Consider the following 42,404-nt stretch of genomic DNA (forward strand, 5'->3'; position numbering starts at 1 on the left):
CTGTCCCGCCCAGACCTTCAATTCCGACTTGTCGGCGCCGCGATATGAATCCAGCCACCAGTCGAGTCGAAGGCGGAAAGGCGCGCGCAGCACAACCGGCTTACGATCACCGCCGGCGTAAGCCTCGTGATCTTCCGCCAGCTCGACGATCGGTTCCTCGTCTGCGAGCCGGGCCAGGATCACGGTGAGCGGCTGCTCCGTACCGCTGTGCGTAGCGATTTCAAACGTTTTCTGCGGGCCGGAGCCCGCAAACCAGCCCTCGGGCGACGTCCAGCCGTTCTCAGGCGTTCCGGGCCACAGACGGCTCGCCAGCTCTAGGGCGCCACAACAAGCGAAGAACTGACCCGGGTTGCGGAGATTGACATCGAGGCGGATGTCGGGCTCGGGATGCTCGGTCACGAAGCTGCCTCCTCGGCCGGCTCAATGCCCCTGCTCGCCTGGTAGTCGGCGGCGCGCAAGAGCGCCTCCAACCACGCCAGCCCCCAGTGGCCGAAGCGCCGCTGCAGCCGCGCATACCGTCGCATCACGGAGGCCGACAGAGCCTCGTTTTCTCCGAAGCGAACATCTTCGGCCAGGTCCCACTGAGCCTCTTCAAAATGCGGGCGCGCCCAGCCATGGTGGGCCGCAATGAGGTGCAGGATCAGGTCACGCTCCGGGTGCTCATTGATTAATGGATCCGCGGCGGCCTCGCGCAATGAGCCGAACTCGTGGCGATACCGGCCCGACAAATGGGAAACGAAACCACGCTGGCCGCTCTTGGCCCAAGGCTTCCATCCGTCACTGGCCGTCCGCGGATGGCCGATATCCGCCTGCCAAGCGTCACGGTTTTTCCCACGGTCGTGCCAGGTGGCAGCGCTCCGTACAGCCGCGGCGAGATTCACCGTGTGAGCAGAACCGTTGAGTCCGACCCGCTCTGCGATCCGACTCGCTGCCTCGTGAACCTGCGCCAGATGATCATCGAGAAACTGGCTGCTGGCGGCAGCACCGGGGTTTTCTTCCACGGCCTCGAGGCCCTGCTGCGCTGAGAGCAGGAGCAACAGGCGCGTCGGTTGCCCCGATTCCTCATCCCGGCGAAGCACGACGCGCCCCGTCTCGGCAACGCTCTCCAAACGTTGCCGCAACCACGCGGCTGCCTGAGCCAACGTGAGTCGAATGCCATCGGCAACTGCGAGCGGAGTCCCGCCATCGACGCCAAGTTGGCGAACCGACCATCCTCCGGTGCCCGGATCCTGCATCAGGAGAATCCGAGTTCGGTCGAGCTCATGGAGTGCGTTGGCCCCGCTCTCTTTCTGTGATTCTGCGAGATGCGTATCGGCAACATCGCGGACCAAGCCTCTGTCGCTGCCGTCGAGCATACCCTGAGGGTCGAGACCACCAGCCGCCGGCGGCAGTACGATGGTCGCCTCGCGCAGGCGATGCTGGCTCCCGCTCTTGAGCAGGCTCGTGAGCGTGGCTGCCTCCGGATCGCCTAGGGCGGGAAGGAGCAAGACCTTGGACTCGTGCAGGCGCTTGGCGATGCGTGTCAGCTCAGTGACCAGATCGTCGCGGAGTGGAGCGCGCAGTCTCTCGCGGGCCAGAATCGGATGCTTGGCAAAGAGCGTCTTTAGCCCCGACTCGAGCTCGTCCGCCTCCACCATCTCGGCGACTTCCTGTCGCCAAGCGATGTAAAGCGATGGCGGCTCGGCGGTGACCCCATGCAGCCACCGTTCGACCGGCGGCCGACCCGGGACGTCGTCGATCTGGGTCATTGACCAACCGTCGAGCAGAATGTCGGTAAGCTCCACCATGCGCGGCTCCGCAGAAAAGCACGCCTTCGCCCCGTCGGCCCCAAGGGAGTTCAACATCCTCCCGAGCGCTTGAGGGGCGGCATTGCGCCCACCGTCGATCAGGTCCAGCGACTCGAGGGCCATCGTGGTTGCGGCGATTCGTCTTCCTTCATCATCGTCCGATTCACCAGCGGCCTTCTCCTTGGTGCGCGGCAGGATCACGACGTCGACCATGGCAACGCCTCGGCCCAGCCGGTTTACTCGGCCAAGGCGCTGGATCATGGAGTCGAGGGTAGTGAAATCCGAGACCATATGGTCACCGTCAAGATCGACGCCCACCTCACCGGCCGATGTCGCGACGAGATATTCCGTCGCATCAGGCGGCCTCCGATTGGGGTCCGCGCGGAACCCGCCGAATATCGCGCGACGCCTCACCTGCTCGTCGGGTGCGTCGTGGAGGTGTGGCCCCGGCGCGGTCATGAGATCTCGCTCAAAGCCTCGAATCGTGCCCGTTAAGAGCACGGTGCGCCCTTTGGGCAACGCGCCGGCGACCTTCTTGGCGAGGCTGGGCGTGCGAACGTAAACGATGACCCGGCTCCGCGAAGGCTCGTGCCTGAGGGCGTGCCTGACCAGTTCAGCCGCAGGGTCGGCGCCGTCCGGCAGCGGGTGAAACGTCAGGACCTTCCGCGCCTCAAGCCGCCGCTCTACCTCCGGCTCCTTCTGCTCGGCGCTGCTCAGGCTGAAGACTCTTCCCAGCTGGCGCTGCGTCGCCGAGAGTTCCATTACTTTGAGAGGTCGTAACGTCCCTTGCTGGAAGGCTTGAATGGCTCTGGTGATCTTGCCGAATGCCGGCGAGAGATGTGCTTCGTCATGGACGATCAAGGCATCGTGCCCGATGAGCCCGGCGTGAAATGGACGCATCTTCCGCGACACGCCATAGCCGGAGAACAGCAGTCGGCTGCCGATCAGATCAACCGTACCGACGATGATTGCGGCCTTGGCGGGATCCTGCTGCCACTGCCGGTTATCGGCGAACTCACCGCGCAGCGTGCTGATCGCGAGTGGCAGACTTGCGTCACCCGCAATTCGCCTCAGCCCGTCGATGACATCTCTGACCGCCGGAGTGAGTCCTGCCGAAAGCCTGGAGCGCAGCTGCTCCGCCATTTCGGTTGCCTGATCCACGACGGTGCGGCGGTCAACTACATAGACTAGCCGGCGCGGAAGCGCGTCTTGATGCGGCTCGCCCTGCTGTTGCAAGGCAAGAGCAACCAACCAGACAGCGATTACGGATGTCTTGCCGAGGCCAGTCGGAATGCCACATGCTTGCGGCATGGGTCCCCGGAGCAATTCCTCAAACAATCGAGTTTGCCAGAGAAACGGGTCGTTCCCCGTGAGTCCCCTGAACGCGGCACGAAAATCGACATTCGTCATCGCGATGCTGCTCCGTGCAGGAGTTACTTCGAGCGCGAGCAGGTCGAATCTGCGGACAAACGGCCGCCTGGGGGGCGGACCTTGGCACCTCTAACTTTGTCGTGCCCGTGTGACACCGCCCAGCGTTGACGGTGTCACACCGATGCCGGCGGATTCTTGGCGCACGCATGCCGTGTGCAACCAATGGCAAACCTTCAATGGGGCCGCCGGTTTGATGTAGACTGCGCACGGAGGCGAGCACTCCACAGACGAACTAATGATCGGGTAGCACCTCCAGCATCGTTCGCCGCCGCAAGCTGAGCGGGAAGAATTGGCACAAGGCATAAGGTACGAATCGCCGTGAACTTGTCAAGGCGACTTGGGCGTGTAAAGCCAATAGCAAATAAGGAAGTCAGATACGACACCCCCTCGGTTGCATGGGCCACTCGCATACTTCGAGATAGAACAGAAGCCCCGATAGCCAGTCAGCCGGCGCGCAGCAATACGATCCTCGGTCACCGAAGCACCGTTGGGGCACCACAGACGCACTACGGTCCTGACATCCCTCGTGCGCCGTCTTCGCGCGCGGGCCAACTTACGGGAAGCCCCCTCGCTCGTCGCATGTTCGCGAAGAGCTCCGCCACCTCACTCATCTCCTCGACGATCTCAAGCTTCCTTTGGAATGGTAGTGCAAAGAAATCCTGATGCTGGCGCCGCCGGCTGCCTTCCCAAGTCACAAGCGACCAGTCAGGCTCTGTCGGCATTGCCACTGGCTCCGTGCAGCAATTCCAGCTCCGCTACGTCCGCTAGATCCTGCGGTCGGCCGGCCTCGCGCTTGAGGCGCAGCAGGGTCTCCAATCGGACGATGTGTGCGCTCGCACCCGGCCGGATCTCCTGGACTGTAGCGCGTCGGAATTCCTCATCGAAGTCGAACGGATCGGTCACGAAGACATCAACCGGCGTCTCGCGATGTGCATCGCTTTGGAAGTTAAGCACGGTCATTCCCTTCTCTGCAATCCACCGCGCGCGCTGTGCAGGATCGCCAAAACCCTCGGCAGTAACGGGTACCCTCGGCCTGAAGCCCAGCGACCCGAGCGCGTCGAACGCAGCGCGGATGGCCTCCGGCTGGAGCTTGATCACGAGATCGATATCCCATGTGAAGCGCCCGTATCCGTGCGCGATTACCGCGATTCCCCCGACGACGATATACGGCACCCCCGCCCCATTGAGCGCCCGCACGATCGCTTCCAGGCTCGCGACCTTCACCCCTGCGCTCGCACCTTCTTCACCTCCTCCGTCAACCGCGGCACCACCTCGAACAGATCCCCCACGATCCCGTAGTCCGCCACCTTGAAGATCGGCGCGTCCTTGTCCCGGTTGATCGCCACGATCGTCTTTGCCGTGCGCATGCCGGCCAGATGCTGGATCGCCCCCGAAATACCGACCGCGATGTAGAGCCCCGGGCTCACCGTCTTCCCAGTCTGCCCCACCTGCGCCCCGTGCTCGCGCCACCCCGCGTCCACCACCGCACGGCTCGCCCCCACCGCCGTATTGCCGAGCGCCTCGGCCAGCGCCTCGAGCAGCGCGAAATTGGCCGGCTCCTTGAGCCCACGCCCGCCCGATACCACGATCGGCGCCTCCGCCACGTCGAGCGCCGCCTTCTCCGGCGCCTTCACGCCGGTCACCGTCACCCGTTGCGTGAACTCGGGGACTTGTAACGCCTCGACGGCGGTCGGGCGGTCGGGCGGTCGGGCGGTCGAGGGCGCGCTCGCCTCGAACGTATTCGTCCTCACCGACGCCACCGCCGGCACACCGGTGAGCTTCACCCGCTCCAGCACCTTGCCCGCGTACACCGGCCGCGTCGCGACGACGGCGCCGCCCTCCGCGCCGAGCGCCACCACGTCCGTCGCGCAACCGACGCCGAGCCTGGCCGCCACGCGCGGCGCCAGGTCCTTGCCCGTCGCGGTCGCCGCGAAAAGCACCGCGGCGTAGTCGCGCGCGACGCTCGCCACCGTCGCCGCGAAACCGTCGGGGTTGTACTCTCCGAACCCCGCGTGCGTCGCCATCAGCACGCGGTCCGCTCCGCTCGCGCCGAGCGACGCCGCGCCCTCCACCGGCGCGCTCCCGAACACGAGCGCGGTCACCGTGCCTCCGCCCATCGCGGCCGAGAGCTGACGCGCCGCGCCCACCACCTCGCGCGAGACCTGCCGCAGCACGCCGTCGCGCGTCTCGGTCACCGCCAGAATGTCGGCCGGCATCTCAGAGCACCTTCGCTTCGGTGCGGAGCAGCCGCACCAGCTCGGGCACGGCGCCGGCGCCCTCGCCCACGATGCGCCCCGCCTTGCGCTCGGGCGGCGCCTCGAGCGCCAGCACCTCGAGCGTGCCGGGCCCAAGTGTCACCGGCTTCGTCTCCATCGGTTTCTTCTTTGCCGCCATGATGCCCTTGAGCGACGGGAGCCGCGGATTGTTGAGGCCCTTGTCGCAGGTGATGACCGCCGGCAGCCGGCAGGTGGAGACTTCGATGCCGCCCTCGATCTCGCGCTCCGCGAGAACGCCGCCGTCCTTCACCTCGAGCGCCGCCACCGCGGTGATGCACGGCAGTTCCAGCAGCTCGCCCAGCATCGGGCCCACTTGCTGGTTGTAGTCGTCCACGGCGAGCTTGCCGAGCAGGATCAGATCGTAGTTGCCGTCCTTGAGCTCTGCCGCGAGCGCGTGCGCGACGGCGAGGCCGTCCGGCAGCGCGACCGCGCGCCCGTCGCCCTCCGCCTTGAGCAGCACGGCGCGATCGATGCCCATGGCGAGCGCCGTGCGGAGCGTCTCCCCGCTCGCATCGGACCCGACCGCGCAGGCCACGGTCTCACCGCCGCCCGCCTTGTCCTTCAACGCGAGCGCTTCCTCCACCGCGAACTCGTCGTAGGGATTGAGCACGAACTTGAGACCGGTTTCGTCAATCGATTTGCGATCGGCGCCGGGCACGATCTTGGCCACCGTGTCGGGCACGCGCTTGAGGCAGACGGCGATCTTCAACGCACACCTCGCTGCACTCCACACCTCCCGTGAATGAACGCTCGCGACGCCGCGGCAAAGTTACCGGCGGCGGCGGCGCGGTGCCACCCGCCCCGCCGCGCCCCGGCCCGCGGGGGATTGCCTCGTGCCGCGCCGCGCCCTACGATGTGCGGGTGATCTTGTTCAAGAGCGGCACGACGGCGACGTCGGTGACGACGCCCGAAGGGCTCACGCTCAGGGTCGAGAGCATCGCCGGCCCGCACGGTGACGGCGCCGCCGGCGATCGCCCGGACGATGCGGCCGCTGCCGTCGTCATCCCGCTCGCCTCCTGGACCATGCCCGACCTGGCGCCGCTTGCCGAAGGGCGCCGGCTCATCGCCTACGACCCGCGCGGGCGCGGCGGATCGGATCCCGTCGGCGTGAGCGAGCGCGTGGGATTCGACGCCGACGTGGCCGACCTCGAGACCGTCCGCGCGGCGTTCGGTCTCGAGCGCATGGTGCTCGTCGGCTGGTCGTACTATGGCGGCATGGTCGCCCGCTACGCCCGCGCATACCCCGCGCGCATTGCCCGACTGGTGCAGCTCTGCCCCATTCCTCTGCGCCGTGTTCCCTGGTTCGGCCAGGGCGCGCAGGCGGTGGCGTCGCGGGTGAACGCCACCGCAATGACCGCGGTCCAGGCGAGCGTGCGCTCGGGCGCGGCGCTGCGCGATCCCGAGCGTTTCTGCCGCACGTGGCATCGCGCGATGATTCCCGCCTACGCCACCCGCCCCGATGCGCTCGACCGCATGCGCGCGCACCCCTGCCGCTGGCCCAACGAGCACCCGCTTCGACTGAACGCGCAGCTCGGCCGCATCTGGCAGGAGCTGGGCGACTGGGACTGGCGCGCCGACGTGGCGGCGCTCGACGTCCCCCGCCTCGTGCTCCACGCCGACGGCGACTTCCAGCCGCGCGCCTCGGCCGAGGAGTGGGCGATGGGGCGCGGTGCGCAGCTCGAAGTGATCACCGGCGCGGGACATCTGAGCTGGCTCGACAGGCCGGACGAGGTGCTGGAGGTGGTGGCGAGGTTTGTGACAGGCGGACAGGCGGACGGACGGACGGGCGGACAGTAACGGACCCGGCGTGCGTAGGGAGCAACATCGCCTGGTCGTCAGCCCGCCTGACCGCCCGTCCGCCTGACCGCCCGTCCGCCTACCCCGCCGCCTCTCTCAGCTTCTCAAACTCCCGCGCCAGCTCCGGCAACTGGTGATTCGCGTTGAGGCCACTCGGGCTGGGCAGCACCCAGAGGCCGGCGGCGCCCAGGCGTTCCTCCTGCGGGCCGATCACGGCGCGCGGCCGGCCGAACGCGGAGCGGTACGCGCCGATGCCGAGCACCGCTACCCAGCGCGGTCGGCGGGCGCGCACCTTGCGCGCGAGCACGCGGCCCCCGGCCTTGAGCTCGTCGTCGCCGAGCTCGGCCGCCGTCGCCGTGGCGCGCGAAACGAGATTGGTGATTCCGTACCCCAGCTCGAGCAACTGCTTCTCCTCCGAGGGATGCAGCACGCGCGGCGTGAATCCCGCCGCGTGCAGCGCGGGCCAGAAGCGATTGCCCGGCCGCGCGAAATGATGCCCGGTGGCACCGGAATAGAGTCCGGGGTTGATGCCGCAGAAGAGGATGGCGAGATCGGGCGCGAGTAGATCATCAATCGTGCGGCCTGCGGCGGCGGCGATCTCGGCGCGCGTCGGGCGGATGAACGCGCCATCGTTCATGAAGGGGTTACCGAGTGAGCTCGGCGCGGCGGAAGCAGTCCACCGTATGGTCGTTCACCATGCCCACGGCCTGCATGAACGCGTAGCAGATGGTCGAGCCCACGAAGCGGAATCCGCGGCGGCGGAGGTCGGCGCTCAGCGCATCGGACTCGGGCGTGCGCGCGGGCACGTCCCCGGACCGGCGGCGCGCGTTCACCCGCGGCGCTCCGCCCACGAATGGCCAGAGATAGCGGTCGAACGAACCGAATTCCCGCTGCACCTCGAGAAAGGCGCGGGCATTGCCGACCGCGCTCCCGATCTTCTGCCGGTGGCGCACGATCCCCGCATCGAGCACGAGCCGCTCGATCCGCGCCGGCGTGAACCGCGCCACGCGGGCCGGATCGAACCCGGCGAACGCGCGGCGGTAGTTCTCCCGCTTCCTGAGAATGGTGGACCAGCTGAGGCCAGCCTGCGCGCCTTCCAGCAGAATGAACTCGAACAGCACGCCGTCATCGTGCACCGGGACGCCCCACTCGGCGTCGTGGTACGCCACGTCGAGCGGCGTGCGCGCCCAGGCGCAGCGGACGGCGGGTGCGCCGGGGGCCGCAGGCGCGCCTATGACCCCTCCACCGCGACCCAGATTTCCACCCGGCCATCGGCCGAGTACAGCTCGAAGTCGGACGTGTAGACGCGGTGCGGGCCCTCGGGCCGCGAGCCGTCCGGCGGCGAGAAGAAATTCCAGATCCACCGCCACCCGGAAACGACCGCGCCCGGCCGCGGCCCCCTGCACGGAAAGACGAGGTGCGTGCCCGCCCTGAGCTCCGCGTCTTCGAGCTTGCTGCTCAACCGGCGGCGCGGCGTCACCTCCCGCCCGATGAGCAGCCGGTATGGCCCGGACGCGTCGGTGCGGTAGTCGGTGTACACCGCGAGCACCGGCCCGCGCGCGGCCATGCGCTCGAGCCGCATGGTCCAGTCTTCGGCGGCAAACCGGCGCCAGAGCTCGGGAATCCGCGCCTGCTTCGGATTCATCTCCGCGGCGTTCGACGTCCGGACCGCGATGCCGGCGATGCGCGCCGGCGCCTCCCGGCGCTCGAGCCGCGGCTTGGGCAGCGTAACTCGCGCGGCCTTGAGATGGGCCAGTGCTGCGGCGGCGACGAACCCGCGCACGAGCGGCGGCAGGACGCCGTCGAGTGCCGCGCGCTCGGGCTGAAAGAGCGTCGCGACGTAGAACGGGTGCACCGACGCGGGCAGCTCGACCACACGCACGTCGCCCTCGTCGTCGTATCCCGCGCAATGCAGCCCCTGCGCTCTGAAGCGCTTGGCGTACATCGGATTCAGGCCGTACCGGCAGTGGTAGGGCTCTTCGATCATGCCGGCGCGATAGAGCCGGCCGATCCGCGAATCGGGCGTGAGGTGGATCGTTTCGACCTTGTCGAGTAGCGCACACTCGAGCGGTCCGATCACCGGGTCGGGGCCGTACGGATCCAGCTCGGCGTGCGCCGCGTCGCGCACGCTCCACTCCAGCTCGGCGTATTCCACGATGGCGTGCTGGAAGCCGCCGCAGGTGCCAAGGAAGGGCTTGCGGTACTCGCGGGCGTAGCGGGCGGCGTTGAGCGCGGCGCCGGTGTCCGCGTAGGGGCTTCCGGGCACGAGCCAGACGGCGTCATATGCGGCGAGCGGATGCCGCGCCGCCGGCAGGTGCCGGTCGCCGAGAGCCTCGGCGAGCGCGCGGGTGTGCACCCAGTCGGCCGCAACCGGGCAGCCGAGGTCCGCCGCCGCGAGTGCAATGGCCCTCGGGATCGCGTGGTGCGCCGCGACCGATCTGCTGTAGTCGCCGACGAGCGCGATCCGTACCGCGCCGGGCTCGGCCGGTGTGGCGGGCACCCCGTTCGCTATGGCGATCACACCGGCAGCTTCGCCGCGAGAATGTCCACCTGCTCGATGCTCGGCGCCTTCGCCAGGAGGTCGGGCGCCTGCGCCATCAGCGCGGCGGCGACTCGGCCGGCGAGGTGCGCCTTGCGTCCGCTGTCGTCGGGGAAGGTGTCGAAAATGCCGAAGGTCGAGGGCCCGAGCTTGAGGGCGTACCAGGTGATGGTGGCCGGCTCCTGCTCGACGATGGGCAAGCCGCCCTCGAGAAACTTCGCGACGTCGTTCTCCTTGCCGGGTTTGGCTTCGAGGCGGACCAGGAGGGCAGCGCGAACTTTGGTGGCGGATTGGGTGGGGGAAGGCATGGGACCTCTCCAGCGTGAAACGCGTCGGTGCGATGCTGCGGATGGTACGGAAAGCTGTGCTCGGCGGCGCTTCGGGTCAAACCGCCCCGTGTTGAGGCTCGACCTCGCCCGCGCATGCCGCGAGCTTCCGTACCGTATTCCAGTTGCGCCCCGTGCAGATGGTGCCGAGCGTCCGGTCGATGAGCGCGGTGGTGAGGCGCGACCGTCCGGCGCCGTCGGGGTAGGTGACGTAGAGGTGCCGGCCGCCGGCACGAACGACTTCCCGGCCGACGATGGCGCCTTGCAGCGCCTTCACGCGCGCCGCGTCCGGTGCGTCGCGCAGGCACATGACGATGAGGTGGCCGGGGTCGCGCTCGGCCTCGGCCCGGAGGGGATTGCCGGCAATGATGTCTCGCCACTCGGGCGCGCTGCGCAGGAAGAAGGTCGTGCTGAGGCCGAGCCGCGCCTCGGCTTCCTGCTCGAGCCGGCGTTCGAGCCGGGCGGCGGCGCCGTTGCCGCGGAAGACGAGGTTGCCGCTCTGGAGCAGCGAGCGGACGTCGCTGCACCCGAGATCGGCCGCGAGCGCGCGCAGATCGGCCATGGCGACCGGCTTCTTGCCGCCCACGTTGACGCCGCGGAGCAGCGCGACCCAGGTGGTCAGGGCACGCCTTCCACGATGCGCACGTCGCGCTCGACGGCGCCGTAGAGCGTGACGAGCGCGCGCTGGTAGGCGGGGCTCTCGTACGTGGCGACCGCGCGCTCGACGCTCTCGAACTCGATCACGACCGTCCGCTCGTTCACGCCCTCCTCGAATGCGCGGGCGGCGTTGTTCCGCACCAGGAAGCGGCCGCCGCCGGCCTCGATCGCGGGGCCGGCAAGCTTGGCGTATTCGGTGAGCGCGGTGAGATCGTGTACGGCGCGGTATGCGGTGATCCAGTAACCTTTTGACACGGTTGAGCTGCTCTCGTTGGGCGGAAGTCCAATATAGAAGAGGAAGGCGCGTCGCAAGCCGCCTCGAGCGCGGCTACCGCCGTCCCGGTTCGAACAGCTCGATGGGATTGCCCGCCGGGTCCTCCAGCAGGATCTGTTTCCCGCCGATCCCGGTGACGATGTCGTTCCGGAACCGGGCGCCATTCCGGCGCAGCTCGGCCACGGCGGCCGCGAGATCGTCCACCTCGAGTTGGATGCGGTTCCAGCCGCCGGGCTCCGGCTTGCGTCCGTCCGGCATGGCCTGCGCGCCCCCGCCGGCGCCTATGGGCGCGCTGAGCAGGAGGCGCAGGTCGCCGCGGGAGAGCATCGCGAAGGCGGGCGCGGGATGCATATCGACGGCGAAATTCAGATGACGGGTATAGAACGCGATGGCCGCGTCGACGTCGTCAACGATGTAGCGGACGCTCACGGTCGCCATGCGGAGATACCTCGAATGCTTACCCGCGCGCCGGAGGTACCAGCGCGGCCAGGCGCTCGCTCAGGCCCCGGAGCGCGGCGGAAAGCTCGCCATCGGATCCGAGCTCTGCCGCGCGGCGCACCGCGGTCACATCCGCCTGGGTGAACCCGAACGGCTGCGCCGCGAGGGCAAAAGCGGCGAGCACCGGCCGCGCGGGCGGCGGCACCAGGACGCGGTCGTGCGCGCGACTCATCACGATCACGCACTCCGTGTCGCTGATGCCGAGCTTCGCTACGTACTCGGTGGTGTCGTCCTGGCGGGCGCCGTCCGCCCGACCGCGTGCCCATGCGTCGACCACCCGCGCCTGCTGCCGGTAATCGCGCGCGTCCCACTGCTCCGGCGTGAGCGCCGGCGTAACGGCATCCGCCATGGCCGAGCCACTACTTCTTGCTGCTTGACCGCGAGCGCCGCCGCGATGCGCTCCCCTTGGGCGCGGGCGGCACCTTGTCGCCCTCCTTGCGCGCTTCGGAGAGTCCGATCGCGATCGCCTGCCTGCGGCTCTTCACCTTGCCGCCGTGTCCCGACTTGCCGCGGCGCAGCGTGCCGTGCTTCCGCTTGCGCATTGCGCGCTCGACGCTCTTCTGCGCCTTGGGGCCGTACTTGCGGCCGCTCGACTTTCGGCTGGATGAACTCCTGGTCGCCATGGGTGCCTCCGGGTCGCGACTGTGGAGCTCCAATTTCCGGCCGGGGGCCGCGCGCGGGCCGTGATCCGCCGCACCAGCGCGTTCACACGCATTGGAATCGCTCGACCACCGCGCTCCCCTCCGACGCGTGGCTGCGCCCGGGCGTCGGGCTCCCGCCGACGACGTACACGGCGTCGCGAAAGACCACCGCGCGCGCGAAGTCGCGCGCCGTCGGCATGTCGGGCAGCCGCTGCCACGCGCTTTCGCCCGGTCCGAGCCGCAGGACGTCCGCGAGGGTGGTGGCGCGAGCCTGCGATTCGCCGCCGAACAGATACATGGCGCCGCAGTACACCACCGCGCCTGCCGTGCCGCGCGGCTCGATCTCGGGCCCGGCGGACCACCGGTCCGCCGCGGGATCGTATATGTCCACCGCGCCGAAGTCTCCCGGACCGCTCCGGCCCCCGATGGCGTAGAGCTTTCCCTCCGACACGGCTGCCGCGGGACTTCCCTCAGCGCGCGGCAGCGGCGCGAGCGCCGTCCAGCGATCCTGCGCCGGGTCGTAGACGTCGTGGTCGGCGATGGTCGAGCGCGAATTGCCCCCGCCGATCACGTGAATCCTGCCGTCCCATGCGACTGCCGCGTGGCCGCCGCGTGGTGCCGGCAGCGGCGCGGCCTCGCTCCAGGTTCGGCCCTGCGTGTCATAGACGTACACGCGATCGGAGGGCACGTTCGTCGTGGTGTTGAACCCGCCGATCACGTAGATGCGCCGGCCGAGGACGGCCGCCGCCGGCGCGTTGAGGCCCGGCCCCGGGAGCGTCGACTCGACGGACCAGGTGCGGCCGTCGAACCGCTCGATCGCCAGCACGGGCGCCCCGCCCGCCCCGGTGCCCGCGAGCGCGTAGATCGCCTCGCCCGTGCTCACGACCGCATGCGCCGCCCGCGCGTAGCGCATCGGCGGCTCGGTGTGCCAGGTACCGCCCGGCGGAGCGGCCCGGGTCGCTACTTGCGGCGGCGGCGGCGGCGCCGGCGCGCGAGAGCAGGCCGCGGAGCCGGCTACGAGAAAGGCGGCCGCACCGGCGTGCCGCACGTGGATGCGCATCATCTCCTCTCCCGCACGATTTCCCCCTCGCTCGTCATCCGGGGCCACGAGCCGCCCGCGGCGCGCCAGCGCCGGGCCAGCCGGTTGTATCGCGCGACGAACGCCTTGCGCTGGTCCCACACCCGGAAGCAGGCGCGGTGCATCGCCGCGTCGGAGAAGCGCCAGAACGGATCCGACTCGTCGGCCAGAAAGTCCGGCGTGACGAACGCGTCGTCGACGGGCCGGATGACCTCGCCGCAGAGCGCGCACCACGCGCGGCCGCTGGTGATCCTCTCCATCCCGCACCCGCCTGCCTCGCCGCTCCTCCGCTCACGGGCCCGGAACGACATCGGTGAAACTGAACCCGTCACGGGAAACCGTCTCCCCCACGCGTACCGGAAGCGCTCGGTGGAACATCGGACCGGCGAAGCAGAAGGTGTGGAACTCGCCCCGCTCGCCGCATGGGTCCACGGCGGCGGGCAGCTCCGACAGGAGCGCCGCGTCGTATTCGCGCCCCGCGAACGCGTCGGGGAGTTGCTTCGGATCCACGCAGGTGAGCACCGCGCGGAGGCCGCCCCCCAGCATCTTGCGGGCGAGCTCCGGCGTGTCGGCGGCGGAGCACCAGAGCGGGAAGAGCGGTTCGATCCCGGTCCCGGCGAGCATGCGGACGCGATACGCGCGGATGTCCTCGAGAAAGAGGTCGCCGAACGCCACGTGCGTCACGCCTGCGTCGCGCGCCCGCCCGATCACCGCGCGCATGCGCTCCTCGTACTCCGCGTTGGAGCACGGGTACGGCAGCGGCACCGACCAGAGCGGCAGCCCCGCGGCCGCCGCCTGCGCCTCCACCAGCGTGCGGCGGACGGCGTGCATCGCCACCCGGTCGGCGGACTCGTTGAACGTGGTGAGCAGGCCGGCGAGCTCCACATCGGGCTGCCGGCGGAGGACGTGCAGCGTCCACGCGCTGTCCTTGCCCGAGCTCCAGGAGAGCAGCACGCGGCGCATGGACACGCCGGCTCCGCTCACACGGGGCTCGCCGTCTGCGCGGCCGGCCGATTCACCCGGACGGGCGCCGGCAGCCCGGCGGGCAGCGGATGCACCTCGGGGTGCAGCGCGTGCGCCAGGATCTCGAGGCCGTCCACCAGCCGCGGACCGGGGCGGCTGAAGTAGTCGGAGCCGTTCGTCACGTACACCCGTCCCGAGCGCGCCGCCGGCAGCTCCGGCCAGCCCGGCGCCGACCACAACGCCGGCACGTCCTCCAGCGTGCGCTCGACGCTGAACCCGCAGCAGGCAATGAATACGACCTCCGGCGCCCACGCCGTCACCTCGTCCCAGCGGAGCGTGCGCGACGGTTCGCCCTCGCGGCCGAGCCCCTCGACACCGCCCGCGAGCCGCACCAGCTCCGGGCTCCAGTGTCCGCAGGAAAACGGCGGGTCGAGCCACTCGAGCAGCGCGACGCGCGGCCGCTCCACGAGCGCGGCCGAGCGCGCGGCTACCGCCTCGACGCGCGCGGTGAGCCCCGCGACGACTTCGCCTGCCCCCCGCTCGATGCCCGCCGCACGCGCGACCTCGCGAATGGCATCGAACACCTGCCCGAGCGACTCGGGCTCCAGGTTGATCACCCGCGGCGCACCCGGCAGCGCGCACGCGGCGGCGCGCACCTCGTCCTCCGCCACCGCGCAGACGTCGCAGAGCGCCTGGGTCACGATGAGATCGGGGCGGAGGCGCTCGAGCACGGCCAGGTCGAGGGAATAGAGCGCGCGGTCCGCGCTCAGCCGCTCGCGCACCAGCCGATCGATTTCCCCGCTCGTCGCGTCGGTCGGAATCAGCGTGCGCGTGACCTTCGGCAGCCGGCGCACCGACGCGGGAAAATCGCACTCATGGGTGACACCCACCAGCTGGTCTTCGAGCCCCAGCGCGCAGATCATCTCGGTGGCGCTCGGCAGCAGGGATACGATTCTCATCGCTCGAACAGCTCCACGGCCCAGATCCAGGTCCCGCCGGCCCATGCCTGCCTGAGGCCGGCCTCACCCAGAACGGTACGCATACGCGCCGGCGGATGCAGGTACGCCCTGAACGCGCGCCCGCGAAGCCGCCGCGACGCGTTGATGGCGGCCACGAATATACGGCTGAGCCAGCTCGGTCGAGGGTAGCTGAACGCGACCAGATGGCGGGCACGACCGGCCGCGGCGCCGAGCAGGCGGGCGTAGTCGGGGTCGCAGCAGACGACGCGGTCGAGGGTGACGGCATCGGCCGGCGGCACCTCAGTCGCTTCGGCCGGGAACTCGGCGAGCTGAAAGGTGACGCGGTCGGCATGGCCGAGGTGCTGCGCTTCCTCGGCGGACGCGGCGAGATAAGCCTCCGAGGCGTCGACCTGCGTGGCACTCGCAAAACCGCGCTCGAGCAGGACGTGCTGGATCGCACCGATGCCGCCGCCGATGTCGAGCAGCGTCGGGTCGGGCGGAAGCGGGCGCGATTGGACGGCGGCCAGAAGCACCCGGGTCGATGCGTCGGGGCCCCGGCGCTCGAATCGCCGGAGGTCGCGCCGCGCGGTGCGGGCGTCGAACTGCTTTGACACGGCGCAGCGGTGGCAGCAGGTCATGGCGAGTCCGGTTGCGGGTGTCGTCGCACGGGTCAGCCGCGGAGGCCCACGAACAGGGCGAGCACGGCGATGACCATGCCGAGCGCCATCTTTGCCGCGGCGGCGGTGGCGCGGCCGAGCACGGCGCCCCATCCGGCGCCGGCGGCGGTGCCCGCGTGGCGCTCGCGCGTGTACTCGAACAGCGCCGCGCCGATGAAGGCGCCGAAGAAGCCGCCGATCACGGAGCCCACGAGCGGCACCGGCACGCCGACGATGGCACCGATGAGCCCGCCGACGAGCGCGCCCCACCCGGCGCGCTTCGATCCGCCGTACCGTCGCGCGAAGCGGAAGCCGAGCCACGCTTCGACGATTTCACCGATGAGCGCGAGGGCAAAGACGAGGGTGAGAAGCCCCACGCCGAGCGTGCGGAACTCCGTGAGCCATCCATAGCCCAAAAGCGCAAGCAGCATCACCCAGAGGCCGGGCAGGCTGAACGGAATGAGCAGCAGTCCGGCGACAATGCCGGTGAGAAGGAGCAGGAAGGCGAAGGGGTCAGCCATCGGGAGTCGTCTCGTAATCGTTTAGCTGAGGCGGTGTCGCGGGCGCGCAGACTCGCCTGCCGGTACTCGTCGAACAGCCTGGTCAGGTGTGCAAAGGCCGGCGCGGGCTCGAGTCGCAGCGTGATTTTCCGCTGCCGCAGCGCGCCGGGCTCGGCGGCGACCGCGCCGATGATTACACCGGCAAGGCGCACGTGGCAGCGTGGCATGCGACGGTCAACCCATGAGGTTGAAACGGCCGGTACGCCGCCGGCGCCAGCGACTTGCGCCCATGTCACTTCTGACATACCATTCCGAAATGCCGCCGGCCGACAAGCCGCTCGTATGGCTGCATGGAGAGGTGAAGACGCCGCCGTTCTCCAAGGAGGCTCGGCTCGAAGCTGGCATCTTGTTACGGCGCCTGCAAGGCGGCGCCAGGCTGGGTCTCCCTCACTCGCGTCCGATGCCCGGTATTGGCCCCGCGTGTCATGAGTTGCGAATTCGTGATCGTGACTCGTCTTGGCGAATTATCTGTCGGCTCGATCCAGACGCGGTCGTGATCGTGGACGTCTTCAGCAAGAAGACCCGGGCCACACCCGACGTCGTGATTCAGGTCTGCCGGCGACGACTCCGATTTTATGATGAGGCCACACGTAGCGTTGAGGAGGACCGATGAACAAGGCAAAGCAGACCAAGCTCGAAGCCGACGGCTGGCGCGTCGGATCCACCGCCGATTTTCTCAAGCTCTCGCCAGAGGAGGTGGCCTTCGTCGAGACCAAACTGGCGCTGAGCCGGACTCTCCGCGCCCGGCGGACGGCCCAGCACCTCAGTCAGTCGAATCTGGCCAAGCGCTTGAGGTCGAGCCAGTCGCGGGTGGCCAAGATGGAAGCCGCCGATCCCTCGGTGTCCGTCGATCTGCTGCTGCGCGCTCTCTACGCACTCGGGGCCACGCCGCGCGACGTGGCGAACGCTCTCCGGAAATCACGCACCGGGGCAGCGGCGTGATTGCGGCTGCGGCGCCAGATCGATCAGGAAGTGCCCCTGGAGCACAAAGAAGAATTCGTCATCGTTCTCGTGCTTGTGCCAGTGATACTCGCCCTGCACGATGCCCATCCGCACGACGGATCCGTTCACCTGGCAGAGCGTCTGGTTGTACCAGTGATCGGTGCAGGCCGCGGCCAGCGCGCCCACGTCAATCCGCTCCAGCGCACCGAACCTCACGTCGAGGTGGGTGACGTACGGGTATGCCGGCGTCCCGCCGGGTGCCTCGGACATGGCTGGACTCCCATTCAGTGCGACGGACGGAACTCCGGCGCGTTCTCCGCGAAGCTGTAGATCGACGGCGGCGCGACTCCGCACGCCCGTGCATAGGCGTAGAGCTGCCCCCGATGATGGAGGAACTCGTCGCCCTGGATGTTGAACGCCACCCAGCCGGGAAATGACTTGCCCCACGGGGTCGGGACCGTCGCGCTGAGCTCGGCGGGGCCGATTCGGGCCACCGCGGCGTCGGCCAGTTCCCAGCATTCCCGCGCGAACGCGATCAACGCCGCCTTCTTTCCCAGCTCTTTGGCAATCCTTCCCTCGGACGCTTCGTCCGCCGTGATGTTCCCCTTCGCCACGCCCTGCGCGATGTCGCGGATGATGGTGGCCGAGACATGCACCATCAGCTCGGCGGGCGTCCGCATGGCGGGGATGGGGAAGCTGAAGTAGCACGCCTCCGGCATGGCCTCGAGCAGGCGGAGGTAGATGCCGTATTTCTGGCGGGTCTGGTCCCACACCTGATCGAACACGCGCTTTTCCATCACTCGCTCCGTCGTTGAGAGAGGCGGCACGCCGTGACGCGCTCAGGGCACCGAGCGGCTCTGCTCCTTCAGGACCGCGATGCCCCGCGAGCCCAGCGTGATGAGCGCCTGGAAAACCCCCTTCACGTTGATCTTGGCCCCGGTGCGCGGCGGATCACCCTTGTCGCTCACGACCGTGAGCGTCCCGGTATTGTCCTTCACCCGGTATGCACCGACGCCGAGGCCGCCGGCCGCCTGCTCCACCTCGCCCTGAACGCGCACGGTCTTACCGTCGTAATGCGACGGGTTGTCGAGCAGCTCGCTTATGGGGGTCACCGAGGCGCAGGCGGCGAGCAGGATGACGACGCCCGCGGCGAGCGCGCGCGGCGCGAGGCGACGGATGGGACGAACGGCGGCAGACATGATCGGGGGCTCCGGATCCGGGTCCGACTTCCTGAAGAGCGATCGTGCCGAATCTACGTCCCGGCGGGCCGTCCGACTATAGCGGCTTGGCGAAGCGTCGGCCGGTGTGCTCGAACCCGAGCCGGGCGTAGAAGGCGTGCGCTTCGGTCCGAAACTCCTGGGTGGTGACCGACAGGCGCTCGCACCCGGCTTCGCGGGCGAATGCCTCGACGCCGTCGACCAGCGCGCGCCCGATGCCCACCCCGCGGGCGGCCTCATCGACCACCAGTGCCGTGAGCCACGCGACGGTCCGCGCCCGATTCAACACGTGCATCAGATGGAAGGTCGCAAGACCCACCACCTCGCCGTCCTGCTCGGCGACGAGAACGGTGGCGTGGCCGCTTCCCATCATCCGCTCGAGGCGTCGAGCGACGTCCGTGCCCGCGGCGGGATAGCCGAGCTGGCCCAAGAGTCGGGCGAGCGCATCGGCGTCGGCGGCGCGCGCAGGGCGGATTCGGGGCGGTGCCCCGATCATCGAGCAAAGCTGAACTGGAAGGTCTGCTCAGCGCATTCCGTTCGCATGGGCGTCAGCTCTTCGCCAGCGCGTCGTCGCCGTATACGTCCCGGCAACGTTCGCGTTGGTGGGGCTGAAGGCATCGTCCCCGCCGCATGCCGAAAATGCGAGCGCCAGACCCACCGCGAGAGAGCGCGAGACCACGGTCCCCATTCGGTCCTCCGGGCGTGAGGAGTGGGACAGCTCCGTTCACTCGGGTCTGGGGCGCTCCAGCCGCTGCGTCTCGCGCGCCTGCGTGAGCATGCGCTCGGCGAAGTCCATCCGCTCCTGCAATTCACCCATGTCGCGCCTCAGATCCGCCGTCTCCTGCTGCAGCGCCGCGAGCTCGGCCTCGGCGCCCTTGTCCAGCGCCGTGGCCCGGAGCCGCGCTTCCTCGAGCCGGGTGCGGGCAATAGACCGCCACCCGCCGATGATGATCGCCGCGAGCGGGATGGCGAGCGCGGTGATCGGGATAAACAGCGCGAGGGTCTGATTATCCATCTCACCGCGAGACCTGGGCCGGCCCGCCCGCGCCGCCCGCCAGGTTCCGCACCGCGCTCGCGAGCAGGCGCACCTTGGCTCGGTCGCCCGCGCCGGCCGCGTCAGCATCAAGCTCGGCGGCCAGCTTCGTCAACGCGGCGTCTCGCTCCGCGCCCGAGGCGTGCTCCGCGCCCGCAAGCGACGCGCGCACTGCCGTCACCCGTCCGTTGTCGAGGCCTTGCGATCGCGCGAGCTGGTCCACGTACGCGCGCGCCAGCGCAAAGGTCGCCGGCCAGACGAACTTCGGCTGGCCCTGGGTGTTGAAGTAGTCGAGGTGCACCGTCTTGGCGGCGTCGATCTCGTTCTGCGAGAGCAGCGCGCCTGGCGTGAGCTCGAAGACGTCGAGCCCGCGCGCGATCTCCGAGCTCACGATGACGCCGTTGTACCAGTAGGCCGACCACGAGCCGCCGCCGACCATCCGGGTCGAGTCGATCGGGCCGCGATCGAAGTAGGCGATCTCGACCGGATGCGCCGCGTCGGTCCAGTCGAACACCGAGATGCCCCCCTGGTACCAGGCCTGCACCATCACGTCGCGACCCGGAATCGGAATCAGCGACCCGTTGTGGGCCACGCAATTCTCCTCGGGCGTCTGCGGCGCCGGCAGCTTGTAGTAGCTCCGGAAGTGCATCGTGCGGTCGGCGATGGTGAAAATCGCGTCCGCTCCCCACTCCCGCTCGTCGGTGGGGCGGCACTTGGGCTGGCCGCCGCCCCCCCACTCGTCGGAGAAGAGGACCTTGCTGCCGTCGTTGTTGAACGAGGCCGAGTGCCAGTAGGAGAAGTTCGAGTCGGAGACGGCATCGACGCGGGCGGGATGCGCGGGATCGCTGATGTCGATCAGAAACCCATAGCCCTCGCACGCGCCGCCGGCCAAGCCGATCGCCGCATAGACGGTGATGTCGTGGCACTGGGTGGGCCCGGGGCGCGGGCCGCCGCCCGCCGGCGCGCCGATCATCTTGGCGATCATCCCGGGAAGCGCCGCGCGGAGCGTCGAGCTGTCTGCCGCCGTCGGCGCGCCGGTGCCGCCGCGCCTCTTCACCAGGGTGTCGAGCAAGGGCTCGACGAACTGCGGGGGCAGAATGTACGGTTCGCCGAACACGTCGGCGACGAACGCGCCGTGAGCCCGCGCGGAGTCCGCCGCCGCGATGTCTTCACGCGCCGCGCCGTGCTTCGGCGGCGCGACCAGATCGTTGAAGATGCGGGGCGAGCTCACGATGGCTGCCTGCTCCGGGTGCGCCAGCGGGACCTTGATCACCTCGATGCGGAAGAGCGCCGAGTTGGGGTCTTCGTCTGGCGCGGAGCCGCTGCACCCGGCGAGCTCGCTCTGCGAGCGCACCCGCGCCGAGCCCGAGATGTACACGTACACGTTGTCCGTATCGTGCGGGTCCACCAGGACGGTGTGCGTGTGCGACCCGCGGCAGGTCTGCACGTTGCCGACGTTCTTCGGGTTGCGGATGTCGCTGATGTCGAAGATGCGGAGGCCACGGAGCCTCTCCGCGCTCACCGTGTCGGGAACTCCCTCGGTGCCGCAGTCGAGGCGTCCGCCGAGCCCCTCGCCTGAGATGAAGAGCAGGTTCTTGTACACCGAGACGTCGCTCTGCGAGGCGGGACAGACGTAGCCCGCAACGAGCGTGGGCTTGCTCGGGTCGGCGATATCCCAGATCTGCCAGCCGTTGTAGCTGCCCTGAATGGCGTAGTGGCCGGTGAACGCGAGGTCGGAGTTGGTGCTGCCGAGGAACTTCTCGGAAGGCCGGGTCTCGGAGAGGACGCGCAGGTTCCACGCCGCCTCCCCCGCGTCCCACATGCCAGCCTTGAGGCCCACGCGCGAATCGGGCATGGGTGCGGCGGTCTGGCTCTCGCGCGCCGGGGCGGGCGTGCCGGGGCCGGACGGCGCGGTCGAGGGTGCGCAGGCCGCGAGGCCGAGCAGTGCCAGTGTGAGCGGGAGTGACGAACGGGACAGTGATGCCATGGGGGATTCCTCTGTGCTGGCGGTGCGAGGCGGACGGGTGTGGGGCCGCGTGACGGTCACGGGACGTTGCCTGAAAGCTCGAGGATCGCGAGCATCCGCTCCATCCGCGCGATCTCGGTCGTCTGATCGACGTTCACGTCGCTGGCGAGCTTGAACGTGAGCTGGTCCTGCGCGGCGCCGTAGGTGTCGAACAGGTCCTTCACCATGGTGACGGCGCCGCGGTGGTGCTGGATCATGAACGTGAGGAAGAGCCGGTCGAATTCGGCGTCCCTCGCCTGGTCGAGCTGCATCATCTGGTCGTGGGTGAGCATGCCGGGCATGAGCATGGCGTGCCCGGTGCCGGCCATGTCCATCATCCCCATGGCGGAGGTGTCCGCCGGCGGCACCGGCTGCAGGCGGTCGCCGAGCCAGCGCTGCATCGTCACGATCTCGTCCTGCTGCGCGTTGATGATCCGCTCCGCGAGGCGGCGGAGCGATGCGCCGGCGCCGTGGCTCGGCGCCATCCGCGCCATGACGATGGCCTGGGAATGGTGGGCGATCATGCCCGACATGAACGCGATGTCCGCCGCGGTATAGGGATGCCGCGCGCTGTCGGCGCGGGCCCTTGCGATGGCGGCGAGATCGCTCTCAGCCTTGGGCGAGGGCCGCTCGGCCGTATCAGGCGCGCTCCGGCCCTGCGTGGCGCGGCTGCACGCCGTAAGCGCGGCTGCGGCCAGCAGGGCCGCCATGGTGGTACGCATCGAAGGTTCTATCCAGTGGGACGCGGCGCCGCGCACCTCACGGCGCGATGAACGTATCCTGTGCGGCCGGGACGTGCCAGACCCGCGCCTCCGGCGCATGGCGTGCCCGAGGGGCTCCGAAGCACAACGGATTCCTGTTAGGCTTCGTTTCGAACCCACACGGGAGCAGCGCGCATGAACGCCGACGAGCTTCGCGCCATCCAGGCGCCGCTCAAGAATCAGTACCGCACGGAGCCCGACCGGGCGCGGATCACCCTCAGGGCGTCAGGCCGGCTGGACCAGACCGCGATCACCTGCCGGGTCGAGACCGGGCAAGCGCTGGTCGCGGCCGGGCTCCATCCGGCCACCGGCGGGACGGGACTCGAGGCCTGCTCCGGCGACCTGCTGCTCCAGGCGCTCGTGGCCTGTGCCGGCGTGACGCTGCGCGCGGTCGCGACGGCGCTCGCGGTCCCGCTCAGCGATGGCCGCGTGAGCGCCGAAGGCGACCTCGATTTCCGCGGCACGCTCGGCGTGAGCAAGGAGGTGGCGGTCGGATTTCAGGCGATCCGGCTCCGCTTCGAGCTCGACACCGACGCAACCGAGGAGCAGCTCGCGACGCTGCTCAAGTTGACCGAGCGTTACTGCGTGGTGCTCCAGACGCTGCGGGTGCCGCCGGCCGTGAGCGTCGCGTGCGCGGCGAGGCCGGATTAGCTCAGACCTCCATCAGGTCCGCGCCCACGGTGATCGGCCCGCCGTAGTGCGCGCGGGCTGCACCGATCCACATCTCGTCGCTGATCGCCGGGTCCTCGGCCGGTACCAGGTGCGACAGCACCAGCCGTTTGACGCCGGCGGCCTGCGCCACCCGCCCCACGTCCTCGATCGAGGTGTGGTGCGAGATGATGGAGCGCTTGAGGTCACTCGCGTTGCTGATGGCGCCGACCAGGCGATCGATGCCCGCGGGATAGAGTGCCTCGTGCACCAGCACGTCCGCGCCGCGCGAGAGCTCGATCAGCGCATCGGAGCGCCGGGTATCGCCCGAGATCACGATCGACCGGTCGGCCGTATCGAAGCGATAGGCAAAGGCCGGCGCGATGGGCGGATGATCGACCAGCGCGGCGGTGACAGTCACGCGTTCATCGCGCAGCACCCGGCCGGCTGCGGTCAACTCGTGCGGATGTACCAGCGGCGCGAGCGGCACCCGCCCTTCGTCGGCCGTACGGGCCCGGATGTCCACAGCGTTGAGCTCGAAGGCAAGCTCGGTCATCCGCGCAAGCGGCGGCGGCCCCCACGTATCCACCCGCGTCTTGAGACCCGCCGACCACGCGAGCAGGAGCAGCGTGCCGTAGTCGGCGTTGTGGTCCGAGTGGTGATGGGTGACGAAGACGTGCCGAATGGAAGGGAGCGGCACCCCGGCTCGCACCAGTTGCCGCGCGACGCCGTTGCCGCAATCGACGACGTACGCCACGCCGTCCACCACGATCACCTGCGCCGGCGCCGAGCGCTGTTTCCGCGGGCGCGGCCCGCCGGCGGTCCCGAGCAGGATGAGACCCGTGCGGCTCGGCGCAGGCCGTACGAATCGGGGCGCGATGCGGCGGAGCAATGTCGACGCCGCGGCGGCGATGACGAAGGATCGGCGATCCATGGCGGTCACTTGCGTGCAGAGGACGGAGGCCGGGACCCGCGCCGCCGGATGATCGAGGGCAGCATGAGCCCCGCGATGCCGACTATCACCAGCGCCCCGACGCCAAAGGCCGTGCGGCAGAGCAGCTCCGGCGGCAGGAAGCCAAGGCCGCCGAGGCTTGCGCTGCAGCGCCGCGGGCCACGCCCGAATGCAACCCAGCCGACGAGAAGCGCCATGCCCAAGGCGACGAGGAATGCCGGCACGGCTTGCGCGCGTGAGCTGCCACCGCGCGCCTGCACCAGCAGATTGGCGCCCGCGGCTCCAAAGGTTGTCGCGCCGAGGTAGGGCACGACCCGCGGCGCGTGGAGACCAGCGGGTGCCGCCCACCCGAGGTAGCCCAACCAGAGTGCGAGACCGAAGCAAAGCAGAGCGGCACCCAGGTATTGTCTTCGATCATTCTCCCGCATCGCTGCCTCGCAGCGTTTGCATGATCACCGCCCCCCGACGAAGTTCTCCTGCGCGTTGACCGCCTGCCATCGGCCGCCGCGTCGGACGAATACGTCCGTGAAAACGGTGCGCACGGGTCTGCCCGCGACCGGCCGTGCCATCACGGCACCGTTCGCGACGGCGGCGTCGCCGTACAATCGAACCGTGAGGGATTCAAACCCGACCCGCGTCGAGGCCGGGCGCGGATGGCCCACTACCCAGGCGATGTGTTGCGCCTTCGTCAGGAACCCGCCGCTCGCCACCGGATGCACGAAGTCGGGCGCGAGGATCCGGTCGAGCGTGGCCGCGTCCTGCGCGTGCAGCCACGTGTGCTCGAGCGCCACGAGCTCTGCCCGGTCTCGGGTCGTATCGGGTGCCTGTTGGGCAGCCGCCACCGCAGATCCGCCGGCCAGAGCCGCGAGACAGATGCTCACGGCCGTACGTCGGCGGCGCCATGCCGCGGTCACCGCCCGAAAGATCCGTCGATCTCGGGGAACGGCACGGCCCGGTTCAGACTGGTGAACGTGCCCCGCTCCGCGATCTCCCGCGCCGCCTCGAGAAAACCGCCCCACGCCGCGCGCGCCAGCGCCCCGCCCACGCTGATCCGGCGCACGCCCAACGCGGCCAGCTCGGCCACCGTGGTGAAATCGCTGCCGACCAGCACGTTGACGGGCTTCGGCGCCACCGCCGCGACCACCGCGGAGATGTCCGCGCGCGAGCGCAGCCCCGGCGCATAAAGGCACTCGGCTCCCGCCTCGGCGTACCTGGTGAGGCGCCGGATCGTTTCGGCGAGATCGGGCCGGCCCACGATGAACCCCTCGGAACGGCCGACGAGCAGCACGCCCGTGCCGCTTCGATCGATGGCCGCCCGCGCCGCACGGATGCGCTCGACCGCGAGATCGAAGTCGAACAGCGGATGCGCGGCGTCGCCGGTCGAGTCCTCGATGGAGAGTCCCGCTATGCCCGTCTCAACGGCACGCAAAACGTTGGCACCCACCTGCTCCGGCGTGTCGGCAAATCCGTGCTCGAAGTCCGCGTTGAGCGGCAATGCAACGGCGCTCGCCATCGATCGCAAGTGCGCCAGCGCCTGGTCCAGCGTGATCCCGTTGTCCGGCCGGCCGAGGGACCACGCGAACCCGGAGCTCGTGGTGGCGAGCGCCTTGAACCCCATCTCGGCCAGCAGCCGCGCGCTCCCCAGGTCCCAGGGATTGGGAATGACGAAGCAGCCGGACTCGTGAAGCCGGCGAAACTCGGCACGGCGATCGGTGGCGGATGTCATTGAAGGAGCGGGTGAATGTGAGGTCACTCGCGTTGGGGCGGCTCAGACTTCGAGCCGCACCCGAGCGCGAGCGCCCAGCGCGCGATCGTCAGCCGCAGATGCTACCGGCTGCCGAACACGCCGCCCAACCCCTTCGCCGCCTGCGCCGCACCGGCGGTCGAGCCGTCGCCCGCGAGCGCGTTGTCGAGTTGCGAAGCGATGGGCCCGGGCAGGCGGCCCTTGAGAAAGCCGAGGACCGTCTCGACGGCGCTGCGCGCCTTGTCGGGCGCGAGGCCGGTGCGTTGCGCGACCTGGTTTATGAGTTCATCCATGTTGCCGCTCCAAATGCCTGAGAAAAAGAGCTGATCGGACTGCATCCCAAGCATACACCCGGCGGTGGCCACCATGCAGGGTCCAGACCGGCAGCCTCTCGCCCTTCGTCGGCGTGATCGTCTCGGTCACCGGCTCCCCGCCCGGTGCGCAGCCGCATGATGCTCCTGCCGCTGGAAGGCGAGGAATTCGTGAATGGCCCGCACCGCGACCGAATCGCCGCTCTGCAGTCGCACCGCGCCGCCGCGGGGGAGCGTGTCCATGGTGTATCGAATGGCGGCTCGGCGCTCCCGCATCGTCGCGGTACCCGGAACCGACTGCGCGTGCACGAATCCGGGAAGGCGGAAGTCGCCGGCTGCGAACGCGCCGGCGATGCGTCGCAGGTGTGCCCGGATCGTGGCCGTGCCTGCGCTGTCGGCCACGTCGCGCTGCAACACGATCCGACCGCCGTCCGCCAGCGGCTCGAAGACGTGCGTGGACGTGTACTGATCCACGCCCATGGCGGTCCGCCCCCGCGACTGCACGCCGGCGAACCCGGCGTCGTGCGCCGCGGCCTCGCGGCGCGCGGCTTCGGGCGCCGGACGGCAGGCGGCCGATGCAAGGCCGGCGGCGACGACGCAAACGATCATTGGTCGCATGGCGTGACTCCTCTCGCCCGGAGCGCCCCGGCGTACCGCTTCACCCGATCGGCGCGCCGAGCGCCGCCTCGCGGTCCGGCTCGAGCAGGATCACGTCGCCGCCGGGCCCCATCGCGCCGAGCACCAGAACGTCGGAGCGGAAGTCGGCCACCTGGCGCGGGCCCAGGTTCATCACCGCTACCACGAGCCGCCCCTCGAGCTCGCCGCGCTGATACCGGTTCGTGAGTTGCGCGCTCGACTGCCGCATGCCGAGCGGGCCGAAGTCGATCCAGAGCTTGTACGCGGGCTTCCTCGCCCTGGGAAAATCCTCCGCGCGCACCACGCGTCCCACCCGCATGTCCACGGCGGCAAAGTGCTCGAACGGAATCCGGGGCATGGGCTGGTCGGCCATCGGTCGCGCAGGTCAGACGAGCCCGGGCACCACGCGACTCGTCTCCGCCGCGTAGGCCCCGTATTCCGGAAAACGGGCACGGAGCAACTGCTCCTCCGCCCAGATGCGCACGCCGAGGCCGAGGGTCGCGAGCAGCGCGAGAGCGAGCGTGACCGCACCTGCGTGCGACAGGGCGGCGGCCCAAGTGAAGTACAGAATGGCGGCGTAGATCGGATGGCGGAGGTACCGATAGGGACCGCCCGTGACGAGCGCACCGGCCTTGGGATCGGCGGCGGGATAGAAGCTCCGGCGGCCGAACGTCCAGCGCGCCCAGATCATGAGCGCGATCGCAAGACCCTGCACCGTGAGCCCGAGCCAGCCGTGCGCCAGCAGCGCGTGCCCGCGCCAGAGGCCCAGGACCGCGAGCACGGCGGCGGCGTAGCCTAGGATCGAAGCCAATCGCACGCGCGGCCGCCTTCAGCCAAACGCCATGCCGCCGCGGATCATCCGATGATCCACCGCGCGAGCGACTGCCACGCCTCCGTCTTGCCGAGCGCGAGCCGCGCCGGCAGCGCCAGCACCACGAACAGTCCGCCCCAGAGAAAGGCGGGATGCACCCGCCGGTGCGTCCACCCATCGTACACCATGCAGGCCAGCACGAATGCGACGGTGCCGCCGATCGCGGTGACCGGGCCGCCGCCGCCGATGAATCGGAACCGGGCGAGCGCCGGCGCGATCAGTGCGATGGTGGCGAGCAGCATGAGCCGCTTGTGGACTTCGCTCCGGCGGCGGTTGGCGAGGCCCAGAATTGCCATCACCGTAAACGCGGCCAGTGTTCCCAGGGTCACCGACAGAAAGGCGACCGGCGAAACCCCCACTGGCACGCCTCGGCGCGCGCCCTCGATCGCGGTGAAATAGCCGATGATGACGATGACCGGCACCAGCGCGGCGCCCGCGATCCCAAGGCGCCGGTGCAGGTCGGTGCGGTGCGCGGCGACGAGAGACGTCTGCGTCACGAAGAGCAGTATCCACACGGTCATCACGGCGCCGTGCAGATGCACCAGCGGCACCGCCGGATGGGGGCCGAAGACCCGGGTCAGGTAAAACGTCGGAGCGAACCCTACGAATACCGCGACCGCGACCAGGAGCGCCATGCCGGTGAAGAACCGGCGGTCGCGCTGTCGATCGTGTGCGAGGCGGGCCGTTGTGCGGGACGCGAGGCCGGCGAGGGTGATGTCCGCGGACATGTGACGCTCCTCGATTTACGATGATGTCGTGCGGCGGCGCAGCGCCGATCGGCGATGTTCGGTCGCATCGTCGTCATGGCGATCACCGGAGGCGGGGTCCCCCAAGGGTACATTCCCGCCCGGCCGCCGGCCAGAGCGGCCGAGCACGCGTGTAGCTTTGAGACGTGGCATCACGAAACCGACGCGGCTTCCGCATCGCTGCCGGAGCCGCCCTGCAACATAGGAGGACCCATGAAAATCGGCATCATCGGCGCGGGCCAGATCGGCGGTACGCTGGCACGCCGTCTCACGGCGTTGGGTCACGACGTGACCATCGCCAACTCTCGCGGGCCGGAGACGCTGGCGCCGCTGGCCCGGGAGACCGGCGCCAAACCGAGCACGGTCGAGCAGGCGGCGCATGCCGGCGACCTCGTGATCGTGACCATCCCCGAAAAGGAAATTCCCCATCTGCCGGACGATCTCTTCGAAGGCGTGCCGGACAACGTGGTCGTGGTGGACACCGGCAATTACTACCCGCAGCAGCGTGACGGCCGGATCGATGCGATCGAGCGCGGCACACCGGAAAGCCGGTGGGTGTCGGAGCAGCTCGGGCGCCCGGTGGTGAAGGCGTTCAACAACATCTACGCGAAGCACCTGCTCGAGAACGGCAAGCCGAAGGGCGCGAGCGACCGCATCGCGCTCCCCGTGGCCGGCGACAACCAGCGGGCCAAGGACACCGTCATCCGGTTGCTCGACGAGCTGGGGTTCGACGCGGTGGATGCGGGCACGCTCGACGAATCGTGGCGGCAGCAGCCGGGCACGCCGGTGTATGCAACTGATTTCGACGCGGCGGGCGTGAAAGGCGCGCTCGGAAAGGCAAGTCGGGAGCGGCCGGCGGATTTCCGCGCGGGGAACGGCGCGCAGGTTTCAGCGGGAGGGCGTTGAGTCGGGCGCGGCACCCGCGAGACCCATCCGGACGAGCACCTTCGCGAACCGCGGATCGCCTCGGAGTGGGTCCAGCAGCGGGTCGTTGAAGTTTTCCGGGACGTAGATGTCCTTCTGGTCGATGGCCCGGTTCAGCCACTCGATGCCGCGGGTGGTGTCGCCCAGGGCGCCGTATGCCACGGCGATGAAGAAGGGCGGGATGTAGTCGTGGTCCGTCCGCGCTTTGAGATCGTCCACGATGCGAGCGGCGGCCGCTCGGTCTCCCGAGCGGGCATACGCCAGCGCGAGGGCTCCCGCTGCGTGCGGATAGAACGCGCCCAGGTCGATCGAACGCTTGAGTGACCCGATTGCGTCATCGTACCGGTGCTGCGCAATCTGCACGAAGCCGAGTCGCATGTGCGCCTGGGCGTAGTTGGGGTCGAGGGCAAGTGTCTGACGGATGCGGGCGGCTGCTTCTTCGTATTGGTGCATCAGGTAGTAGGTCCACCCCCATTCGACGGCGACCTGCCGCGACAGCGGGTCCAGCTCGTGGGCCCCCTGCATCTGGGCGAGCGCCTCGCGCAGGCGGCCGCGGCCGATCAGGAAGTCGCCGTACCAGTGGTGGCCGGTCGCGTAGTTGGGATCGGCGGCGATCGCCCGGCGGAAGTTCCGCTCCGCGTTATCCCAGTTCCAGGCGTACACGAAGTTTCCATACCCGAGCGCCGTGTACGCCTCGGCGGAACCGCTGTCGAGCGCCAGCGCCCTTTCCGCCGCCGCCTGCGCCTTGCGCCACGACTCGGCGGGCGTACCGACGCCTGCGAAGGGAACTACCAGGAGGTCGGCATCCGCCAGCGCGGCCCAGGCGCGGCCAAAGCTCGAATCGCGCGCGACGGCCTGCTCCAGGTAGCGGACCGCGTCGAGCATCGCGGGACCGTTCCGCTGGTTCCAGGCGAAGAGTCCCTTGAGGTAGAGATCGTACGCGACGAGGTCGTGCGTGGGCCGCACGGCGAGCGCGGAATCGCGCGCGGGCGCGAGCTTGAGCCGGAGCGCCGAAACGATCGAGCGCGCCACATCCTCCTGCACCGCAAAGATGTCGGCCAGTTTCCGATCGTATGATTCGGACCAGAGCTGGAACCCATCCTTCACGCTGATGAGCTGCGCGCTCACGCGGACCCGGTCGCCGCTCCGCCGCACGCTCCCTTCCAGCACGGCGCCGACATCCAGCTTGCGCCCGACCTCGTGTACGTCGGGGTTCTGCCCCTTGAACTGAAACGACGACGTGCGGGCGGCGACGCGGAGCCCCGGCACCTGGCTCAACGCCGTGATCAACTCCTCCGTGAGGCCGTCGCTGAAATACTGCTGATCTTTCTCCGAACTCAGGTCCACAAACGGGAGGACCGCGGCGGACGGGGTCGGCGCCGGAGCCGTTCGTCCGAATCGCCGGTACGCGCCGAAGCCGCCGAGTGCCAGCAGGAGCACCAGGATCGCGAGCGCAATCGGCCGCAGGCCTGGCCGGCGGCGGCGCGAAGTGACCAGCGTCTCCGCAGGAGCGGCAACGTCCGGCGCCCGCGTGACACCTGCGGCCCCCTTCAACTCCTCCGGCTGCAACGCCGCGCCGAATGCCTCCGCCGTGGCGAACCGCTCGTCCGGCGACCGGGCGAGCGCCCGGGTTACGGCGCGATCCAGCTCGGGCGGCACGTCCCTGCCGGGGCGCAGCGATGGAATCGGTTCGGTCAGCCGCTTGGCCAGGATCGCCTGCGCGCTCGGCCCCGAATGCGGCGGCTTGCCCGCGAGCATCTCGTAGAGCACGCAGCCGAGTGCGAAGACGTCGCTCCGGCCGTCGACGTCACGGTCGCCCGCCGCCTGCTCGGGGCTCATGTATGCCGGCGTGCCGATCACGAGGCCGGTTTCGGTAAGGCGGTCGCCGGCGGCGGCGTGGATCGCGCGGGCGATGCCGAAGTCGGCCACCACGGCGTGGCCGGACTCGAGCAGTATGTTCTCCGGCTTGATGTCGCGGTGGACCACGCCGCGCCGATGCGCGTAGCTCAGCGCGCCGGCCACCTCCTCGGCGATCCGGCGCGCCTCGCCGATCGGCAGCCGCGATTCACGCCGCAGCCGCTCGCGCAGCGACTCGCCCTCGGCCAGCGGCATGACGTAGAAGAGCGCGCCGCCGGCCTGGCCCGAATCGTAGAGCGGCATGATGTGCGGATGGTGGAGCGCCGCGACGATCGCGATTTCCCGGAGGAAGCGCTCGGCGCCGAGCACGCCCGCGAGATGCGGATGGAGCACCTTGACGGCCACGCGCCGCTGGTGCTTGAGGTCTTCCGCAAGATAGACCGTCGCCATCCCGCCGCGCCCGAGCTCGCGCTCGAGCCGGTAATGCTCGCGGACGGCGGCAACGAAATCGGGCGGCGGGTCGGGCATGCGTGGGAGGCGGACGCGCTACGCCTGGTCGAACGCCCGCCGCAAGCCCGCGATGTCGATGTTCTTCATCTTGAGCATGGCTTCCATGACCCGCTTCGGCCCCTGCTCGCCACCTTCGGAGAGCTTCTCCCAGAAGTCGTCGACTTCCTCCTGCGTCGACATCTTGGCGCATGCCCCCTGAGAGCTAATGGACCGATGCCGCGGGGGCGAAGAAGCTCGCCACGTCGTGGTAGTCGGTGAACCGCTCGATCCGGCCGTGGCGGATGACTGCCACCGAGGCCCCGCGCCCCGAGTCCGGTGCATTCACCAGCGGCCCGTTGGGGCCGGGACCGGTGTAGGTGCCCGCCCACGTCCATTCCGCTGCGACCACCGAGTCGCGCGGATACACCGCCGTGAGATGCCACCGGAAATCGGGTTCCTGCGCAATGATCTGCCGCAGGAATCCGCGCACCTGCGCCGGCCCCTCGCCTCTGAATCCCAGCGCGATATCCTCGTGGACGCCGGCCGGGGCGAGGATCGTGTCGAAGGCGATCGAGTCGTGCGTGTTCCACGCATGGACGTACGCCTCCAGTACCGCCCGCTCCGCCTCACCCGCTGATTCGGGCCCACGCGCCGAGCAGGCGAGCGCGCCGGAAACGATCATACTCGCCGCCAGCCAGGTCGGCCTCAGCATGCGACCCTCCAGGAAGATTGAAATGCGACGGTGCAAGCGATGGGCGCGTTTGATCCCAATGTCCATCAATTCCGCTGCGGCGTCCAGCGCCGGCGGCCGGGCGCCTGCATTTCCGGCTGCGGCCGTCCGGCGCTAGCATTACCCGATCATGGATCCGCTGTCCGACCTGCTCCGGATCGTCCGCCTCGACGGCGCCTTCTTCTACGCGGTCGAGGCCGGCGATCCGTGGAGCGTCGAAACGGTCGCCGCCCGGGAGCTGTCGCCCCGCATCATGCCGGCGGCGGAGCACCTCATCTCCTATCACGTCGTGACCGAAGGCTACTGCTATGGGGGCCTGATCGGGGAGGAGCCGGTCGAGCTCGTGGGCGGCGACGCGATCGTCTTCCCCCACGGCGATGCCCACGTGATGGCGAGCGCGCGCGGGCTTCGCGCCGGCCCCGAGGTGTCGACCAGCGTCGTTGCCCGCTATCCCGCCACGGTTCGCCTGGGCGCAGCCGGCACCCGACTCACGACGTTCGTCTGCGGCTTTCTCGGCTGCGACCGCCGCCCGTTCAATCCGCTGCTCGCGGCACTCCCGCGCCGGATGCACATGCGGGGGATCGCGGACGCATTGCCCGGCAACTTTACCCGGCAGTTGACCGAGGAGACCCGGCTCGGCCGGCCGGGCGCCGAGACCGTACTCACCCGCCTGGCCGAGCTCATGTTCCTCGAGGTGCTGCGGCGGTACCTCGCCGAGTTGCCTCCCGGCCAGACCGGCTGGCTCGCCGGCTTGCGCGATGAGATGGTCGGCCGGGTGCTGGCGCTGCTCCACGCCGAGCCCGCGCATCCGTGGACGCTCGCAGAGCTGGCGCGCGAGGCGGCGTCGTCGCGCTCCAACGTGGCGAAGCGGTTCGCCGAGCTGGTGGGTCAGCCGCCGATGCAGTACCTCGCGCAGTGGCGGATGCAGGTGGCGGCCAACCTGCTGGCGCAGAGCGGCGCCAAGGTGGCGGCCGTCGCCTCGGAGGTGGGCTACGACTCCGAGGCCGCGTTCAGCCGCGCGTTCAAGAAGGCCACCGGACTTGCGCCCGGCACCTGGCGAGAAGCGCGCCGCACCGCGCGCGCATAGCTCCTCCTAGCCCGGTCCGGACGATCGGGCATCTCCGCTGGATGCTCGAACAAGCCGAATCCACTTCGATACGCAGAAGCATGAAGTCGAGACGCGCGGTCATTGGCGAACGCGCGCTCCGCCGGCAGACTGGTGTCCGCGCGCCACGAGGGCGCGCCTTCACCGGGAGGAGTCGGCATGTTGTCCAGGACGATCTACCACACGAGCGGCGCCGCCACGAGCGGAGAGCTCCGCGCCTGGTCCGAAGATCCCCTCACCGCGCGCGCCCGGTCGGTATGGACCGGCGGCAACTTTCACCGCATCGCGGAGAGCTACGCGCCCGGCGCCCGCGAGTTCGTCGCGCGGCTCGCGCTGCGTCCGGGCGAGTCGGTGCTCGACGTGGCGTGCGGCACCGGCAACTTCGCCGTTCCGGCGGCGCGCGCGGGCGCGCAGGTCACCGGGGTCGACATCGCGCCCAACCTGATCGCGCAAGCGCATATCGAGGCCCGAGTCGCCGGATGCAAGGTGGCGTTTGACGTGGGCGACGCCGAATCACTGCCGTACGCCGACGACCGGTTCGACACCACCGTCACGATGTTCGGCGCGATGTTCGCCTACCGGCCCGCGCGGGTCGCCGCCGAGTTGTTGCGGGTGACTCGACCCGGCGGTCGAGTGGTGATGGCAAACTGGACGCCGGAGGGGTTCGTGGGGCGGATGCTGCGCGCGCACGCGGCCGTGGTGCCGCCGCCCGCGGAAGTGCCGAGCCCGCTCGGCTGGGGCCAGGAGGAGCTGGTGCGGAAGCGGTTCGGCGAGGGAGTCACGTCGCTGATCTGCACGCGCCGCACGATCGAGCTCCGCGTTCCGCTGCCGCCCGCGGGCGTCACCGAGCTGTTCGCCACCTGCTACGGCCCGACGGTCGCCACGTTGCGCGCGGCCGACCCCGACGGGGCGAGCCGCCTCCGGAGCGAGCTCACCCGGCTGTTCACGGAGCACAATCTCGCCACCGGCGGCACGACGGCCGTCTCGGGCGAGTATCTCGAGGTCGAAGCACGGGTCGCACACAACACGGGGAGGTGAACCATGGGCGTACGTTCGAACGCACTGGCGGATCGGCTGGAGCAGGGAGCCCGCGCGCTGGCGGACTTCGCGGGCGGGCTGAGCGAGGCGGAGTGGCAGACGCGCATCCCGCGCGACGGGCGCAAGGTGGGCGTCGTGGTGCACCATGTCGCCACGATGTATCCGCTGGAGATGCAGTTGGCCAGGCTGCTCGCGGCCGGCACGCCGGTGGCGGACGTGACCTGGGACGACGTGCACCAGATCAACGCCGCGCACGCGAAGGAGCACGAGACGGCCACGAAGGCTGCCGCGCTCGAGCTGCTCGAGACCAACAGCGCCGCGGCCGCCGCCGCCGTTCGCGCGCTGAGCGACGCGGAGCTGGACCGGGCCGCGCCCATCTCGCTCAACGCCGGCGCTCCGCTCACCTGCCAGTTCATGCTGGAGGACCACGCGGTGCGGCACAGCTATCACCATCTGGCCGCGATCGAGCGGGCGGTGGAGCAGACGCGGCGCGCGCGGCTCGTGGGGTGAGGGTGATGGAGCACTGACTGACCGGTGGCCGGCGCAGGTGCCGGCCGCCGGTCACTGTTTGGCGGCCGGGGCGAACACCGCGCGGAACGCCCGCAGCGCCGCCGGATGGTAGATGGTCCAATGATGCTCTGCCGGCATGCGCTCGTAATGCCAGTGGAGCCCTGGCGGCGCATCCTGCTCGAGAATCTTCGCCAGCGGCTCGGTCTCGGCGACGATGCCGGGCTCGTCGCTGCTCGCGAAGTAGAGCGTCTTCTGGAGTCCGGGCCGCGCGCGGAGCAATGCACCGGCTTCGTCCACCAGCTTGTGATCGTTCCACCAGAGGCTCGGGTCGAAGGCGATGTAGGCGTCGAACAGGTCCGGCTCGAGCAGCAATGTTTCGACCACGAAGAGGCCGGCGAGCGATTCGCCGACGATGGCCGTCTCGTCCGTGGTGCGGTAGCGCCGGTTCACCTCGGGCATGAGCTCGGTGCGGATGAACCGCCGGAACGCCGCGGAGCCGCCGACGTGCGGCGCGATCTTGCGGTCGTTCGGGTTGTCGGTCGGGCCGGTCAGGTCGCGCCGCCGCTCGGTGTTCTCGATCCCGACGAGCAGGAACGGCCGCATGATCCCGTCGCCCACCAGCACCTCCACGAGACCCGCGACGTGGAGGAAGTCCTCCTTGATGCCCCCGTCCGGCATGTACAGCACCGGCAGCCGGATGTTGGCGGAGTCGGCGTACGGCGGCGGTGCGTAGACGTTGATCCGCCGGGTTTCGGCGAGGACCCTGGAGTCGATGGTGAACGTTTCGCCGACGACGAGCGGAGCGGCAGGCGAAGCAATCGGCGCAGGAGTCCCAGCCGGCGACACGCTCGGGGGGCGCCCCGCGCACGCGGCCGCCAGCGCGAGAAGCGGCAGGCAACTCCGCCAGGTACCGCGGCTCAGTGTCGATCTCCGCCCGCCAGCGGCGCGATGAACGTATTCTGCGCCGCCAACACCTTCCACCTGCCGTGCCGCCGCTCCATGACGTGCTTGAGGTGATTGCGGACCACACCCGCCGAATCGGCGGCGCTGCCCGGCGGCAGGTCGTGAACGCCCGAGAGCGCGGCGTCGAAGTCCACCATCATGAACGTGGGCCCGAGCATCCGGACGCGGCGCACCTTTCCTTCTATGTGGCTGCCCTTGAACGGCCCGGCCCAGAGGTCCACGTGCTCCTGCACGATCGCCTCCCGGCCTCGGCTGATGATCCCGATCGGATCGACCAGCTCCGCCTCCGGCCAGTAGTTCTTGCCGTACGCGGCGCCGTCGGCCCGGTTCCAGGAGTCCACGAACCGGTCGACCATGGCCTGAGCCGCGGCCCGGGCCTCCGCCGGCACGGCCGATTCAACCTGCGCCGACGCCCGCGATACACCGGCGAGCATCGAGAGGGCAACCAGAAGGATTGCGGCTCGTGGCATCGTAGACGCCTCGTGCGATAGTGTTGGTCAGCAGTGTCGGCGACCCGTCGAGTCGCCCGGGTAACCACATCCGAACCACGCTTCAGTCTTTCGGCGCGACCAGCGCGGCGAAGTCACGCCGGGCCCTGAGCGGCACCAGCGCCGGCTCCTGGTGGATCCATGTCGGCCACAAACCCTCGTCAAATGATTCGCGCACCCGCGCCACCGCGTCGTCGCTCCGCCCGAGCAGCGCGGCCACCCGCGCGCGATAGATGCTGGCGGTCCAGCTCACCCGCGACACCGGCTGGGCGGCGAGCCAGCGGTCGAGCGAATCCGCCAGCGCGGTGTCCCCCCGCTGCGCCGCGAGCCCGGCCAGCTCGCCGCGAAAGTCGACGTTGGTCGAGTCCTCCGCGACCAAACCGCGCGCGATATCCTCGGCCTCCGGATACGCGCCGAGCACCTCGAGCGACCACGCCGCGGTCAGCCGCTCCTCGATGGTCGCGCGCTCCTCGGCCGAACGGCCGCGATACCATACCACCGCCCGCATCGCCGCCTGGCGCGCCGCGACGGTGTCGCCATGAAACAGGAGCTCGCGCGCGAGCCAGTTGGCCACCCATCCCGGCGTCACGGTGTACTCGGGCCGGCCCTCGGTGTACGGCGCGAGGCCGATGTCGCTCGCCGTCTCCGCCGGCAGCGCGAGCGAGCTGTCGATGAGCGCCAGCACCGCCGTGGGGCGCGCCAGGGCCGCCAGCGCGTTGCCGCGAAACCACACCCGCGTGAGAGGGGCGGCAAGCGGTACGTGGTCGGCCGCGGCCAGCTCCTCTCGATAGCGCCCGAGCAGGTGCAGCGCACCGGTGACCCCGCTCCAGTAGGCGGAGTGAGTGGTGTCGGTGCTCCAGCCCAGATCCGTGGCGGGGTTGACCCGCGCCAGCATCTCGAGGGCCCGCTTGGGGCGGTTGGCCCAATTCGCGGCGGCGGCGGCCGGCATCTGCGCAGCCGAGTTACCGGGCTCGAAGTCGGCCCGCTCGAGCGTGAGGCGCGACATCTCCTCGTTGCGCCCGCGGCATCGCGCGCCCTCTATCTGGAGCGCCAGCCGGTCGAATCGATCGAGTGGCTGCGCACGCGCCTCGAGCGCATGGGCGATCGAGTCGACGAGCCCGCAGTCGTTGGCGTTGGCACCCACCGTTACGAGGGCGATCGCGGCCTCGATGAACGCCGTATCGCGGCGCGCCGCGCGCAGGAACAGCGCCTTCGCGTGCGGACTGTCGCCGTGCCACCAGACGTCCCACCCGTCCACGTAGTCGCGATACGCGTCAAACGGAGGAACATCGCCCCCGTTCACGCTCTCGGCCCCGTGCGCATCCACGGCCAATGCGAGCGCCGTCATCACCCGGGACCGCAGCTCGTCGAGCCCGGCGACCGGCGTGTGGACACTGGATACGACGGGCCCCACCACTCGCACGAGGCGCCCCGCCCGCGCGTCGGTGACGGCGGCCTGCAGGAACAGGGTGTCACCGGTCCGGTAGTAGTTGCCCGAGACCATCATGGCCGCGCCGGTGCGATGCGCGAGCGTCATCGGATCGACCGTGGCCCCGCTGGCGTCACGACCCTGCACGAACACCGCCTGCGGGTCCACCACATCCACGAGCCGGGTGCGCATCAGTCCCTGCGTGAGCCAGTCCTGCGCCATGCGGCCGAGCGGCTGGAGCGCCGCATCGCCGGTCCGGTTGTCGAAGACGGCGACGAGCACCCTCGTCCGGGCGTGAGCCCCGTGCGCGCGCCCGGCAAGCGCGGCGCGCACGAGCAGCGCCGAGAGTGCGAGCACAGTGAGCCCGGCCGCCCAACGCACCGCCTGGCGTGGGTGGCGCGCGGGGGCTGGTGAAGGCGCCGCTTGCGCCGCTGTCGTCGCCGGCGCCGGTGTCGTGGCAGGCTCCGGTAATTCAGCCGGCGGCGCCTCGGCGCGGCCGCTTGGCTTCCGCCCTCCGTCGCGAATCCGCGCGGCCAGCGCCTCTGTCTCCGCGCTTGGAGTCGCCTCGAAGTCCGCGGCGAGCCGACGCGCGCCGGCCTCGTAGAGCCGCAACGCGCCGCCGGTGTCGCCCCCCTGGTCGAGCAGCGCCATCGCCCGCCGGAGCCAGCTCTCGTCGCCCGGTGCGAGCGCGCACGCGCGCTGGGCCCAACGCGCGGCCGCGAGCGGATGGCCGGCGTTCTCTTCGCGCTCCACCAGCGCCCCCACCGCGCCCATCACGAGATCGGCGATGTGCAACCGCTCCTGCGTGAGCCAGTCCTCGAACGCCTCGCCTGCGTTCGGCACGTGAACCCCGGCCAGCAGCTCGCCGGTGTAGCCATCGACCACGTCCTCGTGGCGGCTCGCCGCCGCCGCGTCACGCAGGCGGTTCACGTCGCACGTGAGCCGTGCCGGATCGATCGCCACCGCCTCGTCACCCCGGGTGACGACCACCCCTTCGCCCAGCGCTTCCCGCAGATGGTAGAGGGTGTTCCTGAGCGCGCGCCGAGCGGCGAACTGGTCCAGCTCGGGCCAGAACATCGCGGCGAGCGTATCGCGCCGGTGATAGCCGCCGCGACCGATCGCGAGGTACGCCAGGAGCGCAAACCGCTTGGGCTGCGCGGGCAACGCGGTGAGGTCGTGTCCGTCCGAGCCGCGGAGGGCGTGAAGCCCCAGCAGGCTGAGCTCGATCATGAGCGGTCGAATGTACGTCTCGCCCCGTCGCGCAGCAATAAACGGTCAGGCGACGGCGGAGCGACGGGCCCGGCCCAGACTGTCGCCGGTCGATCGCGCGCTGACCCCGCTCGTGGAGGACAGAATGTCGTCACTCGTTCGCGCCAACCCGATGATTCGACTCGCGTTGGCCACCGCCGCCGGAGCGCTGCTCGCGGCATGCCGCGGCGACGCCGCGCCCTCGAGCCTGCTCCGGAAGCTCGCCTCCGAGACGCGGGCAGCGCGCGCGCACGACGCCTGCACCCTGCTCTCGGCCGGCGAGGCCGAGCCGTACGTCGGCACGCTCGCCGCGCCGCCCTATCGCTCGAGCGACGGCGCCCCCGACCCTGGCGGCGATCAATGCACGTATCGCGGCAGCGACGGACGCGAGGTGACGATCCGCCCCGTCTGGGGCGGCGGCCGCCTCATTGGCAAAGTCCTGCACGGAGTGCCCACCGGACTCGGTGCCGTGTTGGACAAAGGCGCGCCCGGTCTCGACACCATGGCCAACCGGGTCATGAAGTCGGAGCCGGGACCTTGGGATCAGGCCACCTGGATCCCGGGCGGATCGCTCTTCGCGTCGAGGGGTGAGGCCGAGGTGAGCATCGACGTGAGCGGCGCGAGCGGGCGGGAGAGCGACGCACTGGCGCTGGCGAAACTCGTCGTGCCGCGATTCGAGCATCCGCTCGACTACGACGGCGTCCGCGCCGTGGCGCTCGCGCCCAAGCCGCGCGCCCACCCGGCGCATGCCTGCGATCTCGTCTCCCGCTCCGAAGTCGAGGCCGCGGTCGGCCGGCTCAGCGTGGCACCCACCTCCGACTCGCCCGAGACGTCCTGCACCTGGCGCGTGGCCACCGCGGACGGCGAGCGGGCGTACCCGGTGGAAGTCGTGTGGGAGGGCGGACAGAAGAATTACATGATGCTCACGCACGGCATGGCGATGGTCGGCGGGCTCATCGGCGCGCCGGCCAGCTCGCCACTGGACACGATGAAGCCGCCGCCTGAGATGCAGGCGGCGATCGGCGGGCTCATGAAGATGGTGGGCGGCGGGGGCGGCGCGGCGCGAGGCGCGGCGACCGCCCCGGGTGCCGCGGCCAAGGTTGGTTTCCAGACCGACACGACGCTCAAAGGTCCGTGGGACCGCGCGGCGCTGCTGCATGGCACGCAGCTCATTGCCGTACGCCATGACGTGTTCGTCGGCATGGACCTCGGGTCAGCCGACTACGAGAAGGCGAAGGCGCTCATGAGCGCCATCTGCGCTCGGCTCTGAACGAATCGCAAATTCACGGGAGACCTGCCATGACGCTCATTCGCCCCTTGGTGACGAGTCTCGCGCTCGGCGCGCTCGCGCTGCCCTCCGTCGCGTCGCACCAGGCACCGGCCCCGACGTCGGCGCGGACCGCCGCCGCCGCCGCCGGACGAACCCGGACGTATTACATCGCCGCCGACCCGGTCGCGTGGGATTACGTGCCGGGTGGTCGAGACGAGATCGCGGGCCGCCCTTATGCCGATTCCGCGTTCTTCGCTGCCGCCAAGCCGAGGCCGGCGAGTACCAGCTACCACAAGGTGCTCTACCGCGAATACACCGACAGCACCTTCCGGACGCTCAAGCCGAGACCGCCCGAGTGGCAGCACCTGGGCTTCCTCGGTCCCGTGATTCACGCGGTGGTGGGCGACACCATCCGCGTCGTGTTCCGCAACAACGGAGCGCGGCCCTACAGCATGCATCCGCATGGCGTGTTCTACGAGAAAAGCTCGGAAGGCGCGCCGTACAACGACGGCGCGGGAGACGGACGCACGGGCAACGGCGTGCCACCCGGCGGCACCTTCGTGTACGTCTGGCCGGTGCCCGAGCGCGCCGGTCCGGGGCCGATGGACGGCAGCTCGGTCATGTGGATGTATCACTCCCACGTGGATGAGGCGCGCGACATCAACACCGGCCTGTTGGGCGCCATGATCATCACCGCGCGCGGCATGGCTCGGCCGGACGGCAGCCCCAAGGACGTGGACCGGGAAATCGTGACCGCCTTCGCCCAGGTGGAGGAGAACCTGAGCTGGCTCGCGGACGAAAATCTTCCGCCGCTCGATTCTGTGGAGAAACTGAAGCCGATCCCCAATCCGTCGGAGACCGACGCCGCCTATCCCTGGTACGTGAAGTTCACCATTAACGGGTACATCCACGGGAACCTGCCGGTCGACGATCTCACGATTCGGCGGGGGCAGCGGGTCCGCTGGTATGTGATGTCCTCGACCAACGACTTCGACGTCCACGCGCCCCACTGGCACGGCAATGACGTGCTCGTGGGCGGCATGCGCACCGACGTGCTCACGCTCTCGTTCATGGGGATGTCGATCGCGAACATGGTCCCCGACAATGTGGGCACCTGGCTCTTCCACTGCCACGTCTCGTTCCACAACGCGGCGGGGATGGCGGTGCGCTATCGGGTCACCGGCTGAGCCTGGGGCGCCAATATCATGATGGCCAGCACCGCCAGGGCGGCACCGCGTCGCGCTGCACCTGCGTCTAGGGATCTTCGACGCCGCCCTGGCGGTGCTGGTCGTCATCTTGGGGGCGTTCACCGTGACGATTGCCGTGCACCTGGGCGGGGATCACGTGCCGCCCAGCGTGCAGCCGGCGACGTTTCTCGCCAACGGCTGGAGCTTGCGATGTTTGCCGGTCTGACCGGCACCGGCCTGGCGTTCCGTCTGGTGCATCCCGATGTGCACAAACGCCTGATGCTGTTGGCAACGATCCTGCTGCTCGATGCCGCGCTGGCACGCTTCATCGGTGCGTATACGCACTGGACGACCGATAGCGGCACGGCACGCGACTGATTGATGCTGGCGTGCGTCGTCGTGGATGTCGCGCGCACCCGCCGCCTGCATCCCGCCTTCATCGTCGGCGGCCTCGCCGTGTTCTCCACCGAGTACATCGCCGGCTGGCTAGCCGGCACCGCGGCGTGGGCGAACTTCGCGGCCAGCGTGGTGAGCTGACCGCACCAACGTCGGCAGAGCCGGTGCGCCGTGTCACCGGCGACTACCTCAACCCCAAGGTCAATCGGAGGGCGGTTATCGTCCTGGTTCGCGGCTCGAGTTCGAGGGATGGGAGCCGAACTTCACGGCGCGGTCATCGGGTGGGCTGCGCCGACGCGGAGAACAGAAAACGTGCGTAGCCGAGCTCCGCCGCGTTCTTGGTGAGCTCGACGTTGACCCATGCGACGACGTCGCCGAACGGGCGGTCCTGAAAGGGCCAGCGCGTTCGCCGCGTGGATTGCAGATCCTCAGCCGTGATCCGGTCGAGCACCACGCGCCACC

General features: G+C 69.8%; 55 protein-coding genes. 12 read left to right on the top strand and 43 right to left on the bottom strand.

What is annotated here, in order from left to right:
* From VFW66_13280 to VFW66_13300, 5 genes are all read right to left on the bottom strand, one after another.
* On the bottom strand, nt 1-399 hold a 399-nt coding region (locus VFW66_13280; GenBank protein HEX5387669.1), incomplete at its 3' end, for a hypothetical protein.
* On the bottom strand, nt 396-3,197 hold the full coding sequence (cas3u, locus tag VFW66_13285; GenBank protein ID HEX5387670.1) for a type I-U CRISPR-associated helicase/endonuclease Cas3: 2,802 nt from the start codon (nt 3,195-3,197) through the stop codon (nt 396-398). The genes cas3u and VFW66_13280, both read right to left, overlap by 4 nt.
* A gap of 726 nt (nt 3,198-3,923) precedes the next feature.
* Complete coding sequence (locus VFW66_13290; protein HEX5387671.1) at nt 3,924-4,442, bottom strand: hypothetical protein; 519 nt, start codon at nt 4,440-4,442, stop codon at nt 3,924-3,926.
* A complete protein-coding gene (locus VFW66_13295; GenBank protein ID HEX5387672.1) occupies nt 4,439-5,434 on the bottom strand; it encodes an electron transfer flavoprotein subunit alpha/FixB family protein in 996 nt (331 codons plus the stop codon). Before VFW66_13295 ends, VFW66_13290 begins: the two co-directional genes overlap by 4 nt.
* Nucleotide 5,435: 1 nt before the next feature.
* Nucleotides 5,436-6,203, bottom strand: a complete 768-nt coding sequence (locus tag VFW66_13300; protein ID HEX5387673.1) for an electron transfer flavoprotein subunit beta/FixA family protein — start codon at nt 6,201-6,203, stop codon at nt 5,436-5,438.
* Between the two features lie 152 nt (nt 6,204-6,355).
* On the opposite strand from VFW66_13300, the gene VFW66_13305 reads away from it, so the two are divergent.
* Nucleotides 6,356-7,291 (top strand): alpha/beta hydrolase, encoded by a 936-nt coding sequence (locus VFW66_13305; protein HEX5387674.1) that lies wholly within the window; start codon nt 6,356-6,358, stop codon nt 7,289-7,291.
* A gap of 79 nt (nt 7,292-7,370) precedes the next feature.
* On the opposite strand, the gene mug is transcribed toward VFW66_13305, so the two are convergent.
* From mug to VFW66_13380, 15 genes are all read right to left on the bottom strand, one after another.
* Complete coding sequence (mug, locus tag VFW66_13310) at nt 7,371-7,928, bottom strand: G/U mismatch-specific DNA glycosylase (GenBank protein ID HEX5387675.1); 558 nt, start codon at nt 7,926-7,928, stop codon at nt 7,371-7,373.
* A gap of 7 nt (nt 7,929-7,935) precedes the next feature.
* Nucleotides 7,936-8,547 (bottom strand): DNA-3-methyladenine glycosylase I, encoded by a 612-nt coding sequence (locus VFW66_13315; GenBank protein ID HEX5387676.1) that lies wholly within the window; start codon nt 8,545-8,547, stop codon nt 7,936-7,938.
* The gene (locus VFW66_13320) at nt 8,523-9,812 is read right to left on the bottom strand and encodes an effector binding domain-containing protein (protein ID HEX5387677.1); all 1,290 of its coding nucleotides are present in this window, start codon (nt 9,810-9,812) and stop codon (nt 8,523-8,525) included. Before VFW66_13320 ends, VFW66_13315 begins: the two co-directional genes overlap by 25 nt.
* Nucleotides 9,809-10,138: an antibiotic biosynthesis monooxygenase gene (locus VFW66_13325; protein ID HEX5387678.1), complete on the bottom strand. Its 330-nt coding sequence runs from the start codon at nt 10,136-10,138 to the stop codon at nt 9,809-9,811. The genes VFW66_13320 and VFW66_13325 overlap by 4 nt, the downstream gene beginning before the upstream one ends.
* A gap of 76 nt (nt 10,139-10,214) precedes the next feature.
* Nucleotides 10,215-10,778 (bottom strand): DUF1697 domain-containing protein, encoded by a 564-nt coding sequence (locus tag VFW66_13330; GenBank protein ID HEX5387679.1) that lies wholly within the window; start codon nt 10,776-10,778, stop codon nt 10,215-10,217.
* Complete coding sequence (locus tag VFW66_13335) at nt 10,775-11,068, bottom strand: DUF1330 domain-containing protein (GenBank protein HEX5387680.1); 294 nt, start codon at nt 11,066-11,068, stop codon at nt 10,775-10,777. The genes VFW66_13330 and VFW66_13335 overlap by 4 nt, the downstream gene beginning before the upstream one ends.
* A 73-nt stretch (nt 11,069-11,141) precedes the next feature.
* A complete protein-coding gene (locus tag VFW66_13340; GenBank protein HEX5387681.1) occupies nt 11,142-11,525 on the bottom strand; it encodes a VOC family protein in 384 nt (127 codons plus the stop codon).
* Nucleotides 11,526-11,544: 19 nt separating this feature from the next.
* A complete protein-coding gene (locus VFW66_13345; protein ID HEX5387682.1) occupies nt 11,545-11,934 on the bottom strand; it encodes a hypothetical protein in 390 nt (129 codons plus the stop codon).
* A gap of 10 nt (nt 11,935-11,944) precedes the next feature.
* Entirely contained in the window at nt 11,945-12,208 is a 264-nt protein-coding gene (locus VFW66_13350) for a DUF6496 domain-containing protein (protein HEX5387683.1), read from the bottom strand.
* A gap of 82 nt (nt 12,209-12,290) precedes the next feature.
* Nucleotides 12,291-13,289, bottom strand: a complete 999-nt coding sequence (locus VFW66_13355) for a kelch repeat-containing protein (GenBank protein HEX5387684.1) — start codon at nt 13,287-13,289, stop codon at nt 12,291-12,293.
* A complete protein-coding gene (locus VFW66_13360) occupies nt 13,286-13,564 on the bottom strand; it encodes a hypothetical protein (protein ID HEX5387685.1) in 279 nt (92 codons plus the stop codon). The genes VFW66_13355 and VFW66_13360 overlap by 4 nt, the downstream gene beginning before the upstream one ends.
* A gap of 31 nt (nt 13,565-13,595) precedes the next feature.
* Nucleotides 13,596-14,267, bottom strand: coding sequence for a hypothetical protein (locus tag VFW66_13365; protein HEX5387686.1), 672 nt, complete (start codon nt 14,265-14,267; stop codon nt 13,596-13,598).
* A 17-nt stretch (nt 14,268-14,284) separates the two neighbouring features.
* Entirely contained in the window at nt 14,285-15,226 is a 942-nt protein-coding gene (locus VFW66_13370) for a cobalamin-binding protein (GenBank protein ID HEX5387687.1), read from the bottom strand.
* Nucleotides 15,223-15,864 carry a methyltransferase domain-containing protein gene (locus VFW66_13375; GenBank protein ID HEX5387688.1) on the bottom strand — a complete coding sequence of 214 codons (642 nt, stop codon included), beginning with the start codon at nt 15,862-15,864 and terminating at the stop codon, nt 15,223-15,225. Before VFW66_13375 ends, VFW66_13370 begins: the two co-directional genes overlap by 4 nt.
* Nucleotides 15,865-15,896: 32 nt before the next feature.
* Nucleotides 15,897-16,403 carry a DUF456 domain-containing protein gene (locus VFW66_13380; protein HEX5387689.1) on the bottom strand — a complete coding sequence of 169 codons (507 nt, stop codon included), beginning with the start codon at nt 16,401-16,403 and terminating at the stop codon, nt 15,897-15,899.
* A 295-nt stretch (nt 16,404-16,698) separates the two neighbouring features.
* Here VFW66_13380 and VFW66_13385 point away from each other — a divergent pair, with 295 nt between their 5' ends.
* Complete coding sequence (locus VFW66_13385; protein HEX5387690.1) at nt 16,699-17,055, top strand: type II toxin-antitoxin system RelE/ParE family toxin; 357 nt, start codon at nt 16,699-16,701, stop codon at nt 17,053-17,055.
* Nucleotides 17,052-17,384 carry a helix-turn-helix domain-containing protein gene (locus VFW66_13390; protein HEX5387691.1) on the top strand — a complete coding sequence of 111 codons (333 nt, stop codon included), beginning with the start codon at nt 17,052-17,054 and terminating at the stop codon, nt 17,382-17,384. Before VFW66_13385 ends, VFW66_13390 begins: the two co-directional genes overlap by 4 nt.
* Here the strand turns inward: VFW66_13390 and VFW66_13395 are convergent.
* The 7 genes from VFW66_13395 to VFW66_13425 form a co-directional block, all read right to left on the bottom strand.
* Entirely contained in the window at nt 17,361-17,654 is a 294-nt protein-coding gene (locus VFW66_13395) for a hypothetical protein (protein ID HEX5387692.1), read from the bottom strand. The genes VFW66_13390 and VFW66_13395 overlap by 24 nt on opposite strands.
* Before the next feature lie 14 nt (nt 17,655-17,668).
* Nucleotides 17,669-18,181 carry a DinB family protein gene (locus tag VFW66_13400; protein ID HEX5387693.1) on the bottom strand — a complete coding sequence of 171 codons (513 nt, stop codon included), beginning with the start codon at nt 18,179-18,181 and terminating at the stop codon, nt 17,669-17,671.
* A 42-nt stretch (nt 18,182-18,223) separates the two neighbouring features.
* The gene (locus VFW66_13405; protein ID HEX5387694.1) at nt 18,224-18,583 is read right to left on the bottom strand and encodes a hypothetical protein; all 360 of its coding nucleotides are present in this window, start codon (nt 18,581-18,583) and stop codon (nt 18,224-18,226) included.
* 76 nt (nt 18,584-18,659) lie between these two features.
* A complete protein-coding gene (locus tag VFW66_13410; protein HEX5387695.1) occupies nt 18,660-19,097 on the bottom strand; it encodes a GNAT family N-acetyltransferase in 438 nt (145 codons plus the stop codon).
* A 228-nt stretch (nt 19,098-19,325) separates the two neighbouring features.
* Nucleotides 19,326-19,616 carry a hypothetical protein gene (locus tag VFW66_13415; GenBank protein HEX5387696.1) on the bottom strand — a complete coding sequence of 97 codons (291 nt, stop codon included), beginning with the start codon at nt 19,614-19,616 and terminating at the stop codon, nt 19,326-19,328.
* A 1-nt stretch (nt 19,617) separates the two neighbouring features.
* On the bottom strand, nt 19,618-21,621 hold the full coding sequence (locus VFW66_13420; GenBank protein HEX5387697.1) for a hypothetical protein: 2,004 nt from the start codon (nt 21,619-21,621) through the stop codon (nt 19,618-19,620).
* A 56-nt stretch (nt 21,622-21,677) separates the two neighbouring features.
* Nucleotides 21,678-22,361, bottom strand: a complete 684-nt coding sequence (locus VFW66_13425; GenBank protein HEX5387698.1) for a DUF305 domain-containing protein — start codon at nt 22,359-22,361, stop codon at nt 21,678-21,680.
* A gap of 174 nt (nt 22,362-22,535) precedes the next feature.
* Between VFW66_13425 and VFW66_13430 the strand changes: the two genes are divergently transcribed.
* Nucleotides 22,536-23,051, top strand: a complete 516-nt coding sequence (locus VFW66_13430) for an OsmC family protein (protein HEX5387699.1) — start codon at nt 22,536-22,538, stop codon at nt 23,049-23,051.
* A 1-nt stretch (nt 23,052) separates the two neighbouring features.
* On the opposite strand, the gene VFW66_13435 is transcribed toward VFW66_13430, so the two are convergent.
* The 9 genes from VFW66_13435 to VFW66_13475 form a co-directional block, all read right to left on the bottom strand.
* Nucleotides 23,053-23,982, bottom strand: a complete 930-nt coding sequence (locus tag VFW66_13435) for an MBL fold metallo-hydrolase (GenBank protein HEX5387700.1) — start codon at nt 23,980-23,982, stop codon at nt 23,053-23,055.
* Between the two features lie 5 nt (nt 23,983-23,987).
* Nucleotides 23,988-24,428, bottom strand: coding sequence for a hypothetical protein (locus VFW66_13440; GenBank protein HEX5387701.1), 441 nt, complete (start codon nt 24,426-24,428; stop codon nt 23,988-23,990).
* A 24-nt stretch (nt 24,429-24,452) separates the two neighbouring features.
* Nucleotides 24,453-24,842 carry a nuclear transport factor 2 family protein gene (locus tag VFW66_13445; GenBank protein HEX5387702.1) on the bottom strand — a complete coding sequence of 130 codons (390 nt, stop codon included), beginning with the start codon at nt 24,840-24,842 and terminating at the stop codon, nt 24,453-24,455.
* A 68-nt stretch (nt 24,843-24,910) separates the two neighbouring features.
* Nucleotides 24,911-25,726, bottom strand: a complete 816-nt coding sequence (locus VFW66_13450; protein ID HEX5387703.1) for an isocitrate lyase/phosphoenolpyruvate mutase family protein — start codon at nt 25,724-25,726, stop codon at nt 24,911-24,913.
* A gap of 101 nt (nt 25,727-25,827) precedes the next feature.
* Nucleotides 25,828-26,082 (bottom strand): hypothetical protein, encoded by a 255-nt coding sequence (locus VFW66_13455; GenBank protein HEX5387704.1) that lies wholly within the window; start codon nt 26,080-26,082, stop codon nt 25,828-25,830.
* 81 nt (nt 26,083-26,163) lie between these two features.
* Nucleotides 26,164-26,673 (bottom strand): hypothetical protein, encoded by a 510-nt coding sequence (locus tag VFW66_13460; GenBank protein ID HEX5387705.1) that lies wholly within the window; start codon nt 26,671-26,673, stop codon nt 26,164-26,166.
* Between the two features lie 40 nt (nt 26,674-26,713).
* Nucleotides 26,714-27,064: a tRNA-binding protein gene (locus VFW66_13465; GenBank protein HEX5387706.1), complete on the bottom strand. Its 351-nt coding sequence runs from the start codon at nt 27,062-27,064 to the stop codon at nt 26,714-26,716.
* Between the two features lie 12 nt (nt 27,065-27,076).
* Entirely contained in the window at nt 27,077-27,508 is a 432-nt protein-coding gene (locus VFW66_13470) for a methyltransferase (protein HEX5387707.1), read from the bottom strand.
* A 38-nt stretch (nt 27,509-27,546) separates the two neighbouring features.
* Complete coding sequence (locus VFW66_13475) at nt 27,547-28,290, bottom strand: hypothetical protein (protein HEX5387708.1); 744 nt, start codon at nt 28,288-28,290, stop codon at nt 27,547-27,549.
* 231 nt (nt 28,291-28,521) lie between these two features.
* Here VFW66_13475 and VFW66_13480 point away from each other — a divergent pair, with 231 nt between their 5' ends.
* Nucleotides 28,522-29,214, top strand: coding sequence for an NAD(P)-binding domain-containing protein (locus VFW66_13480; GenBank protein HEX5387709.1), 693 nt, complete (start codon nt 28,522-28,524; stop codon nt 29,212-29,214).
* Here the strand turns inward: VFW66_13480 and VFW66_13485 are convergent.
* Genes VFW66_13485 through VFW66_13495 form a run of 3 tightly spaced genes read right to left on the bottom strand, consistent with a single transcriptional unit; the run spans nt 29,197 to nt 32,290 of the window.
* Nucleotides 29,197-31,617, bottom strand: a complete 2,421-nt coding sequence (locus tag VFW66_13485; GenBank protein HEX5387710.1) for a protein kinase — start codon at nt 31,615-31,617, stop codon at nt 29,197-29,199. The two genes, VFW66_13480 and VFW66_13485, sit on opposite strands and share 18 nt — an antisense overlap.
* 18 nt (nt 31,618-31,635) lie before the next feature.
* Entirely contained in the window at nt 31,636-31,779 is a 144-nt protein-coding gene (locus VFW66_13490) for a hypothetical protein (GenBank protein ID HEX5387711.1), read from the bottom strand.
* Between the two features lie 22 nt (nt 31,780-31,801).
* A complete protein-coding gene (locus tag VFW66_13495) occupies nt 31,802-32,290 on the bottom strand; it encodes a nuclear transport factor 2 family protein (protein ID HEX5387712.1) in 489 nt (162 codons plus the stop codon).
* A 148-nt stretch (nt 32,291-32,438) separates the two neighbouring features.
* Here VFW66_13495 and VFW66_13500 point away from each other — a divergent pair, with 148 nt between their 5' ends.
* From VFW66_13500 to VFW66_13510, 3 genes are all read left to right on the top strand, one after another.
* Nucleotides 32,439-33,395, top strand: coding sequence for an AraC family transcriptional regulator (locus VFW66_13500; protein ID HEX5387713.1), 957 nt, complete (start codon nt 32,439-32,441; stop codon nt 33,393-33,395).
* 177 nt (nt 33,396-33,572) lie between these two features.
* Nucleotides 33,573-34,451, top strand: a complete 879-nt coding sequence (locus VFW66_13505; protein ID HEX5387714.1) for a methyltransferase domain-containing protein — start codon at nt 33,573-33,575, stop codon at nt 34,449-34,451.
* A 3-nt stretch (nt 34,452-34,454) separates the two neighbouring features.
* Nucleotides 34,455-34,961: a DinB family protein gene (locus VFW66_13510; GenBank protein HEX5387715.1), complete on the top strand. Its 507-nt coding sequence runs from the start codon at nt 34,455-34,457 to the stop codon at nt 34,959-34,961.
* Between the two features lie 51 nt (nt 34,962-35,012).
* Here the strand turns inward: VFW66_13510 and VFW66_13515 are convergent, their stop codons facing one another.
* The 3 genes from VFW66_13515 to VFW66_13525 form a co-directional block, all read right to left on the bottom strand.
* Nucleotides 35,013-35,807, bottom strand: a complete 795-nt coding sequence (locus VFW66_13515) for an alpha/beta hydrolase-fold protein (protein HEX5387716.1) — start codon at nt 35,805-35,807, stop codon at nt 35,013-35,015.
* A gap of 71 nt (nt 35,808-35,878) precedes the next feature.
* Nucleotides 35,879-36,394, bottom strand: coding sequence for an SgcJ/EcaC family oxidoreductase (locus VFW66_13520; protein HEX5387717.1), 516 nt, complete (start codon nt 36,392-36,394; stop codon nt 35,879-35,881).
* 82 nt (nt 36,395-36,476) lie between these two features.
* Nucleotides 36,477-39,071, bottom strand: a complete 2,595-nt coding sequence (locus VFW66_13525) for a BTAD domain-containing putative transcriptional regulator (GenBank protein HEX5387718.1) — start codon at nt 39,069-39,071, stop codon at nt 36,477-36,479.
* 124 nt (nt 39,072-39,195) lie between these two features.
* Here VFW66_13525 and VFW66_13530 point away from each other — a divergent pair, with 124 nt between their 5' ends.
* The 4 genes from VFW66_13530 (at nt 39,196) to VFW66_13545 (ending at nt 42,083) form a co-directional block, all read left to right on the top strand.
* Entirely contained in the window at nt 39,196-40,359 is a 1,164-nt protein-coding gene (locus VFW66_13530; GenBank protein HEX5387719.1) for a hypothetical protein, read from the top strand.
* A gap of 29 nt (nt 40,360-40,388) precedes the next feature.
* Nucleotides 40,389-41,546: a multicopper oxidase domain-containing protein gene (locus VFW66_13535; protein HEX5387720.1), complete on the top strand. Its 1,158-nt coding sequence runs from the start codon at nt 40,389-40,391 to the stop codon at nt 41,544-41,546.
* Nucleotides 41,547-41,756: 210 nt separating this feature from the next.
* Nucleotides 41,757-41,924 carry a hypothetical protein gene (locus tag VFW66_13540; GenBank protein ID HEX5387721.1) on the top strand — a complete coding sequence of 56 codons (168 nt, stop codon included), beginning with the start codon at nt 41,757-41,759 and terminating at the stop codon, nt 41,922-41,924.
* A 3-nt stretch (nt 41,925-41,927) separates the two neighbouring features.
* Nucleotides 41,928-42,083, top strand: a complete 156-nt coding sequence (locus VFW66_13545) for a hypothetical protein (GenBank protein HEX5387722.1) — start codon at nt 41,928-41,930, stop codon at nt 42,081-42,083.
* A gap of 133 nt (nt 42,084-42,216) precedes the next feature.
* On the opposite strand, the gene VFW66_13550 is transcribed toward VFW66_13545, so the two are convergent.
* The coding region (locus tag VFW66_13550; GenBank protein ID HEX5387723.1) for a hypothetical protein at nt 42,217-42,404 on the bottom strand (188 nt) is incomplete at its 5' end.

The organism is Gemmatimonadales bacterium, assembly GCA_036279355.1.
In the GTDB taxonomy this organism is placed as follows: Bacteria; Gemmatimonadota; Gemmatimonadetes; order Gemmatimonadales; family GWC2-71-9; genus DASQPE01.

Coding starts and splice junctions, on each gene's coding strand:
- VFW66_13405 (HEX5387694.1), bottom strand. CDS start 18,583: ATGTCTGCCGCCGTTCGTCCCATCCGTCGCCTCGCGCCGCGCGCGCTC.
- VFW66_13325 (HEX5387678.1), bottom strand. CDS start 10,138: ATGCCTTCCCCCACCCAATCCGCCACCAAAGTTCGCGCTGCCCTCCTG.
- VFW66_13420 (HEX5387697.1), bottom strand. CDS start 21,621: ATGGCATCACTGTCCCGTTCGTCACTCCCGCTCACACTGGCACTGCTC.
- VFW66_13485 (HEX5387710.1), bottom strand. CDS start 31,617: ATGCCCGACCCGCCGCCCGATTTCGTTGCCGCCGTCCGCGAGCATTAC.
- VFW66_13360 (HEX5387685.1), bottom strand. CDS start 13,564: ATGGAGAGGATCACCAGCGGCCGCGCGTGGTGCGCGCTCTGCGGCGAG.
- VFW66_13475 (HEX5387708.1), bottom strand. CDS start 28,290: ATGTCCGCGGACATCACCCTCGCCGGCCTCGCGTCCCGCACAACGGCC.
- VFW66_13365 (HEX5387686.1), bottom strand. CDS start 14,267: ATGCGCCGCGTGCTGCTCTCCTGGAGCTCGGGCAAGGACAGCGCGTGG.
- VFW66_13350 (HEX5387683.1), bottom strand. CDS start 12,208: ATGGCGACCAGGAGTTCATCCAGCCGAAAGTCGAGCGGCCGCAAGTAC.
- VFW66_13510 (HEX5387715.1), top strand. CDS start 34,455: ATGGGCGTACGTTCGAACGCACTGGCGGATCGGCTGGAGCAGGGAGCC.
- VFW66_13390 (HEX5387691.1), top strand. CDS start 17,052: ATGAACAAGGCAAAGCAGACCAAGCTCGAAGCCGACGGCTGGCGCGTC.
- VFW66_13385 (HEX5387690.1), top strand. CDS start 16,699: ATGCCGCCGGCCGACAAGCCGCTCGTATGGCTGCATGGAGAGGTGAAG.
- VFW66_13340 (HEX5387681.1), bottom strand. CDS start 11,525: ATGGCGACCGTGAGCGTCCGCTACATCGTTGACGACGTCGACGCGGCC.
- VFW66_13480 (HEX5387709.1), top strand. CDS start 28,522: ATGAAAATCGGCATCATCGGCGCGGGCCAGATCGGCGGTACGCTGGCA.
- VFW66_13295 (HEX5387672.1), bottom strand. CDS start 5,434: ATGCCGGCCGACATTCTGGCGGTGACCGAGACGCGCGACGGCGTGCTG.
- VFW66_13535 (HEX5387720.1), top strand. CDS start 40,389: ATGACGCTCATTCGCCCCTTGGTGACGAGTCTCGCGCTCGGCGCGCTC.
- VFW66_13545 (HEX5387722.1), top strand. CDS start 41,928: ATGCTGGCGTGCGTCGTCGTGGATGTCGCGCGCACCCGCCGCCTGCAT.
- VFW66_13345 (HEX5387682.1), bottom strand. CDS start 11,934: ATGGCGGATGCCGTTACGCCGGCGCTCACGCCGGAGCAGTGGGACGCG.
- VFW66_13415 (HEX5387696.1), bottom strand. CDS start 19,616: ATGGATAATCAGACCCTCGCGCTGTTTATCCCGATCACCGCGCTCGCC.
- VFW66_13505 (HEX5387714.1), top strand. CDS start 33,573: ATGTTGTCCAGGACGATCTACCACACGAGCGGCGCCGCCACGAGCGGA.
- VFW66_13450 (HEX5387703.1), bottom strand. CDS start 25,726: ATGACATCCGCCACCGATCGCCGTGCCGAGTTTCGCCGGCTTCACGAG.
- VFW66_13380 (HEX5387689.1), bottom strand. CDS start 16,403: ATGGCTGACCCCTTCGCCTTCCTGCTCCTTCTCACCGGCATTGTCGCC.
- VFW66_13500 (HEX5387713.1), top strand. CDS start 32,439: ATGGATCCGCTGTCCGACCTGCTCCGGATCGTCCGCCTCGACGGCGCC.
- VFW66_13410 (HEX5387695.1), bottom strand. CDS start 19,097: ATGATCGGGGCACCGCCCCGAATCCGCCCTGCGCGCGCCGCCGACGCC.
- VFW66_13460 (HEX5387705.1), bottom strand. CDS start 26,673: ATGCGACCAATGATCGTTTGCGTCGTCGCCGCCGGCCTTGCATCGGCC.
- VFW66_13430 (HEX5387699.1), top strand. CDS start 22,536: ATGAACGCCGACGAGCTTCGCGCCATCCAGGCGCCGCTCAAGAATCAG.
- VFW66_13440 (HEX5387701.1), bottom strand. CDS start 24,428: ATGCGGGAGAATGATCGAAGACAATACCTGGGTGCCGCTCTGCTTTGC.
- mug (HEX5387675.1), bottom strand. CDS start 7,928: ATGAACGATGGCGCGTTCATCCGCCCGACGCGCGCCGAGATCGCCGCC.
- VFW66_13495 (HEX5387712.1), bottom strand. CDS start 32,290: ATGCTGAGGCCGACCTGGCTGGCGGCGAGTATGATCGTTTCCGGCGCG.
- VFW66_13355 (HEX5387684.1), bottom strand. CDS start 13,289: ATGATGCGCATCCACGTGCGGCACGCCGGTGCGGCCGCCTTTCTCGTA.
- VFW66_13400 (HEX5387693.1), bottom strand. CDS start 18,181: ATGGAAAAGCGCGTGTTCGATCAGGTGTGGGACCAGACCCGCCAGAAA.
- VFW66_13520 (HEX5387717.1), bottom strand. CDS start 36,394: ATGCCACGAGCCGCAATCCTTCTGGTTGCCCTCTCGATGCTCGCCGGT.
- VFW66_13525 (HEX5387718.1), bottom strand. CDS start 39,071: ATGATCGAGCTCAGCCTGCTGGGGCTTCACGCCCTCCGCGGCTCGGAC.
- VFW66_13540 (HEX5387721.1), top strand. CDS start 41,757: ATGTTTGCCGGTCTGACCGGCACCGGCCTGGCGTTCCGTCTGGTGCAT.
- VFW66_13490 (HEX5387711.1), bottom strand. CDS start 31,779: ATGTCGACGCAGGAGGAAGTCGACGACTTCTGGGAGAAGCTCTCCGAA.
- VFW66_13465 (HEX5387706.1), bottom strand. CDS start 27,064: ATGGCCGACCAGCCCATGCCCCGGATTCCGTTCGAGCACTTTGCCGCC.
- VFW66_13435 (HEX5387700.1), bottom strand. CDS start 23,982: ATGGATCGCCGATCCTTCGTCATCGCCGCCGCGGCGTCGACATTGCTC.
- VFW66_13370 (HEX5387687.1), bottom strand. CDS start 15,226: ATGAGAATCGTATCCCTGCTGCCGAGCGCCACCGAGATGATCTGCGCG.
- VFW66_13375 (HEX5387688.1), bottom strand. CDS start 15,864: ATGACCTGCTGCCACCGCTGCGCCGTGTCAAAGCAGTTCGACGCCCGC.
- VFW66_13425 (HEX5387698.1), bottom strand. CDS start 22,361: ATGCGTACCACCATGGCGGCCCTGCTGGCCGCAGCCGCGCTTACGGCG.
- VFW66_13530 (HEX5387719.1), top strand. CDS start 39,196: ATGTCGTCACTCGTTCGCGCCAACCCGATGATTCGACTCGCGTTGGCC.
- cas3u (HEX5387670.1), bottom strand. CDS start 3,197: ATGACGAATGTCGATTTTCGTGCCGCGTTCAGGGGACTCACGGGGAAC.
- VFW66_13395 (HEX5387692.1), bottom strand. CDS start 17,654: ATGTCCGAGGCACCCGGCGGGACGCCGGCATACCCGTACGTCACCCAC.
- VFW66_13455 (HEX5387704.1), bottom strand. CDS start 26,082: ATGCAGTCCGATCAGCTCTTTTTCTCAGGCATTTGGAGCGGCAACATG.